Here is a 57,671-nt window from a genome sequence, read left to right as displayed (position 1 = left end):
CGATCGCGTGATCATGAATTGTCCACCTGCCCAAGCAGCGTCATTGTTGGCAGGGCATTCGGATCTGGAAGCCACCGCAAAACAGGTCGAGATGTTGCCGTGTTGGTCCGTGATGGTTCGCGGCGAAGGTTTGTCTGACCTTGGATACGTGGGTGCTTTTATCAACGAAGGTCCGCTTTCATGGATTGCACGAAACGATGCGAAGCCAGGTCGTACTCGAACAGATGAACCACTCAGTTCATGGGTGTTGCACGCGTCGACGGATTGGTCGCAGGAGCACTTGCAACGGCCTGCTGATTGGGTTGCGAAAGAGTTGCTTCTTGCACTGGAGCAGGCGACGGGGCAACGTTTTCATCGAGTGATCGAGAGCCAGGCACATCGTTGGCGCTACGCGAATCCTGTATCGCCTTTGGGCAACGATTGTTTGTGGGATCGAACCACCGGACTGGGAGCCTGCGGTGATTGGTGTGGCGGGCCGCGGGTCGAAGGTGCCTTCCTGAGTGGGATGGCGATGGCAGGAGCCATCTTGCGGCACGCGACGATTGACCGTGCTGCTGCGGATCGAAACGGTTTGGTTCGCGCACCTACGCCGAAGCAAACAGTCGACGTGGTTTAGAAGGGGCCGGTTCGGAAGCGGCGGGACGTTCAACGAATCCCGAGGCGACCGGTTCACGTTCGATTTGACGCATCGTTTGTTCAAAGACGGCACGAGCTTCGCCGGAGCAACTTGCGATCAATTCACGAACTTCGTCTGGGTCGGTGACTTCCGAGATTGGTGTCACGCCGGTGGATGTTTGGCTGAGCACGAGCACCCGTCGGCCGCATTTGACGAGCAGCAGTTTGGTTCGGGGGTCGAGCATGATGTGCCCGAGTGGGCTGAGAGTAGCGGCTGAAAGCGGTTTGGAAGCGGCGGAACCGCCGCCGAACCGACGGCTGACCCATACCAAGCCACAGAACAACGCGAGAACGATTGCGAGGCTCGATCCAACCGTGACCAGGGGAGCGATGGTTTTCGAACGCGAAGATTCGCCATCAGGGTTGAGTTCGAGTCCTGATGTCTGGCCATCAGATGGCAATTGGTAGGCGGAAGATTCTTGCTCTTCCGGACGCATCGAGAGAGCGGGGAAGCCTCGCCCGACGACTTTGGGTGGTTCAGGTGAAACGTTGTGCGTTGAAAGCGTGTCGCTCAGATAGCTTTGATCCGCGACGGCAGTTTCGCCAAGGCAGACAATGGCGATCAACGCCAACCACAAATGTCGATTCGTTACGGTGGCGAGGCGGATCATGAGGAGGCTCCGACCAATTCAGTCACTCGCACGCAGAAGTTGTCGTTCATGACCAAGACTTCGCCGCGAGCGATCAGTCGGCCGTTGACGTAAATGTCGACGGGGTCACCGGCTAGTTTGTCGAGAGCAACGACGCTGCCTGCACGCAGACGCAGGACTTCTTCGAGTCGCATTTGAGTGCGTCCCAATTCGATGCGAAGATCCATCTCGACTTCGCCGAGAAGATCAACGTCGTGGGCAGCTTCACCAAGCGAATTCGGCGAGAGATCGCCAAGGGCGAACGGTCGCGGCACATCGCGTTCGGTGGATTCTTTGTCGCCGGTTGCGGCAGCGAGGGACTGCGATGCTTCATTGAGCAACGCCTCAATATCATCTGTATTGAGTTGTTCGCTGGATTCCGTTTGATTCTCCGTCTCGCTCACGATCGTGCACTCCGTGTCACTCCTCGATCAGCTGGAATTCGTGAAACCCGACACCCAGCAGTAGATCTTCGTCCAGAAGATGGTTACATGTCGTCAAAATTCGACGCTGTAGCAAGCCCAATTGGTTTTCGGTGAGCTCATTCAGTTCGCTATTTCGGATCTTCATTCGGATCGCATGGCGAAGACGGCCGTTTTTGGCGTCGAACTCCTTCGCCATCTTTTCGCGGTTTTTCTTGCGAATCAGCCCATAGAGCTTCAATTCCACTCGGAAAGACCGTTCGGTTTCGATGGGACTGAAGGTCTCACCGAACGCGCCCAGATCAAATTCAATTTCTTGATTTTCATCGGATTGTTCCTGTTCAGCCTTCTCGGCCCCTTCTTGAACCGATTGGATCAGTTCCGCTTCAGCGAGAGCGCTGACCTGTTCTGCACTTGGGACGAGGAAGAAGAACATTCCCGTTTCGAGGACGACCACCATTCCCACGAACAGAACGATCAGACTGGTGTTGCTGCGAGGTTTTGCCGGAGCATCATCGAGTTCAGGTTTGTCGTCGGTTTTGTTTTCGTCGGCCATCGGATTGTCTTAAGCCTGAGGACTTTGGTCGTTGGAGTCGGAATCAGAGGTTCCTTTGGGGTCCTCCACTGTTTCATCGAGCAGGAACACTTCGACACGCGAGTCGTTGCCGAATTTGGTGATCGTTGCGTTCCGAGTGATTGGTTCGGTTGCTTCGGCTGAGGAGACTCGAAAACGGTCCGAGGCGATCCCTTGCTTTGAAACCAAGTAGCGTTTGACGGCAGCGGCGCGTCGAATGGCCAGCAACATTGCCTCATCCGTTCCAACGGTACGAGCGGCATACTCTGCCGAAACGTGACCGCGGACTTCGATGCGTTGTGGTTTGCCACGAAGTTGCTGTGCCGTTTGTTCCAAAATGCGTTGGCTGGCGGGAGTCAGCAGATCACTGCCGACTTCAAAGAACACAACGCTGCCCACCGCGGTCATGTGACCCGGTCGAACGATACGAACGTGATGCTCTTCACCAATTGGAGCTTTCTCAGGAACGCCGCCTCGGGCAGTGTCCTTTTTCTTGGCTCGACCGGTCGTGGAGAGAACGGAGAATTCCATCGAGCGAGGTTTCGCATCGCCTGGTGCCAACGCTTCGAGAGTGCGTTTGTAGCCAAACTGTTGCTGCATCGAATCGACGAGAGCTTGATACGTTTCTTCTTCTTTGATCTCACTGAGCGAGACCAACATGATGAAGAACGTCAAAAGCAGACTCATCATGTCGCCGAACGTGACAACCCATTCTGGAATGCCGATTTCTTCTGGTTCATCGTCCATTACTGCAGTTCCCTTTGTTTGGCTGGAAGATAGGTCTGCAGTTTCTGGTCAATCGCTCGTGGGCTTTCGCCAGACTGAATGGCCATGACACCACGGATGGCGATTTCCATACTGAGTTGTTCGTTGCGGCTCATCAGGCCCAGCTTTTCAGCGAAAGGACTGAAGAACACATTGGCGACGATGGCTCCGTAGAGCGTTGTGATCAGTGCGACCGCCATACCGGCTCCAATGCCCGAAGGATCAGACATGTCTTGGAGCATCATGATCAGTCCCATCAGGGTCCCGATCATTCCGTACGCGGGAGCGAATCGACCGAGTTGGTCCATGATGGATTTCCCTTCGCGGTGACGCATCGCCATCCCAGCGACTTCGGTGCGAAGGACTTCTTCCACGATCTCGGGTGCCGTTCCGTCAACTGCCATTTGCAGTCCGGTCTTCACAAGCGAGTTGTTGATCTCGCCGATCTTTGATTCCAAAGCCAGCAATCCATCACGTCGTGCAATCTCTGCGAGTTCCACGATTGATTTGATCAAAGCCAGACGATCTTCGCCTTTGTTTAGGATCACTTTGAGCGCGATGATCGGGCTCTTCAGGATCGATCCCATTGGGAAGCAGATCAAGGCAGCCGCGAATGCACCGCCCACCACCACCAAGCCCGACGGGATGTCGATGAAGGCTGAGAAGGGTGCGTTACCGAGTAGGATGGAGACGAGGATCAAGCCGATCGCGAAGATCAGACCGAGCAGACTGGCGATGTCCATTGGATTGGTTTCTTCGAACTAGGAAGTCGTGTGAGGGATGGAATCCGTTGGTGCTGACTGAAGCACGGCTGGCATCGGCGGCAAGAAATGTTTGCGCTGTTGGTAGGCGATGGATCGGTCGACGACCTCGTCCATCGTTTCTTTGACTGCCAGGCGTTCACCGTTGGTCAGCGTGACGAATGTGTCGCCGCGTCGTTCAACGTATCGAATCAGTTCGGCGTTCAGGACGAAGGCTTCGCCGTCGAGTCGAGTGAGCTTGATCATGTTTGGCGTACCCCGCGGTTTCAGTGGACCGTTCGCTCAGGCGATTGTGCTCGCCGACCGAAAACCGTGCTGACGATCGAAATTGGTCTGCTGAAAGGTAGGTCACGTTTGTGGACAGGCTGCAACGACCGCCTGATTCTTGAGGTGTTTCCGCAACACGCCAGCGGAACCGGAACAATCGATTCAATCCGTCCTTCGTCGTCCCGCGAATGAGGGTGAAGGCACCACGCATACGCGATTCGACATTGGGCAGCAAAGAAAAAACGCCGTGAAAGCAGGTTGCTTTCACGGCGTTTGGATATTGGTGGTGAGTCCGGGCGACTCTGATCATGTCTGATGTGGGTCAGACGCTGGCGGTCGCTGGCATCGGTTCGATTTGATACGCACGGTTGGTGAATAGGAACTCGATGATGTTGCCTTCGTGCGGTTGCAACCAATTCAAGCGATTGGTCGGCAACGGGCCAATGTTCAGTCGGTCGATGTCCACGCAACGTGATGCGTCTTGAATGAACTTCTCGTCCGAGGTGATCACTGTTCCGATCAGGCTGGTGCCGATGCGAGAAAGCATTTGGTCCTGCGGGCATTCAACGACACTGACGAATGGGAACATGTATTCCTTTGCAGCGACACCTCGGTCGGGTGAATCCGCGTGGACGACCATCGGACGCAGATAGGCGCAGTGCTCGCGTTCGATCAGCTTCTCGCCATATTCAGCGGTCATGTCTGTCACACCGCTCTCGGCCAAATCTTGTTGAACCATGGCGTAAGTTCCGGTCGCCATGGCAGGGACCGTGAATGCAGCCAATTGGGCGTCCGGGTCGCTCGGTGGGCGTACATCGACTGGGCCAATTCGTTCGGCGATTGCGGCGGCAATTTCTCGGGTGTGACGACTCGCCCAAATGCCAGAGCAGTTGATGCAACTGCGGCCGGAATTGCTCAGCACGCTTTCCACCATGACATCCAAGAACATTTCCCAGTCGTCGACGATGTCGTCGCCAAGCAAGATTTTGGAGAACCCGGGGCCGTGAGGTTGGACCTTTGGATTGCCCGCGTGCTGTGCGATTGTTTGTGCACTGCCGAAGATCATGCTGCGTGCGGTCTTTGCCATGATCGCTCCGCCTGCGTCGTGACCGCCGGGGTACAAACCAAATGCGGCCGAGGGGACGCCTGCTTCGATGAAAGCAGAGACCATTCGGTATGGCGTCCATGGCTCTTGCGAACCTGGTTTGAGTGCCAATCCGATTTGCATCGGAATCGCTGGTAGCCAAAGCGTGTGGACTCCCGGCGAGTTGTTCGGAAGGATCGCGCCGAGAATTGGTGTCTGAGCTTGGTAGCTGACGGTGACGCCACGCCCTTCTTCTCCGTAGCCCTTGGACAAGATCGATAGGACCAAACCACGTGTTAGGCAGTCCAGAATCTGTTCCATGTTGCTAAGCACGAAACTGTTCTTCGACATGTTGGACCGACACATGTGCTCGGGCAATCCCGTGCTGGCGGACTGCTGGTGGATGAAGTCGTCAACGGTTTGTTGCGAATCACCGACCGGCAGAGTTTCTTTCTCGAACAGCTCGGCTGCCTTGCGGCACATCTGCAACAGTTCGCTGGTTGGAACTTCGAGCAGTGCTTCGCGGGCCTTGTGAGCCACTCGCAGGTCGCGGCCGACGATACCCCCGCCGACTGTTCCAATGCGAGCGATTGGTTCGCCCGTGTCAAAGTGAACGACGTCGTTGAAATCGAGGGACTCGTATTGTTTGCCCCAACGAAGCGGATTCAGTGTGATCATGGAAGTCGAGATGAAATCAAAGGTGGAACGAGGGTGATGTCGAGGAGCCAAGCGGCAGCGTCAATCAATAAACGCCGACCGTTGTGGCGCTCGCCAGTTCGTGGAACGGACGCACGCCGCTGACCCCATCCCAGGGATAGGTTTCAAATGGTTGTTCGCGTTCACCTTCGTCGCGTTCCATGAATCCGGGGACAAAGAATTCATCCGTCAGCGTGTAAAGCTTCACACGCCCCGTTTCTCCGTAGCCGACTTTCGCGTTGTAGTCGTCAAACTGAACGACCTCGGTGACCGCGCGTGGTTGCGGTGCGTAGTAACTGATCTTGTACCCATCTGTTGCTGTGATGGGTTTGCTGCATGCCAATCCCATCAACGTGTTGCCGTAGGTGGGCGTCATGAACACGCCGCCTTCTTCAGGTGGTCCGCCGAGCATTTCTTCCACGGCGAATCGAGTCCACTGAGGGGTGAACTCCGTGCCGCCAGAAAATATCCCTTTGATCCCGACCTCCGCCAACGACGTCCCTTTTTCTTCCAAAGCTTCGCCGAGCGATTCCAGCAATTTCGGAGTCGCAAACATGCACTTCACATCGTGGCCAGCAGTCAAAATCGTGACGGCCTGATCAACGCAGTGCTTTTTGTACTCTTCCAGGTGATCCATCCAACCTTTCTTGATCAACTTCACCACCCAACGAGGGTCAAGGTCGATGCAGAAACAGATCCCACCGCGGTGCTGTGCAAGGTGCTCCACCGCCAAGCGCAGGCGACGTGGACCACTTGGGCCGAGCATCAGCCAATTCGAACCTTTGGGGAAGTGTTCGTCCGGCAGGGTGTCGCTGAAGAGCTCGTAGTCTTTCCAGTGGTCTTCGATCACCATCCGGCTCTTCGGAATTCCGGTTGTGCCTCCGGTTTCAAAAACATAGACGGGTTTGCCAGCATGGCCTTTGGGAACCCAGCGATTGATCGGCCCGCCACGCAACCACTCGTCTTCGAAGTGGGGGAACTTCTTCAGATCGTCAAACGACTTCACATCTGTGAGCGGGTCGAAGTTGAGTTCCGCTTTTTTTTCCAACCAGAACGGAGATCCCGTGTCATCACTGAAATGCCAGTGCACGGTTTTCAGCGTGTGTTCATTGAGCTGATCGAGTGCCTTCGCCGCGGCGGCTTGGACTTCGGGATTGATTGGAGCGGGAGCACCTTCAACAAGACTCATAGGGTCCTCAGGTGGGAATGGGGCGAGAGGAGGGGAAGGGAAGGTTAGAGTTTCCAGCATTATGCCAGAAAGGGAAGCCGCCGACGATCGGCGCACGAAAAAAGGCCGCGGGTTGAGACGGTCCCGCGACCTTTTGAGTGAGTCCGAATCGAACGAGTTCGATCAGGGAACGATTGGGCTGGCAGGTTGTGGTGGGAAGACGTTGTCGTTGTCGTCGTCATCAAGCGATGCAGCGATGATGCCCAAGCCTGCGAGCGAAGCGATGCCGCCCAGTCCGCCGCCGAAGCCACCGCCTCCGCCGCCACCAAATCCACCGCCGTAGCTTCCGCCACCACCAGCGAATCCGCCGCCACCGATTGGGTTACCAAACGCGTCGACAGGGTTGCCAAAGGCATCCACTGCGGTTCCGAAGCCGTCTTCGACGATCATGCCGTCATCGACGATGGTTTCTTCAACGACGATTGATTCACTGATCACAACTTCGTTGCAAGCTTCGATCGCCATTGGCAACGGAGCAACTTGCATCGAGAATTGAGGGCAACAGCAGCAGCAAGCATTGTTGTGTCCGAAGCCGACGAAGGTTTCGCCATTGGCGTTTGTCAAAGCGGTTTCTGCGTTAGCAGTTGCTTCGTCAACCAATTCGAAACCTGCCATACCCAAGCCCGATAGGCCGATTGCCAAGATCGAGTATTCACCGGGTTCAACACCAGCGAATTCGAACGATCCGTCGCGATTGCTGACAACTCGGTCAACTGTTTCGCCATCCTGAATCAGGAAGATGTTCAAGAGTCCGGCATCGGTGAGGCTGCGGCCTTCGGCACCAGCCATGTGGATGCGGCCCTTCATGCCACCGTTGGATTGTGCAACGCGGAAGAGGTTCTCACCAACAACTTGGCTCGAGATTCCCTTCAGGTCGGCGTTTGCGATCGAAGTCAGGCTGTCTTTGCCAGCTGGTGGCAAGTAGCGAATGATCGACGATTTGATAATCGAGTAGTCGATGCCAGCAGCAGCGATTTCAGCGGTCTTGGGATACATCTCTGAAGAGGCCATGTCGTCACTGACAACGTGCATCGCACAGCATGCGAAGGCACCATCTGCACGAGCGGAAAGAGCGTAGACGCCAGGAGCGACACCGGTGAAAGTGAAGTCACCTTCTTCATTGCTCTTCGAACGCAAGGTTTTTCCCGATGCGTCGGTCAAAACGATGGTTGCGTCCGCGATCGTTTCTGATGATCCATCCGTTGAAGGAAGAATCAAACGACCGGTCAGTTCGCCGGCAACGGCTGGGTTGACCCATTGAGGAACAGTCAGGTGATCATTCAGTTTGACGTTCGAGTCTTGAGCGACGGCGATGGTCATCGTCATCGCAAGCATGCCGGCAAAGGCAGCAAAGCGTTTCATGGTGTGTCTCTGGTTAGGGTGTCTCAATTGCCTAAAATACAAATCTGGTCCGAGTCGAAATGGATTTCGTGCTCAGACGTCCAACAGTTTTGTCCGAATCCCCCCAGAAGTCACGGCAAAATCACCGAGAAAATCAAATTTGTGGGAGATTGGGTAAGTTGTGCGAACGAAGTGTAGGCAGGATGAGGGGCAAGGACAAGATTTGTTGTATGAAAGATACGTGAATTGGCTCAGCTCAACCCTTACAGCGTTTCTACGCAAAGCTCGCTCGAAAAAGGCGTGTTCTCAAAGTACGCGACACTTCATCGACGTTCGTTCCTGTACCGCGAAATTCGGTTCGAAAAGCCGTTTCAGGGAACGTTTGTATACAACGGGTGGTGGTTCAGGCAGGTCATCACGATCAATAGGGTGCCCTGCTGGTTCAGAATCAGCTGGCTTCGTATCCACTCTCGGTTTCGGTTCGAATTGCCTGAGAAACTGACCGCTGAAGCGGATCCGCAATCCGCCGCTGACTCAAGCCAAACAATTCACGGAGAAATTGAGTTCTCCCGCACCCTTGCGATCCGGCGCTTTCGAGTTTGGCTGGGCGAACGGGTTATCTACGACGAAATCCGTTGATTGCGAAAGTGTCCACTGCGGAACGCCGTAGTGATCCGGTCTGATCAGGCTGGGAGCGTGACGGCTGCGCAGACTTCGCATCGGTTACGAGCGAGTTGACGGACTTCCAAACGCTCGACTCCCCAAGTACGAATGAAGTTGCACCATCGTTCCAGGTGAGCCGCGTTCTCGTATTCGCCGAGTTTCATCGTGATTAGCAGACCGCGAAAACTGGTTTCGCGACTGTCGACCATGTTTCGGACTGTGCTGAGCGTCGCGTCTGGTTTCACCGTGGAGTCGACCAGCAACCACTTGGCTCCGCGGAAGACTCGGCGGGGAAGGTCGCCGGCGCGAGCGGGGTAGTGAATGAATCGCGGGTGGTCAGCGATTCGAGGATCCATGTCGGCTGGATCCACACCGATGACTTGCATCCCCAACTCCAAAAGGCGACCGCAAGCCCCGCCGGGGGCACTGCCGACTTCGACCGCCAAATCGCCTGGTCGCATGTCAAAGCCGCTCCATGCGACCGATTCGGCGGCCTTGAAGTAGGCCCGGGAAATGGGTTCGTAGGCCGGTTCGATCGGTTGGACTCCGCCGGGCCAGCGCGTCGGCAGCGTGGTGGCTTCATGAGTGCCAAAGAACCACTGCGACGGATCAACCAAAACCACGTCCAGAATTCGCTGGCCGTTTTCAGCGATCTGATTGGGTCGCGCACAAGTCAGCCCGGGACCATTGGAAGCCGAACCATCGTGAAGAGCGGACCAGATTTCATCGGCAACGGCGGCGGAAACTTCGTCGATGCCAGGTTCGAAATCGAAACGCCCGATTGCAGTGCGGTCTCGGGGCCAAACGTGCAGTTGATCAAATGGCACCGTTTCGGCCGCAATGGCTTGCTGCAGTTTCTGAATCATCACTGATGAATGATCGTTCTTGGCTGATCCCAGCGAACGTGCCGCAGTTCGAATGAAGACTCCGGTTGGTGGCCGCTTGGGTTGATCGTGCTTGGCAGTGACAAAACCGGGACGCGAAAATGCGAGCCGCCAGCCTTCATTGGCAATCTGTTCTTTGACCAAAGTCTCAGCGCCGTGGGCGCAGCACATCATTGCAAAGGAACTTTGTTCGTTGCGGCTTTGCGAGTTTGGATCGTCGGTCAAAGGGAATCCGAAGCAGAGGAGGTTGGTCGAGAAGATTCGTTGTCGGATGACGCACGTTTGTCAACAGACGCAGACGATTTAGTTTGAGAGAGCGAGTTGTTCTCGAGGTGGGCAAGGACCAATGCCAAGTCCGCCGGAGTGATTCCGCTGATTCGTTTGGCCTGGCCCAAGTTCAACGGACGAACCTTGGTCAGCTTTTCTTTGGCTTCGTTACGAAGCGGTCCGATCTTGTCGTAGTCAAACGAAACTGGGATCGACTTTTCGGCGTGTCGCGATTGCTTGTGAACTTCGGCTTGTTGGCGGTCGATGTAGCCCGCGTACTTGATGTCGATTGAACACTGTTCGGCTGCTTCTCGTCCGATGCCCGCCAACTCAGGGACTTGTTCAGCGATCACGTTCCAGGTCACCTCTGGTCGACGCAGATAGACGTCGCCGCGAACCGTCGGGCCCGTTTCGGGTTGGAACTTGGCTTGTTGCAGCAACTCGGTCCCGCGTTCAATCTCGGCGAGCTTTCGATGGAATCGTTCGCGTCGCGCGGCATCGATCAGGCCCAGTTCATCAGCTTGAGCCGTGAGGCGGCGGTCGGCATTGTCCTGTCGCAGCAGCAGCCGATATTCGGCTCGGCTGGTGAACATTCGGTAAGGCTCGTCGGTGCCGCTGGTCACCAAGTCATCAACGAGCACGCCAATGTAAGCGTCTTGCCGAGAGGGTACCCATGGCGTCTTGGACGCAGCCGTTCTCGCTGCGTTCAGGCCCGCGATCAAGCCTTGTCCGGCGGCTTCTTCGTATCCGGTGGTGCCGTTGATTTGGCCGGCAAAGAACAGCCCCGAGACGGATTTGGATTCGAGGTGTGGCCACAACTGAGTCGGCGGGCAGTAGTCGTACTCAACCGCATAGCCGTAACGCATGATCGCGGCCTTTTCCAAACCTGGAATGCAGCGGAACATCGCGTCTTGAACGTCTCGGGGCAGGCTGGTTGAGATCCCGTTGACGTAGACCTCACAAGTTTGTCGGCCTTCCGGTTCCAAGAACAGCTGGTGGCTGGATTTGTCGGCGAAGCGGACCACTTTGTCTTCGATCGATGGACAGTATCGCGGGCCGCGAGAATCGATTTGGCCGCTGTACATCGGAGCCCGATCCAAGTTCGCTCGGATCAAGTCATGCACACGTTCGTTGGTATGAGCGATGTGGCAAGCCATCTGTGGTGAGCTGATCGCGTCATTGAGATAGCTGAATGGTTGCGGGTCATCGTCACCGGGTTGCTCTTCCAATCCCGAGTAATCGATTGTTCGAGCGTTGAGTCGTGGCGGCGTTCCGGTCTTGAATCGATCCAGCGTGAAACCCATGCCTTTCAGCGCGCCGCTGAGTCCGGCCGTGGTTCCTTCTCCCGCTCGTCCTCCCGCGGATTGCGATTTGCCCGTGTGCATGATCGCTTGCAAGAACGTCCCGGTCGTCAGAATCACGGTCGGCGCGTGGTAAACCGCATCTCCGCGAACTCGCACACCAATCACCCGTTGGTTTGCCAAGCGGTCCTGTCCATCGGCGATCGGTTCGGTGATCAGGTCCTCGACGGTTTCTTGCCGGAGGTCCAAATTGTCTTGGGTTTCAATCCGATATTTGATGAAGTTTTGATAGGCCTTTTTGTCCGCCTGAGCACGCGGGCTGTGCATCGCCGGTCCTTTGCGGCGGTTGAGCATCCGAAACTGGATCCCTGTTGCGTCGATCGCTTCGCCCATCAGGCCGCCCAGTGCGTCGACTTCGCGAACGATTTGACCTTTCGCCACGCCGCCGATCGCTGGGTTGCAGGACATTTGCCCAACCGTATCCAGGTTGGTCGTCAGGAGTGCGGTTTTCGCACCCAGACGTGCTGCAGCGGCGGCGGCTTCTGTTCCCGCGTGACCGGCTCCGATAACGACGACATCGTAGTCGTAGCGATTTTGAGGATTGTTAGCGGTCAATGGTTGAAGTCCACAGTCGGGAAACGCCGATGTTCGAAACACGGATTGTCAATGCGCGGTGACGCTCGAGTTGACGCCAAACGAATTCACGCCAACCCAAATTTTGACCAAACCATGCGATTTGACCAGCACCAAAGTCGTTTGATTCGTCGCTCCACCGCGTTTCGGCGGGCATTGGTTGCGGCAATGGTGACGGCAGGATTGGCCGGTGGCACGGTCGCGGATTCGCGTGCCACCTCGGCACAAGAAGTTGCCGATGTGATCATGAATTCGGACTCGTTCCAGATCCCGTTCAACATTGCGACAGCAGGAACAGCGCCCGTCGAGGTGCAATTGTACGTGGCGGTTCCCGCAAACCAACCCAATCCGGCGGATCAGACGGAAACATCTCGCGAGAACGTCCCGGCGACGCAATCGGGGCCATTGCCTCAGCAGAACCCATACACCCAAGCCGGTGCCCGGACATCGGTGGCAATTGCCCCCGGGCAGTGGAAGTTGTTGGATCGGCAGCCGCCGGACGCTCGGCAGTTTCACATTCGGGAATCCGGCGAAGGGACGTTTTGGTTCGCCACCCGTACGGTGGACGCCAATGGTCGGCCATTTCCACCGGGACCAATTGTTCCTGAGTTGAAAGTCGTGGTTGATACGCAAGGACCGCAAATCGATCTGGAAGCGGATTCCGACGCCGATGGCCGCGTTGTTGCGAAGTTCACAATTCGTGATGCAACAGAAACTCGCCAGCTGACCGTTCACTACGTCACCGATACGACTCGTCGATGGGAAGTCGCCACGGTCGAACGAGAAGGAAATACCGGAAGGTTGCAACTGCATCCGAAGGACGATTGGAAACAATTATCGTTGCGTCTGCGTGCTCTCGATCAGGCTGGCAACGAAACCATCGTCAGTGAGCTGGTCCAAAAACCGCGGGTCGCATCCAAGCCCACCACGCGATTTGCATCGGGACCCAATGGATACGGTCCCTCGTTTGGGCAAGGGATCTTTCAGGGGTTTGGTGATTTGCCGGGCCAGGCGCCCGCTGGAAGCAGCAAGGCAGCGTCGCAAGGTCCCGAAATGTTGCCATTGCCATCCGGGATGATGTCCGAGCCCAATGGACCTGTCGTTGAAAATGCATCCGGGCAGCAGCCACACCAGTCGGCAATGGGAGCGGGGCGAAGCATTGAGAACATTGCAACGCCGGAAGCGGAATCGTTGCCCGCACCGTCGCGTCCGCAGACTCCCGCCGAAGCGATGCGACCGCTCGATGCACCCGCACCGCAGACGCAGGGGCCTTCGCCGGCCATCGGGACGCCACAATTACCCAGCTCTCAGTTGCCCCGTCCTCAGGAGACCAGTCCTCAGGTCCCCAGTTCTCAAGCTCAGCCGCCAGGCTCGCAAACGCCACTGGCACAGTCGCCAACGCTGGGAACACCAGGTGGTTCATCGTCGGCGGAACCCGAGACGCCGTTTCATGTAGGGCCGTCCCTGCCTGAGTCCATTCCTGCACCGGCAGGTTTGAACACCAATGCGCCGTCGCAACTGAATGCTCCCGAGCCGACTTCGCCGGTCGACAAGATTCAGAATTCCAAAGAACCTGTGCAGTCGCCTTGGTCGCCAATCACCGGAGATCGCAAAAGTCGCGACTCGCAGTCGCTCGGTGGTTCAGCGGGAAATCAGCCAAGTGGGCGCTCAGCGGAAACACCAACTGAGATGCGATACGAGTCGCAAAGGGCCAGTTCCGCAACGATGGAACGCACAACACTGGATCCGCGTGAAACACTGGACTTGAAGCGATTGGCGGAACGCTCCGTGATCCGTCACAGCGACAGCAATCGATTCAGCTTGGATTTTGAAATCGAGGCGATTGGTGGTCGTGGCGTGGAAGCAATCGAGCTTTACGGAACCACAGACGGCGGCATCACTTGGAATCGTTGGGGAACTGACCCCGACAAAGCCAGTCCTTTTGATATTGAAACCAACGGCGAAGGGATTTTTGGATTTCAAATCGTGGTCGTTGCAGCGAACGGTTTGACCAGCCCGCGACCGCTGAGCGGTGATGCACCCGATATCGTGGTGGTAGTCGACCAGACCGAACCCGAGGTCAGCATCACCGGTGCTCGCTACGGAGAGGCCGACCGCGCCGGGTCGTTGGTGATCGCGTATCGGTGCCAAGATCAATATTTGATGTCGCGTCCAATCACGCTTTCCTTTAGTGATACACCTGAAGGTCCTTGGACAACCATCGCCGCAGGTCTGCGAAACCTGGGCGACTACGTTTGGCCTGCGGACCCTCAATTGCCACGTCAGATCTATTTGCGGATCGATGCCACGGACCAAGCCGGCAATGTCGGCAGTTACGTGCTCGATCAACCGGTGGACACTCGGGGGTTGGCCCCGCGGGCTCGCATTCGTGCGTTCCGTTCCATTTCCAGTCGATAGTGGCGTTTCGCGTCGAACGCGTTGATCACGAATTCTGCTTTCCAACTGATTTTGATTATGTCTCTTGAGTCATCTTCTCCCATGCGGATTCTGCTCAGCCAAACGGGTGATCTGTCTGACTGCATTTTGACGCTGCCGGTCGCTTGTTCGCTGAAAGAGTATTTCCCCGATTCGCATGTCACGATTGCGGTCGGCGTCGAAAAAGCGGACTTCTTGGAGCAGCATTCTGCAATCGATGAAGTCGTTGAACTGCCGACCCGCTGGAATCGGTCGCCACGAGGCATTCGCAGCGTCAAACAAAAGTTGAATGCGCAGTCATTCGACGTGGCAATTGATTGCGACGAGTCGTTTGTGTCCGCTTTCGTTTGTCAGTTGTCGGCCGCCGCACGCCGGATTGGCTGGGACACGATGCCACGATTCGCACCAAGACGCCGTCTACTCAATGAATTAGTGACACCTGTGTTTCACCACGTGGTCGATCGTCGGTTGGAACTTCTGGCACCGCTCGCGATCGATCGTCCGCAAGCCAGCTTTGACTGGCCAGTGGAGTCCGCCGATCACCGTTGGGCGATGCGATACCGCCACCGCTGGGCCGGGCAAGATCTGGTCATGATGGACTCCGGAAGAGTCTCGTCTTCGGTCGGATGGATGTTTGATCGCTATGCAGCGACGGCTCGCTATTTGGCGGACCGGTTTCAAATGCACTCTATCGTGACTTGGCGAACATTCGAAGAACGATTGAAGGCAGAGCAGATCGTAGCCTGCGCCGGGGACGCCGCTTCGCTGGCACCCGACATGACGCTATCATTGTCCGCAGCACTCAGTCCATTGGTCCGAGTGGTGATCGCGGAGGACACGCCGATGTTGCATGCTTCGGTCGCTGCTGGTGCTAACGTGGTTGGTTTGTATGGTCCACACAACGGAGCCGAGTCGCCTTCCGCACGCGGTCCGTACCAGCAACACGCAATGGCGATCGAAGCCAATTCTCGCGGTGGATCACCACGACGGGAAGCCATCAACCGGATCGGTGTCGAACACGTGTGCCAATGGATCGATCAACTTCAAACGCCCGCGTTCGCCAAGGCGGCTTAAGAACGGTTGGGAAATAAGTGTCAGGTGCCTTTTGCCGGAAAGACCATGGGGTGCTTCGCACAAAAGGTACCTGGCACTTATTTCTCGTTCATTATTTAGTCACACGTGGTCACCATCGTCAGCGGATTCGGCACGAAGTCTCTGTTCGACGGTATGGCATCTCTCAGCGTTAACATGTATGCGGTATTGAAGTTTGCGTGATACTAAAACACCGATAAGTAGTCTGGGGGCGACCGTTTCAGGCTATCGTTTCGAACGAGATCACTTGAATGTCACTGGCCGTTTGCCGGGGATCTCCGCATTTATGCGGATTCGCAATGGTGAGGCATTTTTGGAAGCCACGATCCGCAGCCATATCTCCTACTTTGATGAGATCGTTGCAGTGCACAATCAATGCACTGATCGTTCGGTGGAGATACTAGAAAGCTTGCAGGCGGAGTTTGGTGAAGAAAAACTGCGGGTGATTCACTACACCGACCGGGTATATCCACCGGGCAGCACCGGGCACATTGAAACTCCCGGTGATTCGCCGAACAGCTTGGTGAACTATTACAATTTTTCGCTCGCGGCTACCCGTTATCAGGTTGCTACGAAGCTAGATGACGATCATCTTGCGATTGGACAAGCAACAAAAGAAGTGACGGACTCGATACGAATGCTCGGTTCGGCGTTCAATGAAATGCATTGTTTCTCCGGGCCCAATCTTCTGTTGAATGAGAACGGCGATTTATCGGTGCCCTTGGATGATTCAATTTCGGGTGGGGGCGATATTGGTTTCTTTCCGGTTAGCGAAGAAACCTATTTCACACACGATCGTCGCTTCGAACGTTTTCATCGTGGAAACCTGCCTCGCAAGTTCGTCGGCTTTCTTTACTGGCATTTGAAGTACCTGAAGCCAGACCATGGCTTTGGGAACTACGAGCTCGACCAAAATCCGAACAGCCGCTACGCAAAGCGATTGAAGACGGTTGAGTCGGATCGAGCATCGACTTTATGTGTTGCAGAGTTGCAACGTTCAGTATCCCCGTCGGTTTGGCGACGCTTCAAAGCAATCGTCTCAACAAAGGATCGTCTTCAGAACGCTCGTGACGCAGCGATTCTAAGTAGCTTCACAGACGTCTCAATTACCGAAGCAGTTAAAGCCTCAGCCAACTGGGATCTCGTCACCAGCTGAGGTTGAGCAAAGCAGACGCGTTGTAGAGAGTACGCCGTTTGGTCCCAATGTCCGAAAAGAGTGTGCCGCTTGTATTCGGACATCGGTTCAGGTCGACTCGCCAAGCCTTGCTAGGCTGCGATTCGGCTGTCTTTCGATTCGCTGCACGGTGACGCAGCGTCAACTTCAAAGACCGTGTTGATACTGTCGCTGTATTTTTCTCGATACCCTGCCGCCAGAATCGTTTGGCGAACACGGCCCGCTGACTCGACGAGTTCCAAGTTGTCTTGGAAGTCAGGGTGGATGTCGCACAGTTCGACGATGATCAGCTTCGGTTTCCATTGAGCGAGGGAGAAGCCAGAAAAGACGTTCTCTTCGTAACCTTCAACATCAACGACGAGAACATCAAATGCCTCTGGGATCTTTTGGTCTGCAAGGATTTTGTCGAGTTTGAGAACTTCTGTTTGCTGTTGTTTGCACTCTTTGGCAATTTGTTGCTTGGCCCAATCGATTCGATCGTACTCTTCGAACGTCGCTTGGCTCATGGTGCTGAGCGATCCGATTTGCTGAAGCGTTGCGCTGGTGTTCTCGTTTCCTGCGGCGACATTGAGGACGGTCACTCGGTTGAGCATATGACGGAGGCGGCACCACCGTGAAAATTGCTTGGACGGTTCGACATACAAACCCCGCCATCCGGCATCAGCAAGCCATGATGTGTTGGAGAATCGTTCGCCGTCATATGCACCAACTTCTACAAACACACCGCGTTCGTCTTCGGGAAACGTTTCGTCGACAATGCGTTTGAGTTCGGGGATCTGGCATGTCTTGGTTGGCTTGCGAATGCCGAGTGTCGTGCGAATCTTGCCTTTGAAAGCGTTTGCCACCGAGCTGCAAAGCCGCCAGGTCTGTTTTAGCTGTTTGATTTGATTCGCCATGGGAGTGTTCCGAGATCGAGTAGCTGAGGGCGTATATGAGGTGAAGTTGCGATGCTAAGCAGCTAGTTTGCTTTGAGCCGCTTTTGGCATGAAGAGCATGTCGCCATGACGACGAGGCGTGGACATTGCATGGAATCCATGGGATTCCATGAACTGGTTCAACTCTTTGAACAGCACGCCACCCTCGTAATAGGGCACGGTGGATACTTCGCAGACAACCGCTTTGACGCGACTCAGTGTCGTTAGTCCGCCTTTGAGGACGAGTAGTTCGGCACCTTGGACATCCACAACTAAAACGTCGCAGTCGTTGGCGAATGGAGTATTCGCCAAAAGGCGATCGAGGCTGACGGAGCGTTGCATCTCGATTTCGCCGGTTTCTTTTACCGTAGGCCACCGACTCGTTAGCTGTTCCGCAGGGGCAAAGATGGAATTCGACATGCCGTTATTGCTAAAACATCGAAGGCCAATTTCCTCTCCATCGCGATCGCTCAGCAAGGCACATGCGGTGCTGTGTTCAGCAGGGCCGTCGTGTTGGCGAAGTGAGTCAGCCAGCTTTGCGTGTATTTCTTCAGAACCTTCGATCCAAAGTATCTTCTGATAGCCTTTGGACTCGTAGTTTGTTCGTTCTTGGCCCAGGTGAGCACCAACGTGAACGAGAGTGCGATATTCGCTGCTACCCTTTGTTAGCTGTTGAAGCAGCGAAATCGGGTCCGTTTTGCGGCGAGCATATTTTAGCAGGTAGTTGAACATTTATTTCAGACCGATCGTGAGAAAAAGCACGTGCCGGAGTTGGATATCTTCATTGCGGTAGCCGCTTAAATTCGATGCCAACTTGATGGGACAATGTCGGAGTCATCAATCTCAGGGTCGTTAAACCACTTTTTAGGGGCTATCGTCAAGTTCGCTTCAGAGTTTGCGAGCCACGCACCCCACCAACTGAATGAAGAATTTGCGATGATGTGAGACTTTGCGTGGGTCATCAGCCACAAGTCTCTCAAACCCGTTTCCGGAGAGCCGGCTTTCTTTAGTTCATCGTTGACATAAACGGTCGTCCGAGATGAACGAATGTTTTGCTTGGCCCATTCAATGTCATCGGAGAAGACAAATACAGTCGAGTCTGTGGGGAGTCGCTCTATCGCGGCTTCGAAGTATTCACTGGTGCAGCACCAAAATCGCTGCCGTGCGTTTGCATTGGTTACATAGTCGCCTCGGCGGACATGCAGAGAAGTCGACACGCATTCCTTCAGCCGAATCGCCATGTCGCGAGCGGGTTGGTCCGGTGGAATGGGAGGCGTCAATTCAGTCCGAATCTGATCGGCGTATGGCGAGAAGTATTTCTCCGAGAAGAAATAGCCGCGAATCTTGACCGGCGGTTCCGTGTTGAAGAAAGCCGGATCAAACCGTTTCGATTGTTCTTGATAGGTTGGGACGTGTTTCGATTCGCTTTGGATCTTGCTTAGGATCTGGCTGAAAAAACTAGGCTTGATCGATCGATGTGCTTGAATCGGGAACGCATCGAGCTCATAGGATCGATGCCGCTTGCTGGAATAGAATTTCAAGTCGAGTTGAAGCGAGCAGTCATGGTGAATCGAAAGTGCTCGGCCCGCAGCGTATTGCAGCATTTGATTGCCGAGCCCGCCACTGATCGATATCGTGCAAGTCTTGTCCGATGCGCTTGCTTCTGTCGTCGCGCAATCTCGATCGCTTGCCTTGGAGTCGAGGGTCTGCTTCTCATCGGAAAGATGGAGGTGAGCTGATGTGGCCATTACGCGGCTCGCCGAATGCCATAGGGTGTTCGCGTCAGCTTGCTGCGGATCGTGTCATTGCGAATAGACAGGTTCCTTTGAAGGTCTTCGTCATTCATGTAACCCCGCGGGTGGTCGACGTGCAAGCAAATGGCTTTGAATCGAATCTGCTTCCCGCGAATTCCTAGGTTGTTCATCCGCAAGCCGATTTCGCGATCCAGGCCTCCGTAACGCATTCGTTCATCGTATCCGTTGACAGCTTCGATATCTGATTTCCAGCCTGATACGTTGCACCCATTCCAGGTTGGCCGGGTTGTGGTGAGGCGGTTCATAACCGAAGTGAAGGTCTTGTTGCGTACCAGGCGGAGACACTTCGAACTGAACGGGAGGCCGTTCGTGCGAAGCCATTTGAGGCGGAATGCGAGACCGGACCGAACATTGGCTTCGGTAATCAACCCTTTGAACGATTCCGGCAAATTGTTGTAGGTGCCTGAAAGAAATCGTTTTGGTTCAGCTTCACGCAGATGGACTGCAAGAAAATCTGGTCTGGGGATGCAATCACCGTCGGTGAAGAGCAAGTAGTCACTATTGGCCTGCTCAATGGCGCGATTGAGGATTTCACATTTGCGAAAGCCATCGTTCTCATGCCAGACATGATGAGTTTCGATGTCGCAAGAGTTTCGGAACCGTTCGACTACGGCGGCCGTTCTCGAATCGGATCCGTCGTCAGCGATCAGAATCTCGAAATCACGTTCTGTCTGCATCTGGTAGCCAACCAGTACAAGCCAGAGCTCGTCCGGGGCATTGAATGTCGTGATGATCACGCTGATTCGAGGTTTCGTCGGTATTGCCATGCTGTTTCGATCCGCTGAGTGCCCCTGGCGAGGTAGTGGAACACTCGTTCGTACCGAATTGTCGAGTCAGACGGCAAGATTGACTCGCCATTTTTGAAGGACTCGCCAAGCTTGGATCGCTCGCGTTTCAACGATCTTGGCGAATGGCAACGAAGTTCGTGGTGCGAAACTGTTCGTGAGTTTCCTTGTAACGACGAATTTCAATCAGGCTCCCGGATGGAGTGATTCGATGCAACGTCATTTTCTGATCCGTGAAGAAGTTCCAGAAGTCGCGGAAGAAAGTTCGCGTGTCGATGTTGCAACCGCCCATTTCAAACGTGACAAACCGGATCGCGTTCTGGCTGAATGTTTTTTCGGCTCCCTTGAGTGCATCTAACTCATGCCCCTCGATGTCCAATTTGAGCAAGTCAATGCCTTGGATGCCGTGCGTTTCGCAGTAGCGGTCAATCGTGGTTACAGAGACTTCTTCGAATTGGTCAAACTGGATGCCTCGATGTTTGAGTTCCCGCTTGGTCAGTGACGCCATGCCCGACCCGCATCGGTCGTAATACAGTGTGCGAGATTCTTCGCAATTTCCCACCGCGACGTTGTTGAGAGTGACCCTCGAATCAGTCGCCTGACTTGAAAGTGATTCAAAAGTCTTCCGGCCAGGTTCAAAGCAATGGATGTGGAAGTCTCTGCCTGCCAAAGATTTACGTGCCAGGTTCAAAAACTGTCCGCGATTCGAACCCACGTCGAATACAACCAAAGGTTCACTCGATTGTCGGGGTAGCAATGGGAATACCGCGGCCTCCCCACTGTTTAGTACTCCAGCACCTGCTCCGATGCCCATCATTCTTTGAGAAATGATTGCATTCCGATTCAAGCACGCCTGAGCGATTCTTCCACCAGTCAGCTTGTGGAGGATCGCCTTAGGTAGTCGCACTAACCGTCGTCCTGCCGATTCTTTTTCGGAATAGGAAAGTGCAGGGGAGGGGGCTGAGGGATTGGCAGGGGTGGTCAGATTGGATTTTTGGAGTGGAGGACACTCTGGAGAAAAGCTTGTTTCCAGCGTGGCCAACGTTGGCTGGAGCGTCGTGCCAACATTGCACTTGCTAATCATTTGGGACCGATTCAGTCAGAGGGATTTGTTGCTACGCGAATCGTAGGACTGTCCCATCTGAGTAGCAATGTAGGCTTTGCCGTTTTATCTATTCTTAACCAACTTGACATCAGTTTTAAAAACGCTCGCGAGACGATGTGAAATGGACCGTCTCGCGTGCCTTGGTCGAGATGGCCTGTTTCCGAATGTTGTGGCGTCGTTGATATGACGGAACACGGGCCAAGAGTGTTCCGCCGGCTCAACGTCGATCGGAACATCTCTTTCTCGGGTGGGCGTTGGAGTCAGAGGGACGTTCGATTTACAACTTGCGTATTCAACTACTGTGGGTTGAACGTGTAGTTGTAGTCGGGGAGATCTTTGTCGTATTCCACGTTCGGTGGTTTCGGCACTCTTTTCCCGCTCTTGCGAACAGGCTGGAATTCGGGGAGTTCTGCTGTGGTGACGTTCAACCCGGTCTGGGTGGATGTTGATTCAGCAGCCTCTGCTACGTCCGAGGCTGTTGAAAAAATTCGGCCTGAAAACGCTCGTTCGACGTGGCTAAACTCTCGCCGTTCAATCGGATTGTATTTCGAGCAATGAACCGGATAGTGGGCCACCTGAATCGGCAACCCGAGTTCATTGGACAGTTCCTGAAGATGGTGCTTGAGCGTGTTTGAACGGTAGCTGTTGCTGCCACCACAATCACACAAGAGGAGAATTCGCTTGGCCGAGGCGTGCTGGACCGAACCAACTTCTTCCCAGTACCTTTGAAACGATGCCACCGCGAATTCACCGGTGTCGCTACCTGTGGTCACTGTCACGTGCCCCGTGTTTTCTTGCACGTCGTAGATCCCATGCGGTGTGACTTCGCCATCACGGTAAGCTGGTAGATCATGGTCGAGAACTTCCGCTGCCTGATTGGCAATCACGTCGCCGCTACGGTGGACTTCACCCAGCGATTCCTTTCGTTTGCTATCAATGCTAAACACAGGATCTCCCGTGTTTTTGTAGTCCTCGATGGACTTCTCGATCTTTTCAAACTGCTCGTCACGGTCGCGACTTGGCGCCTTGGTTTTTGATTTCACCTGCTGGCGAGTCTTGAACCCCATCTCGCCGAGCAAACGAGAAACCACTTCGTTTGCAACCTTGATTCCTCGCTGGAACAATTCTCTGACAATCTCAGCGACCGACAGATGCGTCCACTTCAAGCCAGGCACGGTGGGACTACCGGCAGTATTGTCTTGGATCACTGCCCGCAACTCATTCATGAGTGACGGACAGCTCAGTTCTTTTTTGGGCGGCCACCTCCTTCGACTCGCTGGCGTCCTTCCAGGGGATCACCATCAGCAAGGCTCTCCAGCTCTTTGATGCCACTTGCGATCGTGTTCTCACAGCAGCCAAGTACTTTGGCGATGTAGCGGATGCCTCCGAAAGGAAGCTTCCTGGCTTCGATCGCTGCGTAGCGTCGACGATCCTTCTCGCCGAGAGTCCGAAAAAAGTTTCGCATCTGGGATTCGACCGTTTGGTCGAAGTGGTGTTCCATTGCAAGTGTCATGACACACTCCTTCAAAGTCAAAGATCCTTTCAGTCCATTCGATAACCCCATTGTAACGAGCAGGCGATTTCAGCCGAATGCAATGCTAGCAAAGCAGTTCCGCAAGTTGTAAATCGAACGTCCCAATGACTCTAGCCGGCTTCGCGGAGCGATGAAGTGGATTGCTCGCCTGACTTGAAATCAGTGATCGACAGTTTCTCCATGACAGCGGATGAAGTGTCAATTTTGCATTGCTTGATGAGCGTCTCTAAGCTGCACTGGAAGATGGGCTTCCAGAAATCGTCATAGGTGTAACCGTTCTGCGGCAAATTGCTGGGACGGTCCCCGGAGAAACCGGATGGCAAACCGACGAGGTCCGGCGACTGCATGAATGAGTTCGGCCAATCCGAAAGAGGCTGAGTGAATTCAAAGTCGACGAAATAGAGATCGCCTCCTGGTGTCAGGATCAAATTGCCTGGATGGAAATCGATGATGACGCGTTTCAACGCGAATGTTGCTCGAAGCAATTCGAGAACTTGGCTCGCGTAAGGTTTCAGCAGTTTGCCTTGTTTGCGAAGAGACAAGTTGGCCAAGCAATTTTCATACTTTGGAAGCACGAAGCTGTAGTCGCTGAATTCCAGTACTTCCGGGACCGTGTGTAATTGAGGTCCCAAGGTTTGGTAGATGAATATTTCGCGATCGCAGAACCGTTTGAAACTGGGGCGAAATGTTTTTCGGACGGCTTCTTGCCCGTTCCACTGGATGAGTTCCGTTTTCGAACGGTTGGCGGGTTTGCGAAGCGATCGAATGACTGGTTCAGGTGTTTTGTAGCTGCGACGCAAGTGGTCGACATGATTTTGTACTTCTGTGTGAAACGACGAGTCGATGATTTCAAGGTATTCCAGGCCTTCGAGTTCGTCATCGCTGGAATGCACACAATTGCTCCACTGCGTTTTGGGCAATCGCTTGTTAAGCAGTCGTCGGATTTCCTTTTTGAACAGTACACGACGGTTTTGTATGTAGGGGTACTGTTCCTTTTCAGCGGGCGTGGGTTCGATTGGGTGAAAATCAAACAACGCCAATGCAACGGCAGGTAATCCACCGGACTGCGGGAACGGGCCTTCATCCCAATTCCCGCCTCGGATGTGTTTTGAAGCTAGCTGGGCAGCTTCAGCGGAAAGCTCATGTTGGCCAATGACTTCTAGGCGATGCTTTTGGCGGAATAGCGAAATGGCTTCGTCCAAAATCTGGTTGTCGACTGCGGATTGTCGAAACAGCACAACGATGAGTTCGCCATGTTGGTTGTCGATCGCAGGTGGAAGGAATTGGGCCAGTTCCGGACGGAGTGACGCATATCGTCGCAATGTATCCACCGGTGGATTCCAAGATTGGCTCGTCAACAGGCGCTCCAAACCTTCCATCGTCATCGATGTGTTTTGGAACTTTGCTGGGGCGGCTGCCCGCAAGCGGTCAGCGTAGTCGTGGTCGCTGTTTTGTTTGCCCTGTCGCTGAGTTGCCTCATTGTCGTCCCACGGCAAACCCGATGCGTTGCCCTTGTGGTAGAGCGCATGGTACGCCAGCGATAGGAAGTAATGCTCTTCGTTCGGGATGTAGCAGAGGTCCCGGTGGAAGGTTCGAGATTGGATGATCTCTTCAGCAAGGTAGGGAGGGTAGTACGACAAACCTTTCCAACATGCGTTTTTGGCTGGTCCAGTACCGTAGACGTCGCAAGGGATTTCTCGGCTATTGGTGACAAATAGATCATCCGCCAAGTGCAGGTCAGCGACATCAATCAACAGATCGATGTCTTCCCCTTCGGGCCATTCGGGTACATTTTCGAACCAACGCAAGACGACATAATTGACGTTGCGGTCGTTCAGGGCTTGGAATAATCCCTGACGACCGAGCGAAGGATCCGCGAACCGTCGGACACCTTTTCTACGTTTTGAAGGCCAGACGTTTCGTGCGAGTCTTTTGAGACTGAGGCGACGACTCAACTTGCGTGCACGATGTGCCGTTGCACTGAATAGGTCGTCCACCTTCCGACGCGAAGCTGAGTGGTTCATGTGATCGTAGTTTTTGCTGACTGAAGATTTTGCTAAGCAATCTCGGAATCTACTCAGGGAGCGATCGGCAGCACAAGATTGACTTCCATTTCTGCGACGGGCCGGCGCCGATGGACGCCATTTTCCTCGACTGGCGTGAGTCGAAGTGCACCCACGCGTCGTTTGCTAGCATTGCAAGCAGCCCGGCTGGATGGGGCATGCATTTCGAGCGAGATGAACCGAATCATTGTTCGTCTTCGGTTCCGTCTTGCAGTCTTTGGCAGCAGTTTCCAACCACGGTGGGCGTTCCTGCGATCAATGCAAGCAAATCAGCACAGTGTCGATGCTGCGGTCATGTCGGGAAGTAACCCGGCGGCCACGGATGTCAGTCGCTCCTTAATCGATGTCGATCAAGAGCCATTTGCAGGAATCAGCAGCCTGCGATGCCAGTTCGGTTGCAGTTGTCACGGCGAGAGAAAAAGACCGGCCGTCCAGATTCAAGGGCGACGGAGCGCGAGTTTGTAGCGGAACGCACCGTCTTGCTTGATTCAGGGCAGTCACAAACCGAAGGCAAGCGTCTGCGACTGCCGAAAGAAAATAAAAAAGCGGCGTCCGTGCCGCGGGGCAGGTGGTTGGCCCGATGGGATCAATCGGGTCACTTCTGGATTGGAATTTCGACTGTTCGTTCGCGGCCATCGCGAAGGAACTTCATCTGGACTCGATCGCCCGGGCGAAACTTCTCGTTGACGTGATCAAAGACATCCGCTTCGCGAATCAAATCCGATTGGCCGTCGAACTCGATCAAGATGTCATCCACCCGCACGCCGGCTTTGTGAGCGGTCGCGTGGAGCCCGTACTTGCCGACGTTGGCGACTCGAAGTGCCATCGGCGATCGCAAATCTAGTTTCTGACGCTCACTTTCGTCCAGAGGGAGTAAACGCATTCCCCCACCGGCGATCCGCCGCATCATCCAAGACGATACTCGCCACGACGGATCGTCCCATCGCCGCCAGCCTTCGGGCAACGACAACGTGATGGTCTGCGTTTGGTCGCCGCGTTTGGTTTGGACGTCCACCTCGGCGCCTTTGGCAGGAATTTGATTCAATGCCCACTGCACGTCTGCCATCGATACCAGCGGTTGTGATTGGATGCTCAGTAAATCATCGCCCACCTGAAAACCGGCTTTCGCGGCGGCGGAATCCTTGGCAACGCTTTTCACTCGAGCAGGGAATCTTGCGTCGAGCACCAACCCAATCGATTTCGGGTGCGGGTAAGGGTGCAGAACCTCTTCGGGGATCGATTGGCCTTTTTGCCAGTAGTAGTCGCGCCGGGCTTCGCCAATTTGATGGCAATGGATGCAGCTCTTCGTGACTTGACCTGAATAGTCGAGATGGTCGGGGCGGTCTGTCAGTGTGGGGTACTTTTCCGGCGAAGCGAATTCCAATGGGGCACCGGTTTTGCCCGCCAGTGATTTACGATTGGCAGGATAGGCTTTGTGCAGTTTCAAGCTCTCCCGAAGCGCCGCTGCCATTCCTTCCAAAGAAACATCACCCAGCCATTCGGTGCGGTGTGACCGCGTCCCAAAGCGGCCGTAGACTGTTTTGTCAGCATTGAGCATGAAAACCGCGAAGGACTGGTCCGTGTCATATTGGAAAACGTTCAGATCCAGTCCGTTGGTGCCGACAACACGAACGCGAATGTACTGATCGAGCAGACGCTTTAGTTCCGGGTCGCTTTCGACCAAGTCATCGTCCAACTTGACGCATTCTTCGCAGGGCAAGCAACGCAAGACGACCAGGATCGGCTTGCCGGTCTGGCGGGCTTGTTCGTAAGCGGCATTCAGATCGTTGTAGATCCAGTAACCGGTCGCCAGGACACGTTCACGATCATTGCGAACGATCGTTTCTCGATCCTCTTTCGCAACCGCTTCATCAACACTCGCGAACGAGGCGAAGCCGGTGGAAAGGAGGGCGGGGATGAGTGCGACGGCGCGCAATCGTTGAAGGCGGCTCATGAAAACTCTCCTGGCTGGAAGGGACGCCGCAGGAAATGCCTCGGAAAAGGACGGGCACCAATCAGGCATCTACAAAAAGCGTCAGATGGGGGCGTGGATTGTAAACGATTCCACGCCCCGTTTGAGAATTCATGCAGCTCGCAAAAAGAAGCTTTTCAGCCACGCTACATTTGGCAACCGCCACCGCAGCATCGCGGGGCACCGCATGCTTCGCCGCCGCCAGCCATCGGCAGGCTCGAACTGCCGCCGCTCATTGAGGGAGCCGACGGGACGCTGAGGACACGTGTCAGTTCAGCGTTGCTGCACTTGGGGCAGGACACTTCTTCGCCTGGCGATCGAACCAGGATCTCAACCACATCATCACACGACTTGCATTCGTATTCGTACAGAGGCATCTTCGGTATCCGAGAGGAACACAATCCAAGGAGAAAACGGTGGGCACCACGCCCACAGCCCCATTGTTTCTCAAGGAAGGCGTTCAGGCCACTGGGAATGGTCGAAGAAGCGGTATTTTGTATCCCGGATGAGTCCCGAAGTTCTTTCGGCCCGTCCTGGCTTCGTTCGAAATTTGATGGATGTGATGATGAAACCGGTATTGCAGTTGCCGCCGATGACGTGCCAGCGAATACGCGAAATTGATTCTTTGGCGATGGAGCAATTCCAAATGCCCGGCATCATCCTGATGGAAAATGCGGGGCGTGGCGCAGCCGAACTCATTGAGGAGCTCGCGCCTGAGGGCAACGTGCTGATTCTTTGCGGCAAAGGCAACAACGGTGGCGATGGATTCACGATCGCTCGGCATTTGCAGTTGGCCGGACGCGAAGTGATGATTCTGGCGATGGCAGCGACGAACGAATTGCAAGGCGACGCCGCCATCCAAGCAAAGATCGCGGAGGCGGCGGGAATCAAGATTCAGGTTGTCGGAGAAGCTGTCGAAGCTGGACGTTTGCCGGCAACAGATATCGTGGTTGATGGCCTGCTGGGCACCGGCGCCAAGCCACCGCTTCGAGGACGCTACGCTGAGGTGGTGGAAGCAGCCAACGCGAGCTCCGCAATTCGAATCGCTTTGGACATTCCAACGGGAATGAACGGCGACACGGGAGAAACGGGCGAGACGACGTTTCGGGCCGATCACACGCTGACGTTTGCCGCACCCAAGGTCGGTTTTGAGAAGTTGGGCGCTGCCCGTTTCACTGGCGAAGTTCACGTGATTTCAATCGGCGTGCCGCTTGAGCTACTGCGCCAATTCAGCGTGTGAGCGTGGCCGGCCACAGTCGCTGAGACTATGTTATGGCCATGCAATACTCTTCCCTTCAAACGCGTCGCGTTTCCGTTCGCCGGTCCTCGGTCTTGAGCGTCTTGATCCTCGGTTCGGCCATTGGACTTTCAGGGTGCGAATCCAAGCGGTTGTCACCGGAGGATTTCCCGCGGCGTGAGCGAGAAGATGTGCTGGCACCTCAGGCTCCCGAAGGCATGGCCACTTCGGAAGATGTTCCGCTTCCCGAGAAGTCACCCGAAGACAAGTTTCGTGAAGCCGCGATGATCGGTGACTTGGCTGGTGTCAAGCGACTCGCGGGGCAGGGCGTGGATGTTTCGGCGATGGACGAGCATCAACGCACGGCAATGCAAATGGCTGCGTTCGACGGTCACACACCGGTGGTCGAATGGTTTTTGTCTCAGGAGGTCGAAGTTGACCATCGAGATTCGTTTGGTCGTACCGCACTGATGTATGCCTCGACCGCTGACAATGCAGAAACGGTCAAGCTATTGCTCGACGCCGGTGCGGCGGTGGACTTGGTCGACAGCGAAGAACACTTTTCACCGCTGATGTTCGCAGCGGCGGAAGGTCAAATGGCGGTGGTCGAGTTGTTGCTCGAGGCGGGAGCCGATCCAACCAAAGCCGACATCGACGGCGAAACCGCAATTGACTTTGCTAGCAGCAACGGCCACACCGAAGTCGTGAAACGACTTCAAAAGTAAGCGACGGCCGTTAGGTCCGGTTGCCATGGCAGGAACCGAGGGAAACCTTCCATCGAGCGTGCGAGCTGGATGAAGCCCGCGGCCTGATCAGACTTCCAAGAACAATCGAGCTGGATCTTCGATCGTTTCTTTGATCGCGACCAAGAAGCCAACCGCTTCGCGACCGTCAACGATGCGGTGATCGTAAGTAAGCGCCACGTACATCATTGGGCGGATGACAACTTGGCCATCTTCCGCGACGGGGCGTTCTTGGATCGAGTGCAGACCCAAGATGCCGCTTTGTGGTGGGTTGACGATTGGAGTGCTGAGCAGCGATCCGTAGATGCCACCATTGCTGATCGTGAACGTGCCACCCATCAAGTCGCTTGGTTGCAATCGGTTTTCGCCGGCCAGACGAGCGTACTCGGCAATGCTGCCTTCGACTTCGGCAAACGACATGCGTTCCACGTTGCGAAGGACCGGAACGACCAAGCCTTTGCCACCGCCGATTGCGATGCCGATGTCTTGGTAGTTGCGATAGACCATCGAGTCGCCGCGGATTTCCGCGTTGACGGCGGGATAACGACGGAGGGCTTCGACGGTCGCTTTTGCAAAGAACGACATGAAGCCAAGCTTGACGCCATGTTTCTTCGCGAAAGCATCTTTGTATTTGCTGCGGATCGCCATGACGGGTGCCATGTTGATCTCATTGAATGTGGTCAACAAAGCGGCGGTTTGCTGAGCCTGGACGAGCCGCGACGCGATTGTGCGACGCAGCATGCTCATCGGTTTGACTTCTTCGGACCGGTAACCACCGCTGGTCATCAGCGATGCCGTTTCTGGTGAAGACATTTGCTGTGTCGGAGCAACTGGTGCGGCGGGAGCAGCCGGTGGTGCGGCGGGCGCGGGTCGCGAAGATCCGTTGCGGATGTAGGCCAGCACGTCTTCCTTCAACAACCGACCACCGGGGCCGGTCGCGGGAACTTGCGATGCGTCCAGCTTGTGTTCGTCGAGCAATCGCTGTGCAGCTGGCATGACAAATCCGCCGCCGCTCTTGGCTGGACTGGATGGTGCCGGTGCTGATGCCGTCGGGGCCGGTGCCGAAGCGGTGTTTCCGGCTGCGGGAGCCGAACCGCCGTTGGAGGATCCGCCGTCGCCGCCAGCGGGTTGTTCAGCGACTTGGATCGAGGCGATTTGTTGGCCGACTTCTGCGAATTCGTCGGATTGTTTGGTGATCGACTGCAAGTATCCGCTGGCGGGAGCGGGGATTTGCACCGACGCTTTTTCCGTTTCAATTTCGACGAGGTCTTCGCCGCTTTTGACCCAGTCGCCTTCTTGTTTGAGCCAATTGCCGATTTGCACTTCGCTGATCGACTCGCCAACGGTAGGAACTTCGACGGGAATGATGTCGCTCACGGGAACGTTTCAACCACTTGATAGAAAAAGCTGGGACGGTACGAGCAACCAGAATAACGAGCCGATCGCACAGTGTCAGCCGCGTAACGCGTGTTTGGCTCCTTCGGGATCGAAGATTGACCAAGGTTTCTGGGCAATGTCTCGACCAGCACCCCAGGAAGTTTGCCGGTTGTGAGGGAGGGGGGGATCAGTGTCCTTTTTTTGGGCTGCAACGATGTGGGCGCCGATTCAAAACGATGGTGGCCGATTGAATTGGTTCGCCACGAACAGAAGCATGCCCTGAAGTACGTTTTTCGCCCCACATCCGCCCCAAAAGTCCCGGAGGCAGTCATGTCCGATGCACCCGAGAAAGGCCATCCGATTCAAATGGCTTTGATCGTCGTGTTGTTGATCGGCGGGGGATGGTACTTCTTCAAACATTACAACATCGACGGATTGGACGGAGTCGCGATCAAACCCAAGGCGGAATTCGCCTGGGAGAAACTCGACGATCCATTCACGTTCACTTCTTCCACCGACGCACGCGAATCGTTGGACTGGCCGGTCGACGAATCGGGCAATCCCATCGAGGCCGACCCGGTGATCTACAGTCCCAGCGACATGTTGCGATCGGGCCCGTCGACGGCTGATCGTGCCTGGGGGAATCCGGTTTACGACGGCAATGGTTCTGCGCCGGCCGAGCAGATCTCTGCAAAGCGTCCTGCTCAGTTCAAGAATCTTCGCATCGCCTCATGGTCGCTGGACGGATTTGGCCCGACGAAGTTGGCCAGCAATATTTGCCGAATGAATTTGATTCGCGTCGTTCGTCAGTTCGACATGGTCGCGTTACAACAGGTTTCGTCTGTGCACCAAGATCTCGTTCCACGAATGGTCGATGCGATCAATGAAAGCTCGCTCGGCAATGGAGGTCCGGTCTACGACTACGTGCTAGGTGGACCAACCGGTCCCGCCGAACGCGGCGAGCAGATGGTGATTTTGTTCCGTCCTGATCGCATTCGCGTGGATCGAACCCAAACCTACACGGTCGCTGATCCGGACCAGCAAATGCTGTATGACCCGTTGGTGGCATGGTTTCGTGCGGCCCAACCGAGTGCATCGCGGGCGTGGACGTTCACGGTTGCCAATGTGAGAATCGATTTGGGACGTGCTCCCAGTGAAGTCGCTTTGCTGGGGCAGCTGTTCGATTCCATCCGAGACGATGGCCGCGGCGAAGACGACATCCTGATGATGGGATTGTTCCAGGCCGACGATGCGTATCTGTTGCCCACAATCGCAGGACGCTCGGTCCGTGCCGCGGTGTCCAGCACGCCCACCGATATCTTTGGCCGACATCAAACCGAGAACATCGTGTTTGATTTCAAATCAACTGCCGAAGCGATCGGTCGCGGCGGGGTCTATGACTTCTTGCGTGTGTACAATCTCAGCCTTTCCGAAGCACAAACCGTGTCCAGTTACTTGCCGGTGTACGCAGAGTTCTCGGCACTGGAGGGATCCCCGATTGCAAATCAAGCAACCTTGGATCAAGCCGTTGTGCAACAAGCGTCGCTTCCAAGCGGCAAAACGCTTCGCTAGCTGACGATTCCAAACCGCGGTTTCCGATGATCTATCTCGACCATCATGCGACGACGCCTTGCGACCCTCGCGTCGTGGAAGCAATGTTGCCCTATCTGACGCAGCACTTTGGCAACCCGCACAGTGATTCTCACGAAGCCGGACGTGAAGTTCGCCGAGCGATTGACCAATCGATCGATTCCATGGCGGCAATCCTGAATGCTCCCCGCGAAAGCGTTGTCATCACGTCTGGCGCCACCGAGAGCATCAACCTGGCCATACGAGGTGTGCTGATGCACCCGCGTTGTAAACGACACCAAGTGGTTGTTTGCGAAACCGAACATCCAGCGGTTTTGGAAGTGGCGGACGATTTGTCCAAGCAGCTTTCTGCCGGCGGTCAGCCCATCGAAATCATTCGCGTCGGAGTCCATCCACACGATCATCCCTCGGCCGGACAAGTCGACTTGGTTCAGTTGCGTGCCGCGGTCAACAATCAGACCGCGTTGGTTTCGATCATGTGGGCAAACAATGAAATTGGCTCTGTCGCGCCGATCAAAACGATCGCGGAAATCACTCACGAAGCAGGCGCACTGCTGCACTGCGATGCGACCCAAGCGGTCGGGCGATTGCCGGTGGACGCGCTCGCGTCGGACGTTGATTTGCTGACCGCGTCGGCACACAAATTCTATGGGCCTAAAAGCACTGGTTTCCTGGTCGTTGGCAACGGCAACCGACGCGTGCGACTGCGTCCCCAAATCGTCGGCGGTGGCCAACAACGAGGGCTTCGTGGTGGAACGCTCAATCCCGCCAGCATCGTCGCAATGGCAACGGCACTGCGAATCGCGATCGATGAAATGGAAAGCGATACCTCGCGGATTCTTACACTGCGTGAATTGCTTTGGGGACGCCTGCACGAATCGATTGATGGTTTGCAACTCAATGGTGCCAATTGGCATGACGATTCGTCGGTTCGTTTACCAGGCAATCTGAACGTGCGTTTGCGGGATGTGGAAGGCGAAGCCTGGATGGCCGCCACTCCGGAAGTCGCATTCAGCAGTGGATCGGCGTGCAGCAGCACCGAGGCTCTTCCCAGTCACGTGCTTCTGGCGATGGGGCTGACCGAATCGGAAGCTCGCCGAAGCGTTCGGTTCGGTGTCGGGCGATTCAACACAGCCGACGAAATCAACTCCGCCGCAGATCAACTGATCGCATCGCACCAGAAGTTGGTTGGTTGAAACCTATCCCACTTTTGCCTACATCCAGCCCAGGCGAATGCCCGCCGCCAGCACGATCACGGCGGTGATTCGGCGGAGAGTGAGGTGGGACAACCAACTCGCCGCGGCTCGGTTTCCGATCTGGCCTCCGATCAAGACACTGACAAACAACCACGGCCACCACGGAGCATGCGTTTGAAACTCCGTCATGATTTGGCTGACTGACCAACCATGCTTGCTGGCTTGGCCGACCAATCCCGCCAACGAGTTGACCAGGATGAACAACGAACTGGTCGCGGCGATGTCGCGAGCGTGACTCCAACGAGTCAGATGCAGCACGGGCGACAAAAAAATGCCTCCTCCGATGCCAACCAGTCCCGCGAGCAACCCCAACCCAGCGCCCAGGATCGTCTGCCAAATCACATCGAATCTCCACCCGAGTTTCATTGAAATGGTGCAAGGCTGATTCGCGAGCGCAGGCTGCTTGGATCCATCCTGCACTGCTGCAGCATCCACCTCGCGATTCCTTCGGCCGCCCAGCAAGAGCAACACACCAGCGACGATCAGCGTGCCCGACAAAAGAGGCACAAACACATCCCGGTCCAGGGGAACCGATCCGCCGACCCAGGCCATTGGAACGGAACCAACCACCAGAGGGACACATCGTGACCAAGGCATTTGCTGTTGTTGCGTGAAACGCAGGCAGGCGCCCGAAACCACCAAAAAATTGCAGGCCAATGAGAGCATCGGCAAAACGCGATGATCAACATCGTTGAGCACTAGCAACGCGGTGTACGTGGACCCTCCGCCGAAGCCTGCGCTGCTGTACACCAGGGCGGCTAAAAAGAACCATGCGACGATCCAAAAATTTCCGCCTAATAACATGCTCGTTCAATCGTTACCCTGAGTGGCAGTGTCTTTTCTTTGCAGCTTCTTGAGGTGATCCGCTATGCGGCAATTTCGTACCGTGACTTACGTCGTTGTTGTTCTGAGTCTGTTGCTCGGGTTGCTCTATTTACCCCTGAGACTCTCCATGGCCGCTGAACCCAAACAAGATGCCTCGTGGAGGAAACAGCAATTTGACGCCGCGAAAGAAGCGTTGGAAAAAGGGCTGCCAAAAACCGCGATCAAACACTACGACGCCATCGTACCCGCTGCGATCGCCGAAGAAGACCACGATGACGCGATCTTGGCCATGGGGATGCGAGCCTCCCTGCGAGGTCAACTCGATGGAGGCGGTGCGGAAGACCGGATCCTGCATCTTCAGGAAGACTTGGCTGCCGCACCGGAGGCCGCCAAACCGCTGCTGCAGGCGGTGCTGGCCAGTTGGTTCTATTCGTATCAGCAACAAAACCAATGGCGTTTCCAAAACCGCACCGAGATCGAAACTCGCGAGGACGACACGACGCCGATCAAGTCAGCGGATGACCTGAAAACGTGGAGTGCCCAGCGGATCATTCGCCACGCCGGTGGGCTGTTCGATCAAGCTTTGGAAAACGCTGAAACGCTTCAAACAACCGAACTGACATCGATCCAGCGATTGATCACGGAAGGCAACGCCCCCGAGTCTTATCGCCCGACGGTCTATGACTTCTTGGTCAACCAAGCAATCGACCACTTCGTCGACGCCCATTCGATCTACAGCGGACCGATCGAGCGTTTCGAATTGGAAGCGAACTCGCCAATCTCGGATCCCGTCGCCGATTTCCTCGCTTGGCAGATCCCGGAAACCGATCTTGAATCGCCGCTTCGCCGAGCCACGGAATTGATGCAGGATTGGGTTCAATTCCGTCAATCCAAAGCTGACGAACAACAAGACGCTTTCTTGGACGCGAACTGGAACCGATTGCGTTTCGCGGAACAGAACGCAGTTGGCACGACCAAAGACGAACGCTCACAAACCGCGATGCAGCGTTTCCTCAGTGAGAACGCAAACCATCCGATCAGCACCCGAGCAAGTTTCCAGCTCGCGCAAAAAGAAATGGGACAGGAAGAATTCGTTCGAGCTCATCAAATTGCCAAGGCAGCCGTAGCAGCTCATCCAGATAGTTTTGGCGGTCGCCAATGTGCCGCGTTGATCGAACAGATCGAAGCCCCCCAGCTCAACATCGCGACCGAACGTGTTTGGAACCCGGCTCTGGCCGAGTCCGCTCAAGCCGAAATCGAAATCAGCTACAAGAACATCACCCAGGTGCACTTCCGACTGGTTCCAATGAGCTTTGACCAACTGCTCAGTTCAGGGCAAATGGTTCAGAACAACGAGCACGATTGGTTGAGGAAGTTTGGCGAAGAACCCGCCGTGCAGCAGTGGTCGGTCGACTTGAAAAAAACCGCCGATTTCAAAACCAGCGTTCACCGAATCGATGTCCCCAAAGACCTGGCAAAGGGAAGCTACATGCTGATCGCCAGCGTCAACAAAGACTTCGTTTGGAAAGAGAATTACCTGGCGGGCAAACAGGTTTGGGTGAGTGAATTGGCACTTGTCACCGACGGGCGATGGAACCAAGGCACACTCGATGGCCACGTGCTGGATTCCAACACCGGCGAACCCATTCCGCAGGCCACCGTTGCCGTTTGGACCTGGGTCAACGATGGCCAGCGGCGAAACAATTTCAACAATGGCTACCGATACCGGTCGCTGCCGTCGCTGACCACAGATCAAAACGGTCGCTTCGAGTTGAAAGCGAAGAAGGGGGCCAACCTGAACAACCTGTTGTTGCTGGCTCAAAACGGCAAGGATCGCCTTCCGGCCCAGCAGCATCATTCCATTCGTCCCACGCGAACTTCGAATCAACTCAGCGGTCGCACGGTGTTCTTCACCGACCGAGCGATCTACCGACCGGGGCAAACGCTTCGCTTCAAAGCGATCGCAACGACGTACGACCAATCAAAAAACCTGTACGAAACTCACAATCGCAAATCGTTGCAGGTTCAACTGCTTGACCCCAACAACCAAGTCGTCGAAACGTTGGACTTGACCACCAACGAACGCGGCAGTTGTCACGGCAGTTTTCATCTGCCGACGTCGGGGTTGACCGGCCAAATGGGATTGGTCGTTCGAGAGTTCCCGCGAGGCACCGCCACCGTTCGTGTGGAAGAGTACAAACGTCCCAAATTCGAAGTCACACTGGATGCTCCCAAAGATCCGGTCCGACTGGAAGAATCCGTGACGGTCTCCGGTCGCGCGACCGCCTACACCGGCGCCGCGATCAACGACGCAACCGTTCGCTACACGGTCGTACGACAAGTCCAATATCCGATTTGGTGGGGATGGCGATGCTGGTGGATTCCAACGCCTCCCGCCGAACCACAAACGATCGTGCAAGGCGAAACAACCACGGATGAACTGGGACGTTTTGATGTTTCGTTCGATGCCGTACCTGACGCATCGGTTGATCGAGACAGCGAGCCCACGTTCCGATACGTGATCACCGCTGACGTGGTCGACACCACCGGCGAAACTCGCTCGGATAAACGCACGGTCACGGCGGGTTACACGACGATGTCAGCTCGAATGAGCGTCGCTCGTCCCGATTGGCTGACAGAACAAGATCCGGTCGACATTCAGGTTCACACAACCTCGCTCGATGGCGAAGCACAAGCCGCTGAAGTCAAAATCGAAGTCTGGTCGCTGAAGGCTCCCGAAGTCGTTCCGCAACCGCGATGGGGAGCTTATCAACCGCTGCCAGCGGATGCGGATGGCGAAGCGAAACGAGTTCGTCCCGAGGATCCAAATTCATGGCCGCTGGATGAATTGCAGTCCTCAAAGACTTTGCAAACCGATGCCAATGGACATGGTTCGTGGGAAGTGTCGCTTCCCAAGGGGCACTACCGAGCGGTCTTGTCGGCCGTCGATTCAGCCGGCAACTCGGTCTCGGCCTTGTTGCCGCTGCGAGTGTTTGATCCCAAAGCGGATCAACTCGGTCTGCCGATCGCCAGCCTATTTGTGATGCCTCAATCGCAGTGGGAACCAGGCGAAACATTCACCGCGGTTTGGGGTAGCGGCTACGAGGACGCCAAGGCCTTGGTGGAAGTCGAGCATCGCGGCGAGATCTTGCAGCAATACTGGACCTCCGGCGACAAGACTCAAATCGAGATCACACAAGCGATCGATGAATCGATGCGAGGTGGCTTTGTTGTCCGCGTGATGATGGTTCACGAGAACCGGCTGCATTTGCATCAACAGATCGTCAACGTTCCCTGGACGAACAAAGATTGGTCGATCCGCTGGGAACGTTTCGTTTCCAAACTCAAACCCGGTGCGGAAGAAACTTGGACCGCGGTCATCGAACCCAAGGTGGTGGATGAATCGACCAAGGCCCAGCAGGATTCCATCATGGAAATGGTGGCAACGCTTTACGACGCCTCGCTCGACGTTTTCGCGAAGCATCGTTTCGCGACCGGCTTCAACGTCTTCTATCGAGACCGAAGCACGCGAAGCCCGTATTTGAACAACGGATGGCAAGGTTTGACAACGGTCGTCATGTGGTCACACCGTGGCTATCCCGGCGGCGAACTGAGTTATCCCGATTGGGTTTCTGAATTGCAGTTGAACCAATTCTACGGACGCCCCATGCCAATGGCACGCGGGATGGCCTTTGCGGAATCCGACATGATGATGGCTGATGGGGCGGTACCAGCGTCGGCCCTGATGCAAAAGAAAGCCGGGCGTGCCATGCTCGGTGCTAACGTTGCAAAGAACGAGGTCGAATCGCGTGAGGAATCGGACGGCACACCTCCTGAATCGAATGATCCCGAGATCGATCTGTCCGGCATTCCGCCACGAAAGAATCTGAACGAGACCGCTTTCTTCTTCCCCGAATTGATCGCGGACGAAAACGGTGCGGTGAAAATGAAGTTCACCATGCCTGAAGCATTGACTCGTTGGCAGTTGTTGGGATTCGCCCACGGTGCCAACCTTGCCTCCGGAACCATTTCGGGCACTGCAGTCACCAGCAAAGACTTGATGGTTCAACCCAACCCGCCTCGAACGTTGCGGGAAGGTGACGAGATTGAACTGACAGTCAAAGTCAGCAACCAATCCGCCGCAACACAAACGGGCGTGGTGGCGTTGAACCTGTCGTCGGCGGCCAGCGGTGAATCCGTCGATGCCCAAGTCGGCAATTCACAGCCCAAGCAATCGTTTGAAATTCCCGCCGGCCAGTCCAAGACGTTCTCTTGGCGAATCCAAGTGCCCGATGGCATTGGTTACTTGGTCTACAAGGCGGTCGGTTCGACCGGACGGTTGTCCGATGGCGAAGAAGGTTACCTGCCGGTTCTGACTCGTCGCGTCTTGGTGCACGAATCCATTTCGCTGCCGATCGACGGTGCCGAAACGAAAACCTTCAAGCTGCCGAAGTTGTTAGAAGGAAATAGCGACACGCTGTCGAGCGAATCGCTGACCATTCAAATGACTTCCAATCCGGCTTGGTACGCCGTGATGGCACTGCCGTACTTGATGGAATATCCCCACGAATGCAGCGAGCAAACGTTCCATCGCTTGTATGCGAACTTGCTGGCTCGGCACATCGCCACGTCTGACCCTCGGATCCAGCGTGTGTTTGAACAGTGGCGGAATCAACCCGACGCGGCGGGTCGAGTCACGCTGGATAGCCCTCTGGCTCAGAACGAAGAGCTGAAGTCGATCGCACTCACCGAAACACCTTGGGTGTTGCAATCCAAGTCCGAATCGGAGGCACGTCGCAACGTTGGGATCTTGTTTGACACCAATCGTGTCAACGATCAAGCCGACCGATTGACGCGGCGTTTGATCGAACTGCAAAAAGAGGATGGCAGCTTCGCTTGGTTTGATGGTGGCCCTTCCAACGACACCATCACCATGCTGATTGTCACAGGATTCGGTCGACTGCAACATCTGGGCGTCGAGGTCGACATGCAGGTGGCGATGAAAGCGCTCAAGCACTTGGACGCTTACGCGACCAAGCTCTATGAACGCATCAAGCCAGAAAACCGCAGCAAGGCACATGTCTCGCCGACGGTCGCGATGCTGTTGTATGGCCGCAGTTTCTACAAGGATCAACCGACCGCACCCGAGCACAAGGAAGCGGTTGAATACTGGACCAACCAGCTCGCAGAACATTGGTTGTCGTTGTCGAGTCGAATGAGCCAAGGGCATGCAGCGATTGCCTTGCACCGATTGGGGCGACTCAATGAGGCCAAAGGAATCGTCGCGTCATTGATCGAACGATCGGTGGTCGATGAGCAGGGCATGCACTGGAACGATGCCAACTCAGGCTGGTGGTGGCACCAAGCACCCATTGAAACGCAGGCCATGATGATTGAGGTACTCGACGAAGTCGCCGGCGATCTCCAGCGGGTCGAACTCTGCCAAGCTTGGTTGCTGCGTCAGAAAGAAACTCAGTCTTGGGAAACCACGAAATCCACCGCCGATGCGGTGTACGCGTTGCTGCTGCGAGGCACCGACAAACTGGCATCTGATGAAGTCGTCGACATCGCGGTGGGGCAACAGGAAGTCCCCAAGGGCAATGTGGAAGCCGGCACCGGTTTCTACCAGCATCGTTTCTCGGCGGATGAGATCACGCCTGAGATGGGATCGATTCAGGTCAAGAAGACCACCTCAGGCATCGCTTGGGGCGGAGTCCACTGGCAGTACTTCGAGAACATCGAAAACATCACGCCGCACGATGGGACGCCATTGCAAATCGAAAAGCAACTGTTTGTCGTCCGTGCGACGGATTCCGGCCCCGTGCTGCGTCCTATTGGGGACGAACCCGTTCGAGTTGGCGATGAACTGGTCTCCAGACTGATCATTCGCAGTGATCGCGACATGGAATTCTTGCACCTTCGAGATCATCGCGGCAGCGGCACCGAGCCAGTCAACGTGCTGTCCCAATACCGTCGGCAAGATGCGTTGGGGTACTACCAAAGCACTCGAGACGCGGCCGAGCATTTCTTCATTGGCTACCTGTCCAAGGGAACCTATGTGTTGGAATCCCGCTGCCGTGTGCAGCTTCGCGGGAACTATCAGACTGGAATGGCAAGCATCGAATCGATGTATGCACCTCAGTACAACAGCCACAGCGAAAGCCATGCACTTGAGGTGAAGTGAGCAGGATCGCTCGACGATTCACTCTGCTTTTTCATTCCAGTGCAATGTGCTGTTGAATTGAGCAGGGGGGTGTTCAAGGTTCACGCACGTGTTCGGTCGTCCGACCGTGCTGATATACAGCGGGCACGAATCTACCGTTAGATCATTGGTATGAAAGCTGCGTTTGAGGATGAGATCTCAAGATTGGCAAACCATTGTCAATCAAGTTTTCGACTCCCGAACCTCTTGCAGTGATTTGATGAAAACGGGCTTTTTGATCGACATGGATGGCGTCATCTACCGCGGCAGTGAACTGATCCCAGGGGCCGATCAGTTCATCGACGTATTGATTCGTCAGGACATTCCTTTCCTGTTCTTGACCAACAACAGCCAAAGGACTCGGCGCGACGTTCAAACCAAACTCCATCGGATGGGGATTTTCGTGGAAGAGTCTCACATATTTACCTGTGCGATGGCAACGGCGAGGTTCCTCGCCAAACTGAAACCCAATGGCACCGCGTACATCATTGGTGAAGGCGGTCTGCTGCAGGCAATGCATCAAAACGGATTCTCCATCGTGGATCACTCGCCCGACTTTGTTGTTGTCGGCGAAGGACGCACGATCACGCTCAATGCGCTGGAATCAGCGGTCGACATGATCCTTGGTGGTGCCAAGCTGATTGCCACCAACTTGGATCCCAGTTGCCCAACCAAGAACGGCACACGACCGGGGTGTGGAGCCACCGTCGCGTACCTCGAAGCGGTCACCGGACGCAAAGCCTTTAGCGTGGGGAAACCCAGTCCCATCATGATGCGAGCAGCTCGCAAGGAACTGAAGCTAGCCACGTCCCAAACTGTGATGGTGGGCGACACGATGGAAACCGACATCCTGGGCGGCGTCCAAATGGGCTACCGAACCGTGCTGACGTTGTCCGGTGGCACGAACAAAGAAGACCTAGGCCAATTCGCTTACGGGCCCGACGTGATCGTCGACTCGATCGCTGAGCTTTGCGATGTCAGCGAGTTTGTGGAGAGCAGTCTGCCAGTCGGCAACCGCGAGGACGACACCGTCACCAACTTCGCCGCGTGGGCCGCCGCCAACGCGTGATGGTTCGGTTTGAAGTAGGTCAGGTCTGACCTGACATACGCTCTGATGTTTCGGTGGACGCGAGGCGTTGGCGGAACCCGGGCTTCTTCTGGCGGGGCAGATCCAGCGGCGATTTACCATTGCCAGGTAGAACCTGCCCTACGCGTTCTAGGGCAGAACGCTAGGTTGATTTGGCGTGGGCGGTTTGAACTAGCCAGAACGAAAACGAGCGATCGGTTTTCCGATCGCTCATCCAGTTCGGCAACGTAGGCCAGGTCTCACCTGGCACCCGCGCCGATGCTTCGGCAGAAGCGAGGCGTGATCGCCTTGCAGACTTCTTTTGACGGGGCGGATCCAACGGCCAATCACCAACGCCAGGTGGAACCTGGCCTACGTCGCTAACTCTGCCGAGCTCTACTCTTCGCTGGTTGGGACCAGCATTTCGACTTTACGGAAGTCGACTTCGAGGTCTTGGTTGCCGTGCAGTTGCAGGGCGATCACTCCGGAATCAGCCAAGTCTTCCACCACATGGTCGACAGCCAAACAATCGTTCAAGTGAACGACGATGCGTTTGCCATGAACGCTGACGGTCATCATGTTCCAAGGCGTTTCATCATCGTCTGAAACCACAGGTTTCTTGTCGAGTTGCAAACCTTCCCGGGCTTGTTTCCAGTGTCGATTGACGACGGCATGACGGTCTTTGGGGAACCCCGTTTCGAGGTAATGCAGAGGACGCACCAACCACCCTGCTCCGCCCGTTTGGTACAGGCCGCCAACTTCATCGGAGTTGTCAATTTCGCACTGAACGCCTTTGACGAACGGTTTGTTCTCGGTGATCTCACTGCGAACAAAGAAGCCGCTGTCGCCCTTTTTGAATCGATACTCGATCCGATAGGTTCCATCGGTCATCGGATGCTTGCTGTACAGCATCCCGTTGGGTTCGTTGGCTTCGCTGCTGGCGCGGCCTTGCAGGATTCCATCGACCACTGTCCAGGTACCACCGCCGACGGTTTCCCAACCGTCCAATGACTTGCCGTCGAACAAAGGCTTCCACTCGTGGCTGCCCAGGTTGCGAACCTTCAAATTACGGAAGCGGTACGTCTGGCCTTTTTCGCCGTGGTGCTGCAGTCCGATTCGGCCGCTCAGATTAACGGGGTCAAAGTAGTCGGTCGTAGGCACATCATTGATGAAGAACTGCAAGTGATTGCCGACACAGCGAATCCGATATCGGTTCCAGCGATCGCGATCGAACGCGGCTTGGGCTTCGGGTTGTTCCCACAATGGATTGAGCCATTGCCGGCGACCTTCGTCGTATAAACCGCCCGACCATCGACGGTCGGTCGGGTCCGCTTCCGCTTGATAGCCAAAGACCTTGTTCGGTGAAACTTGGCCACGAGCCATGAAGCCACTGTTGGACTTGCCTTCGGGAAGTTTGACTTCGCCCTCAAACTCGTAGTCCTGAAAAATCTTCTCGGTCACCAAGAAGAACTTCTTGTCGGCGGTCAGATGGATTTCGCCATCGACCACTTCGGTCTTGCCCCATTCGTAAGGGTTGGTCCAACCGGTGAGCGATTTGCCGTCGAAGAGCGATTGCATCTCGTTCGCGGGGGCTTGTGATTCGGTCTTTGCGGGTTTCGGCATGTCATCGCCGGTCGCGACAGACCCGCAGCAGATGCTGACGCAGAAGAGCGAGGCAAAAGCCCATGATTGGGGGCAATTGCGACTGAGGGACGTGAGCCAGGATGGTTTCATCATTCGATGGATTGAGTTTTGTGGGAGGTGGGGAGCTGATTCAGGTTGGACATTGGCGATGCCGAGATGCCAACAACGGTTTGCCGGGGCACCTTCAGCGGATTGTCAGTATACTCCAGGAATTGCTTTCCTCCGAGAATCCCGCCCAGAGTGGCCATGCCAAACTATTCACGCATCGCACTGAAGATAATCGCCGCAGCGGTAGAAACTTCGCGTGAAGAGAGCGGGAAAAAACGTGAACCGGTGGACACTTCCGCTTCGACACCCGAGCGATCCTGGCGGCGAAATGCCATTGGAATCCTTTCGGGCATCATGCTTTGTTTGGGGGGAGTGTTCTATTTTGCGGGTATCGGCGAAGAAACCCTCGGCTCGGCGTCGACTCATGCCTTTGTCACCGCGGCGCTGCTGCGTGTCGGATTGGTCCTGGGAGCGTTGTGGCTGGCCTGGGACTCGTTGAAGCGACCCGCTCGATGGCTGCCGCCTGGATTGGCGGTCGCAGGCGTGATCGGCATCGTCGTGGTTGCCGCCCAGCCTCGGTTGCTGCTGGCCATCGCGCCTGCACTCGGCGGACTGGCACTTTTGACCGGTGTGATGCGAATCTTTCGAAGCAAGTGACCTCCAACCGAGCAGCAACCGATGAGCGAAAACACTGATTCACAATACCTGATGCTCAAGCGAACCGTATCGGCCACGCTTGCCGTCTGGATTTGCTCTTTGGTCTTCGTCGCGGCGGTTGCGGCCCAAGACCCCGCCCCGCAACGCTCGAGTGACCGACCCAACATCGTGTTGATCATGGCGGATGACATGGGGTTTGAATGCATCGGTGCCAACGGTGCGCTCGACTATCAAACGCCCAACATCGACCGGATCGCCAACGAAGGCCTGCGGTTCGAACATTGTTACTCCCAGCCCATTTGCACACCGTCGCGAGTCAAGCTGATGACCGGCATGACCAACAAGCGAAATTATGTGAAGTTTGGAACGCTCGACCGAAAACAAACCACGTTCGCTCATCTGTTGAAATCCGCTGGATACCGGACCTGCATCGCGGGCAAGTGGCAACTGGGAAGCGAACTGGATTCACCACAGCACTTTGGATTCGAAGAGTCGCTGTTGTGGCAACACACTCGCGGACGAATGGACAGTCAGAAACGGGACACCCGCTATCCCAACCCGCGACTCGAGCGAAATGGAACAGAAGAGAACTACGACGAAGGCGAGTTCTCTTCCGACCTATTCGCTTACTTCCTTTGCGACTTCATGGAAACGAATCGTGACCAGCCGTTCCTGGCGTATTACCCCATGGCGCTGGTTCATTGTCCGTTCTGTCCCACGCCTGATTCGGAAGACTGGGATCCGACTTCACACGGCTCGAAGACTTACAAAGGCCAACCGGAACACTTCGGCGACATGGTGGCTTACGTGGACAAGATCGTCGGCCGCATCGATCGCAAGTTGGGCGAGCTCGGAATTCGCGAAAACACGTTGCTGATTTTCACCGGTGACAATGGCACCGACAAACCGATCGTCACCCAGACGCGGTTTGGCGAAGTCGTCGGTGCAAAAGGCGAGATGGTCGACGCGGGCAACCATGTGACTTGCATCGCCAAGTGGCCAAGCGTGATCCAGCCGGGACGCGTGACCTCACAAATCATCGATTTCAGTGATTTTCTGCCGACGATGTGTGAGGTCGCGGGTGCTGAAGTTCCCGCGAAATTGCCAATCGATGGCCAGAGCTTTCTGCCGGTGCTGGGTGGCACTGAGGGACAGGGACGCGAATCGATGTTCATGTGGTATGAACGAAACGGACGTCCCAAGAAGGCTCGCGAATTTGCTCGCAACCAACGCTACAAACTGTATGGCGATGGCTCGTTCTTCGACGTTGAGATGGATCGCAACGAAAAGGCTCCGTTGCAATCCTTGACCGACGATCAAAAGGCGGTCCGAAGCAAGCTACAAGCCAAGATCGACTCCTTCGCGGACATCATCCCGCCACAAGCTCGCTAGCGTCTGTGGCACAGCAGCCTGTTGATTTAGTCGTATACCGAGTGACAACAATTAGCCGATGGGCGTTAGCCCCGGTTGGTGTCTGACTAACCGCCGCTAACGCGGTACGGCTCATTAAATCAACAGCCCGATAGGCTTCGTTGCCTGTGGGTTACAAAATCACAGGCAGAGGCCTATGCCACTGTTGAGCGGACTACTTGGTCGTCCACTCGGGAGCAGGTTGGATCTCGTCGGCGACCGCGCCGCCTTGGTCTTTGCGGCCGCTGCCTTCGAGTCGGCTGATCACGCGAACGGTCATGTCGTGGTCGCAATTGATTTGGCAACTGAGCCGAACACCGGGCTCGGTCACTTCGCGAACGCGAAGGGTTTCTTTTTCGGCGGCAGTGATCTGTTCCGGTTCCCCTTCCACGAATTCCACTCGGCACGTCGTGCACCTGGAAACGCCACCGCACGCGTGCAACTGATCCGTGCCAGCTTCTTCGACCAACGCTTTGACCAAACGTTTGCCAGCGGGGACATCAAAGGTACCAACGTTTTCGACGGTGAGCTTAGGCATGGAGACTCGATTGGAAGTGGTGGGGAAAGACATCAATCGCCGGGCTGAGAAGCCCGGCGGACGAACGGTTGGTTAGCCAACGGTGGCTGACTGTTTGCGATCGACTTTCACGGAATCAAAGTCGACGGTGCAGAAGTAATCGTCGAAGGTTTCAGCGCGACGGATCGCTCGGAACTCACCCGCGTCGTTGAACACGATCTCGGCGGAACGAAGACGTCCGTTGTATTGGAACCCCATGCTGTGGCCGTGAGCGCCGGCATCGTGAATGACCGCGATGTCACCGACTTCTGTCGCGGGCATTTTGCGATCGATCGCGAATTTATCGTTGTTCTCGCAAAGCGATCCGACAATGTCGACGGTGCGATCAGCGGGTTGGTCCTCTTTGCCCATCACGGTGATGTGATGGTAAGCCCCGTACATGCCCGGACGCATCAGGTTGCTCATGCAAGCGTCCACGCCGACGTAGTCTTTGTAGGACGATTTTTGATTGATGACTTTGGTGATCAGATAACCAAACGGTCCGGTCATCGCACGACCGTTTTCCATCAGGATTCGCACAGGAGCGATTCCAGCAGGAACCAAAATCGATTCGTAAAGCTTGCGAACACCATCGCCAAACGCTGGCAAGTCGACAGGTTCTTGGCCGGGCTGGTAAGGCACGCCGATCCCGCCACCCAGGTTGATGCACTCGACCGAGATGCCCGTTTCGCGATGAATTTCGGCGGCGAGCTCAAACAACATTTCGGCGGTTTGCAACAACGCTTCGATGTTCAGTTCATTGCTGACCACCATCGCGTGCAAACCGAATCGCGAAATGCCGAGTTCGGCACAGCGGCGATAGCCATCCATGAGTTGCTCGCGAGTGCTACCGAACTTGGCTTCTTTGGGATCGCCGATGATCACATTGCCCTGGCGTTCCGGTCCGGGATTGAATCGGAACGAAACCATTTCTGGCAACGGGCTCAATTGAGCAATTTGGTCAATGTGGTGCGGGGTATCGAGATTGATGATCGCGCCGAGTTTGTTGGCGATCTCAAACTCTTCCATCGTGGTGTTGTTGGACGTGAACATCACGTCTTGGCCGGTGATGCCCAATCGTTCGCAGGTGATCAACTCGGCCACGCTGCTGCAATCTGCCCCACCGCCTTCCTCGGCCATCATCGCGACGATGTGCGGGTTCGGGGTGGCTTTGACAGCGAAATACTGCTGAAACCCTTCGTTCCAGGCAAACGCATCGGTCAATTCACGAGCCCGCGCGCGGATCCCATCTTCGTGATACAGGACGAATGGCGTGGGGTGATCTTCGATGATTCGGTCGATCAAGTCGCGATCGAACGGCAATGGTTGATAGTGCATCAGAGGGCTCTGGAATCGGTTGAAAGTGTTCCGAGTGGAGTACCCGAAAGAATAGTCGCCGGAGCAACTTTCGAAAACCGATCAGTTGCCGTCACCAAACGAGAACCCAAACCCGCTGAAGGGCACGATTCCATAGACGCCCTCGGTGAAGACCTGGCTGACGAACCGGTCAAACAACCGAATCGGGCTGGGGGGGATGATGACCACGTCGCCGTCCTGCAACCAGATTTCGTCGATTGGACGAGAATCCTTGCCCATGATGGCACCTCGCAGGTCCAGCATCGTGGACAGCAATTCCCAGTTCGGACCGCGACGGAAAATCACGACCTGACGCAGGTTTGCCCCGGGGACATAGCCACCGCCCAACGCAATTCCGCCCAGCACGGTTGTCGGTGCGTCGATTTCGAATCGGCCCGGCGTGGTGACTTCACCCAGAACATAAACGTAGTGGGGAGCCTGTTGCTCGAGGACGACTTCGACATCCAAGCCAGCCGACATCGAATCGTATCGCAGGATGATTTCGCGTTTGAGTTCGCTCAGCGTCAGGCCTTGTGCAGGAACGGCTCCTAAACGAGGCAGCCGGAGCGTGCCTTCGGGCGTGATCGTTTGCACGGTTTGTTGAGGGTTGAACCCTTCGGAACCGCTGATGGCCTCGCGAATTTGTCGGGCGATGTTGCCGGTCGCGACAGGAGTCACATCGATCGACGGATCGGGGTAGTACTCCTTGTAGCGTTCGTTCAACAATTCGCGAAGCTGATCGATGGTTTGGCCGGCGGCGTGAATCTGGCCGATGAAACGCAGCGTGATCGTTCCGTCGGGTTGGATTTCCAAACCGCGTTCGAGCGTTCCTCGAGTCAGCTTTTCATCCGCTTCGGATTCGATCAGCAGTTCATCACCGACAACCAAGCGGTAGGCACCGACCGAACGCACGGTTTTGATCAGGAACGTCAACTGAACTTGGTCTCCGCCACGCAATCGGCATTCGTGCATCGGTGCTGTACGTGCTGGTCCGACGTAGTTGCCAGGGCCGTACAGGTTGAACGGCATGCTTTGAGGACAACGCCAGCACTGGCAGGCGGGACGAGTGCCGGTGCAAACGCCGAGCGTCTTGCTCAACCGTTCCACCCCAACACCACTGCGGTCGACGCATCCGCCACAAGTTGAGCACGTGATTGAGCTGGGATGGCCCGAAAGTGGACCTCCACCGTGGGATGCGAACGAGGCAGGCAATGGCCAACGCGTGACTTCGTCTTGCATCAAGTCCGGCCATGTGGGCGTGCCCATGTTCTGACTCGAAGCAGATCCACTGCGGTTGGAGTTCGTCGAGTGTTGTCGCGAATCCATCGTTTCGGTATCGATCACCGAACGTGAACGAGTTGCCGATGGATCATCCGCTGGCTTCTTGGGATCCGCTTCACGTCTTGGCGGCTCCGTATCGACGGCGCGTTTCGCCGGAGGAGTTGTCGGTTTGGTTGATTGAGTCGAACGAGCTTTCGGCGCAGGCGAGGTGCGCGGTGCTTCAAGATCGCTGGCTGATTCGACCGCGGTGTCCTCGTCCTTCAACGCATTGAGACGTTTGGATTGTTCGCTCGATTTGGGTGTTTGAGTTCGTTCGCGATTTGGAACCGGCCGAAACTCAGGCAACTCTTGGTTGTTCGTGGCTGGTGCGTTGCCTCCCAAGCGTTGTGGACGAGCGGGTGTCGTTCGGTCCGTCTGAGGTTGACGAGGGCGAAGCGGTGGCGGCAGTTCCAGTAGTTTCTCTTGTTCCGCCGTTTTCTGGTTGACGGAAGGCTTCACCGTGCGAGGCGGGGATGCCGGTGGCGTCAATGCCGGTGGAACCGGCGGCGGTGTGGACGGTTTGGCCGGTGCCGGAGTCGGGATCGATTCGGGCAACGCGTTGTTGCGTGGCGCAGTTGGTTCGGCGGGTGCGGCGTTGGATGGCAAGCCGGGGATCAAGTCACGAGAACGTGATTCGAAGCGTGCGCGAGCCTCCAGTTTGGCTTGTTCGGCACGCAAGTTGTGCTCTTCCAAGCGCTGGCGATAGTTCCGCAGTGAGTTGACCTCGAGCAGTTCGTCTTCATTGACCGGTGGATTGTCCGGCAGGTCGTCCATGGCGAACGATGGCGCAGGCAACTTGGCCGTGTTGCCACCCAAGACCGTTGGCCGCGCGTTGGTTTCAGGAGTCGCTTGTCCCGGCGCGACCAATTCTTGCGCGTGCGTTGGCACGACGGACAAAACATCCACGCAGATCATTGGCAGCAACAAACCGGTTGCCAAGCAAACGCGACGAAACGCCGATCGAAGACGAGTTGGTTTCATGGGACGATCCATCGAAATCAGGTGGACGGTGAGGGCGCTGGCTTGCATTACCAAAACAGACCACTGCGGGGCGTTGTCGAACGAGCGGGAGCGGTGGGCATTGACGGATCAACAATTCGTGATTGAGTCGCACGACCATTTGGTGCCGGCACAATCAGCTGGCCTTGGTCAATCGAATTCCGCTGCATGGGACGTGACGCTGTCTGCGGATAAGCGTGCGATGGCACCTGTCTGGTCGCAACGTTTGACTGAGTGAAATTTTGTTGCGCAGCCTGTTGATTCGTTGCTGCAAACTGCTGATGCGTTTTCGCGAATTGCGACGGCGTCATCACTTGAACCGGCAGTTCGCTGGGCAAGTTTGTCGAGGCGAGTTGTTGCTGACATTCAGCCGCCAATTGATCGTCGCCTGATTGGCTGGCCGCTCGCATCAGATCTTCAACGCTTTGTCGTGTTGGTTTCTGCTTCACACTCAGCAGCAACAACTCTTTCGCAATCGCGGGCATCGATCGGCTGAGTAAGTTGCGTCCCAGTTCGGCGGTGGCTTGGGGATTGTCGGGGCCGATTTCGACCGCCGCACGCCGGTACATCAAAGCCAGTTCCGACGCGTGTAATCGAGAGCGTGATTCGGTCAAATCGGAATTGGATTGTGGTGTCAGTGTGGCTGATTCCAGATCCGCCAAAATCATGGTGGCTTCCGCTGCGAGCGGACCGCCAATGGTGGCTTCGACCCAGCGTTGGCGTGCGTAATTGAGGTAAGCCTCGATCGCACGTTCCGCAGTCAACGACGATGTGTCCACACCATGAAGCGCCGGTGTTTGGTGCACTTCAACCAACCGATTCAAGGCGGCTTGATCGACCGGGCCATAGCGACCGGTGAAGTCAGTCGACTCCTGTATCGCGGTGATCGCTTCGTTGAGCTGCGACGTGTGCAGGTTGCCTCCGGTTTGCGAGTCTCGCAGCGAGGCGATGATACGAAGCGTTTGCGTCGCGGACTCTTTGGCCGAATGAAACGCGCCTCGGCGTGCGGCGAAGTGTGCGCTTCGAAGTTGGTTGACCGCTGATTGCGCCAAATCGGCCGTGCGAGCGTGGTGATTGATCGGATCGGATGCGGGCATCGGCCGAGTGAACGCTTGCTGTGATTGTCCGAGCGATGCGGTAGCGCTGTCGCTCACGTCCAGTTTGCGCCGTCGCGTGATTGTTGGTGGTTCTTCCGCCGGCACCGGCGTGTTCATGATGATGGTGACCGGAGGAAGAGCAGGGGCAACCAAGGCTGGTTGGGCTGCGGGCGGTTTCCAAGCCGGTGCCGTTTCAGATGTAGGGGGAAGAGCCAACGGGCGCGGTTGCCAAACTCGGCTGGGTTTTGAGTTTGGTCCCGTCGGCAAATCACCGGCATGGGCCGATGCTGAGATCGACGCAATCAAGACCGCCAACGAGACACGTCGGACCAGCAAGCCGCGACGAGACCGTTCCTTGGCGGTTCGATCTGCGCGGTCTCGACCAGTCAGATGTCGTGGCTTCATATTGCGATCCATCGCATTCCCAGCGTGTTTCGGAGGGGAGTTCATCCTTGAAGTCCCAGGTCCATGAGGACCGTGCTGAAGAGTCGCGGAGCATTCGTTCGGCATCCGATCCGAGCGAAATTCAGGCGACATTGTCCAGCTATCCGGCGTATCGACGAACCCGCAGGAATTTCTGTACACGGAGCCGCCACCGGTGGGTGGAATCAACGCTTCGAACACGCGTGACCGTTATCCAGGTGCAAATTCGCACAACCGGCATATTCGGACTGCGGGCTGAATTGACAGGGGCGATTCGATGATGACGCCCGTCAAATCATGGCTCATTCCACTGAGGATGATTTTTGAAGCCTTTGAACTTGCTCTCCGGTCCTCAAAGCTGTCAACCAAGTAGTTGATAAACGACTCGCAAACCATCCAATTGATTGAGGTTTGACCGTGAGGACTGTGCAAGGCGGAGTGAACCGTCGCGGATTCACATTGGTGGAATTGTTGGTGGTGATCGCCATCATTGGCGTTCTGATCGCAATGCTTTTGCCGGCGGTCCAGAGCGTTCGTGAGGCGGCTCGCCAGACCAAGTGTCGCAATCGAATCCGTCAAATTGCGTTGGCGTGTCAGAACTACGAATCCATGTTTCGCGACCTTCCCGGCTACTCGGGCGAAGTCCCTCCCTTCTTGGTCGACTTTGACAGCCGCCGGCAATACGACTCTCGGTTCAATGGCGGCAATTGGTTGGTCCAAGCGATGGCGCTGATGGAGCAAGCTGACTTGGCACCGCCGCTGGCGAAGATCGGAGCCGCGACAACGATCACGCCGACTGACCGAGTGCAGCATCACGTCCAATCGGCGATCGCGACTTTTCATTGCCCAACCCGACGTGACGCGGATGCTTATCCATTGCTAGAACCGTATCTCAGTCGGTACGGAGAGACCGGAGGACGAACGGATTACGCCATGTGCGGTGGGCCCGCGTCGGTCAACGAGGCGGACCATCGAGTCATCGAAAGCGAGTACGACGGGGTTTGGCGTTTAGGCGGCAGAACACGCTTGTCACGAGTTTGGGACGGTTTGAGTCACACGTATTTGGTCGGCGAAAAGGCGATGGATTCGCTGAAATACACCACCGGGGACTGCTTTGGCGACCGGGCTCCTCTGGCCGGTTACACAGGAATCGGGACAACCACGCACTCATATGTCCGTTTCGCGGCCCGGCAACCGGCATTGGACACCCCCGACAATTGTTTGTCGTGTCACGACTTTGGAAGTGCCCACCCGCATGGCTGGAATGCAGCGATGGTGGATGGATCGGTGAAAATGTTGACGTACACTCAAGACATCAACATTCACCGCGCGGCCGCGTCGATCGATGGTCGCGAAATTCCTACCTACGATCATTGATTTCAATTTGACTCAATCGAAACTGCCCAAGAAGTCGATTTGCAAATGGGATAAGTCCACTCTCGCGGCCGCCTTGCCATTGTTGGCGGAACAAATTCGGTCAGCCGAGTTCGTTTGCCGGAAATGTGGTCGCTCAGCGGCTGACAAAAAGTTGTTGTGTAAAGCAGTTCGAATGGATTCACTGAGCGACACGAAAGCGTAACGGTTTGATTCGACAGTTCGCCAAATGGATGTTTGCATGCGGCGTGGCCGTGGGAGTCACCCCATGGATGATGGGATGTTCCCCTTCTTCGTCCACGACCGAACAAGTCGCGACAACACCGCAGCAGTTTGTAATCGCACGTGGCGAACCTCGCGATCGGCTGCGACAGATCTTCGCTCGTTATCGTGGTAGTTCTTGCTATCAAGACACCAGCGAAGTGGTGCTGCGCGTGGTCCCAATGTCGGACGCATCCTCGGAGTTGTTCTCAGGTGGAAATCAGGAACAGCGGGCTCCGTTTCGGGTGCGTTGGACTGGCAGCCAGTTGGATGTTCAGGCGTATGCGGTTCGATTGCGTGTCAGTTCTGCAACGCAGGCCAATCAGGTCGAATTGAACGCCTGGTTCGACGAACCCGAAACGCGTCACTTTGATTCGCAGATGTTGGTTGACGTCTGGCAGAAACCTGTCAACCAACGATTGGACTTGGATCGTGTGCTCGCCGACGAGGTGCTGCGGTCGAAATTGTCGGCTGGTTTGGCTGGTCCACCGCCACAATTAGAATGGTTGTTCGCGGGCGATCCGATGTCCGGGATCTTCGAACCCACCGCAAAACTGAAGTGGCTGCCTGACGCGAATTTTGCCGGTCAAAAAATGCGACGAATCGCAGCGGAAACGGAAGGCAAGTCCTATGTGTTTTGGATCGATCCTACGGTCAGCGTGATCCGACGGGTTGAGTTGCCGCTTCCAACGATGGAAGGATTGGACACGAACCGAAGTTCGTTGACGTTGGAGTTTCGGAAGGCCGTGTTCGCACCCGATTCGGGTAGCGGAGATGCGACTCGATTTGATTTCCAACCGCCGTTCACGCCACAGCGTGTGTCGCGGTTTGTTCCCGTTCCACCGCCACCACCATCAAGCATTCTTGGGCGACGTTTGCCAAACAATGCGATGCGATCCATTCGTTCCGATGGCAATGCAACCGAAGTTGTTTTGTTTCGTCTGTCGGAAGAAGAGGAGATCTCTGCGAACGAGCCTCGCCTGATTGCGGCAGCGATCACCCAATCAAGACAATCCAATTTGTCCCATGTTCAATGGGTCGTTGCCACCGAAGAAGATGGATTCCGTCGCGAGTTGTCGGCGGCCTGGTCGGGCGCGGTCACGGTACTCGATTCAGAATCGCTTGATGATGTTTTTGGTTTGCTGCGTTTGAAGCCGGGTAGCGCGGCGGTGATCGATGCGGATCAAACGGTGCTTTTGACGGAGCAACAAGTCAATGCAAGCTCAGTCGGCAACGTGATCGCGGCGCTGGCCGATGATGCCGCAGGCGTGGATGTGCCCGCGAAGATTCAAGCGGACTACAAACAACTCAATCAAGCTTACGAAGCCGAACTGTCGAAGGCACTTCAACAGTAGTGCTGAGCAATCGCATCCAGGATCTTCTGCGATGCGGTTCCATCCCCGTAAGGGTTCGTCGCTCGAGCCATTTGGTCGTAAGCTTCCCGGTCGCTGAGCAGCTCACTGACGCCGTCCACAATATTCTTGCGAACTGGGCCGACTAACCGAACGGTGCCCGCATCGACGCCTTCGGGACGTTCGGTTGTATCTCGCATCACCAACACGGGTTTGCCAAGTCCGGGGGCTTCTTCTTGCACTCCGCCCGAGTCGGTCAGCACCAATTCGCATGCTTGCATCAAAGCAACGAAGGGGCGATACGATTGAGGTGGCAATAGCAGGACGTTGTCAAATGCTCCCAACGCCTTTTGAACAGGTCCCGAAACGTTGGGGTTCAAGTGAACCGGGTACACAAATCGAACGTCCGGGAATCGCTCAGCCAATTCTGAAATCGCACCGCAGATCTCATCGAAGCCACCGCCAAAATTTTCGCGTCGGTGCCCGGTGATCAAGACAAACCTTTTGTCTCGCCAATCACTTGGAAGGACCGCCCCGAGCTCTTCGTCGATCTTCGCTGCAACCGCAGGATCCGATTGCTGCTGGACCTCCAGGTGCAATGCATCGATCACCGTGTTTCCCGTCACAAAGATCTTGGCGGGATCGATTCGTTCGTTTAGCAAATTGGCTTCGCTGACCGATGTCGGTGCGAAGTGCAACATGCTGATGGGACTAGCCAGCACCCGGTTGGCTTCTTCGGGGAATGGACTGGCCAGGTTGCCAGTTCGCAGACCAGCTTCGATGTGGCCGGTCGGGATGCGGCGGTAAAAGCATGCTAGCGAGGCCATCAGGACGGTCGTCGTGTCACCTTGGACGAGAGCAAAATCAGGCTGTTCGGCTTCGAGAATTTGGTCGATTGATGCGATCAGTTTCGAGGACAGGCCCGCCAGGGTTTGCCCCGGCGTCATCACGCCCAAATCGTGATGCACTGGCAGATCGAAAATGTCGATCACCTGATCCAGCATTTCGCGGTGTTGTCCAGTCGAAACCGACAGCAATTCAAATCGCTCGTCACCGGCAAGTCGTTTGATCACGGGAGCGACCTTGATGGCTTCGGGGCGGGTTCCAAAGAAGACGGCTATTTTGGGACGTTTCATTGACTAGACTGCGTGGCAAAATCGGATGGTGCAACTGGCGGCCCACTATAGTTCGAACCCCGCCGATCCCCAGTGCACGTTCCTGACCCCTGAATCAAGAGCCCCGAACCGATGTCCGATTCGTCTCCCAAAACGTTCCTGGTCACAGGCTGCGCTGGCTTCATCGCCAATGAAGTCGCTTCGCAGTTGCTGGCGGCGGGCCATCGCGTGGTCGGAATTGACAACGTCAATGACTACTACGACGTGCGACTGAAAGAACACCGTTTGGAGAAACTGACCTCCCAGGGTGGTGCGTTCACTTTTGTGCGAGGTGACATCGAAGATCAATCGACTTTGCAACATATTTTCGATGAAAATTCATTTGATGCGGTGCTGAACTTGGCCGCTCGTGCCGGCGTGCGATACAGCATGGAAAACCCGCACGTTTACATGACGACCAACGCGATGGGCAGTCTGAATTTGCTCGATCAAATGCAGCGAGTCGGCGTCAAGAAGTACGTGCTCGCGTCGACCTCGTCGTTGTACGCTGGTCAACCGATGCCATTCATTGAAACGCTTCCCGTCAACACTCCGATCTCACCTTACGCGGCCAGTAAAAAGGCCGCCGAGGCGATGGCGTACTCGTATCATCATTTGTACGACATCGATGTGTCGGTTTGCCGTTACTTCACCGTGTACGGTCCCGCTGGACGTCCTGACATGTGCATTTTCCGATTCATCAAATGGATCGATGAAGGGACGCCGATTGAACTGTTCGGTGATGGCGAACAGTCTCGCGATTTTACGTATGTGTCTGACATCGCTGCGGGAACCATCGCGGCACTGAAGCCCGTTGGCTATGAAGTCATCAACTTGGGCGGCGGTGGGACACCGGTCTCTTTGAACGATATCATCGGTCGACTAGAGAACTTGCTGGGCAAAAAAGCTAAGGTTGAACACAAGACCTTCCACAAAGCAGATATCAAAATCACGTCGGCTGACATCAGCAAAGCCAATGACTTGATCGGCTGGACACCGAAAGTGGAACTGGACGAGGGACTCGCTGCCTCGGTGGACTGGTATCGTGAGAACCAGCCATGGTCGAGCGAACTCGAATTGCCGTAGTTTCCGCCGCGTCTTGAGCATTGGGTTTTACAAATCCCGTGGCCCGATTCGCCAGAATTCGGATTCTCCTCCATTCCGCCCGAAGGCATCCAAATCGGCCTTCCCGGCACGCGGACGAGGTTCCCCGTACAATTCGACACGGAACTGCGGGTGACACACCCTCCGCATTTCAGCGAAACTATTGGTGCCCGTTGATTCTTTCCGTCCGAGGTCTCTGATGCATCGTCGTTTGGTTTGTTTCGCAGTCGCTTGCCTGATTTTGGGAAACGCTTGGATTCCGTTGGCCAACGCCGCGACGGGGCGCCAATCCGAAGGTTCGGACGCGTCTCCGGTCGGAGAGCAGGTGCCGACGTTCACGCTGCCCAACGCCTATGGCAAACCCGTATCGCTGACTGACTTCGAGGGCAAGGAATGCGCCGCCATTGTTTTCCTCGGAACGGAGTGCCCATTGGCGAAACTGTATGGTCCGCGGCTGAATGATCTTCAAGAGGAATTCGGCGATCGCGGCCTGCAGGTCATCGGGATCAACTCGAACAAACAAGACAGCCTGACCGAGTTGGCAGCTTACGTGCATCGTCACGAAATCGCCTTTCCGATGCTGAAGGACAAAGGCAACGTTGTCGCCGATGCGATGAAAGCAGAACGGACCCCCGAGGTTTTCTTGATCGATGCGAATCGCGTCGTTCGCTACCACGGCCGGATCGATGACCAATACGGAGTCGGCTACGCTCGCGACAAAAAGACTCGCTCTGATCTGGCCATCGCGGTGGAAGAACTGCTGGCCGGAAAACCGATTTCGCAACCGAAGACGGAGGCCGTTGGTTGCCACATTGGTCGAACCAAACAAGTCGCTGAGCAGGGCGAGATTACCTACACCAAACACATCGCTCCGATTTTCAATTCACGATGTGTCACTTGTCACCGGGAAGGCGAGATCGCGCCGTTCACCCTGACCAGCTACGATGACACACAAGGTTGGGAAGACACGATCCTCGAAGTGATCGGCAACAATCGTATGCCGCCTTGGTCGGCCAACCCGGCACATGGCGAGTTCGCAAACGACGCGAGGTTGTCCGAACAAGAGAAAAAATCGATTGAACAATGGGTCGATGGTGGGATGCCCGAGGGGGATCCATCGGACCTGCCTGAACCGCCCGTGTTCACCTCGGGGTGGCAGATTGACGAGCCTGATCAAATCATCCAGATGCGAGACAAGCCGTTTGATGTGCCCGCCGAAGGTGTGGTCGACTACCAACGATTCGTGATCGATCCGGGTTGGGACGAAGACAAGTACGTCGTCGCTTGCGAAGCACGCCCTCAAAACCGAGCGGTTGTTCACCACATTTTGGTTTATGTGATCCCACCGGGTGGCAGAGATATCGATCTTCGAAAGGTGCTGGTGGGGTATGCTCCTGGCAGTACGCCGGTTGATTTGGATGACGGTGTCGCGATTCATGCGGAAGCCGGCAGCAAGCTGTTGTTTGAGATGCACTACACGCCCAACGGCACTGCTCAAAGCGACCTGTCGTACATCGGGGTCAAGTTCACCGACAAAGCCA

45 protein-coding genes (2 of these 45 only partly in view) are annotated in these 57,671 nt (G+C 55.7%); 16 read left to right on the top strand and 29 right to left on the bottom strand.

The genetic code is table 11. The features are described from left to right. Positions 1-616 carry the end of an FAD-dependent oxidoreductase gene (locus RB_RS18980; protein ID WP_011122223.1) on the top strand. Its footprint begins 1,898 nt before the window's first position, so the window shows 616 of its 2,514 coding nt (coding positions 1,899-2,514); the start codon falls outside the window, past its left edge; its stop codon occupies positions 614-616. On the opposite strand, the gene fliO is transcribed toward RB_RS18980, so the two are convergent. The 11 genes from fliO to mnmG all read right to left on the bottom strand — a co-directional run bounded on the left by fliO (position 585) and on the right by mnmG (position 12,214). Continuing rightward, on the bottom strand, positions 585-1,286 hold the full coding sequence (gene fliO / locus RB_RS18975) for a flagellar biosynthetic protein FliO (RefSeq protein WP_011122222.1): 702 nt from the start codon (positions 1,284-1,286) through the stop codon (positions 585-587). The genes RB_RS18980 and fliO overlap by 32 nt on opposite strands. Beyond that, complete coding sequence (gene fliN / locus RB_RS18970; protein WP_007326461.1) at positions 1,283-1,708, bottom strand: flagellar motor switch protein FliN; 426 nt, start codon at positions 1,706-1,708, stop codon at positions 1,283-1,285. Before fliN ends, fliO begins: the two co-directional genes overlap by 4 nt. Positions 1,709-1,724: 16 nt before the next feature. Then, positions 1,725-2,282 (bottom strand): dihydrolipoamide acetyltransferase, encoded by a 558-nt coding sequence (locus RB_RS18965; protein ID WP_007326460.1) that lies wholly within the window; start codon positions 2,280-2,282, stop codon positions 1,725-1,727. A 9-nt stretch (positions 2,283-2,291) separates the two neighbouring features. Continuing rightward, a complete protein-coding gene (locus RB_RS18960) occupies positions 2,292-3,047 on the bottom strand; it encodes an OmpA/MotB family protein (RefSeq protein ID WP_007326459.1) in 756 nt (251 codons plus the stop codon). Beyond that, complete coding sequence (locus RB_RS18955) at positions 3,047-3,808, bottom strand: motility protein A (RefSeq protein WP_007326458.1); 762 nt, start codon at positions 3,806-3,808, stop codon at positions 3,047-3,049. Before RB_RS18955 ends, RB_RS18960 begins: the two co-directional genes overlap by 1 nt. A gap of 18 nt (positions 3,809-3,826) precedes the next feature. Then, complete coding sequence (locus RB_RS18950; RefSeq protein ID WP_007326457.1) at positions 3,827-4,072, bottom strand: flagellar FlbD family protein; 246 nt, start codon at positions 4,070-4,072, stop codon at positions 3,827-3,829. Positions 4,073-4,415: 343 nt separating this feature from the next. Then, positions 4,416-5,855 carry an aldehyde dehydrogenase family protein gene (locus tag RB_RS18945; protein ID WP_164922220.1) on the bottom strand — a complete coding sequence of 480 codons (1,440 nt, stop codon included), beginning with the start codon at positions 5,853-5,855 and terminating at the stop codon, positions 4,416-4,418. Positions 5,856-5,919: 64 nt separating this feature from the next. Then, a complete protein-coding gene (locus tag RB_RS18940; RefSeq protein WP_164922219.1) occupies positions 5,920-7,062 on the bottom strand; it encodes a hypothetical protein in 1,143 nt (380 codons plus the stop codon). Between the two features lie 162 nt (positions 7,063-7,224). Then, entirely contained in the window at positions 7,225-8,463 is a 1,239-nt protein-coding gene (locus RB_RS18935) for a carboxypeptidase-like regulatory domain-containing protein (protein ID WP_164922218.1), read from the bottom strand. Positions 8,464-9,125: 662 nt separating this feature from the next. Further along, complete coding sequence (locus RB_RS18925; RefSeq protein WP_011122217.1) at positions 9,126-10,214, bottom strand: SAM-dependent methyltransferase; 1,089 nt, start codon at positions 10,212-10,214, stop codon at positions 9,126-9,128. Further along, the gene (gene mnmG, locus RB_RS18920; protein WP_011122216.1) at positions 10,211-12,214 is read right to left on the bottom strand and encodes a tRNA uridine-5-carboxymethylaminomethyl(34) synthesis enzyme MnmG; all 2,004 of its coding nucleotides are present in this window, start codon (positions 12,212-12,214) and stop codon (positions 10,211-10,213) included. Before mnmG ends, RB_RS18925 begins: the two co-directional genes overlap by 4 nt. Before the next feature lie 9 nt (positions 12,215-12,223). Here mnmG and RB_RS18915 point away from each other — a divergent pair, with 9 nt between their 5' ends. The 3 genes from RB_RS18915 to RB_RS18905 all read left to right on the top strand — a co-directional run bounded on the left by RB_RS18915 (position 12,224) and on the right by RB_RS18905 (position 16,874). Beyond that, positions 12,224-14,608 (top strand): hypothetical protein, encoded by a 2,385-nt coding sequence (locus RB_RS18915; RefSeq protein ID WP_164922217.1) that lies wholly within the window; start codon positions 12,224-12,226, stop codon positions 14,606-14,608. 81 nt (positions 14,609-14,689) lie between these two features. Next, a complete protein-coding gene (locus RB_RS18910; RefSeq protein WP_164922940.1) occupies positions 14,690-15,700 on the top strand; it encodes a glycosyltransferase family 9 protein in 1,011 nt (336 codons plus the stop codon). A gap of 331 nt (positions 15,701-16,031) precedes the next feature. Then, positions 16,032-16,874, top strand: a complete 843-nt coding sequence (locus tag RB_RS18905) for a glycosyl transferase (protein ID WP_231845785.1) — start codon at positions 16,032-16,034, stop codon at positions 16,872-16,874. A 110-nt stretch (positions 16,875-16,984) separates the two neighbouring features. On the opposite strand, the gene RB_RS18900 is transcribed toward RB_RS18905, so the two are convergent. From RB_RS18900 to RB_RS18855, 10 genes are all read right to left on the bottom strand, one after another. After that, positions 16,985-17,788 (bottom strand): FkbM family methyltransferase, encoded by an 804-nt coding sequence (locus tag RB_RS18900; protein ID WP_011122212.1) that lies wholly within the window; start codon positions 17,786-17,788, stop codon positions 16,985-16,987. A gap of 54 nt (positions 17,789-17,842) precedes the next feature. Beyond that, on the bottom strand, positions 17,843-18,538 hold the full coding sequence (locus RB_RS18895) for an FkbM family methyltransferase (RefSeq protein WP_007333455.1): 696 nt from the start codon (positions 18,536-18,538) through the stop codon (positions 17,843-17,845). A 65-nt stretch (positions 18,539-18,603) separates the two neighbouring features. After that, a complete protein-coding gene (locus tag RB_RS18890; protein ID WP_011122211.1) occupies positions 18,604-19,554 on the bottom strand; it encodes an alpha-1,2-fucosyltransferase in 951 nt (316 codons plus the stop codon). Next, positions 19,554-20,387 (bottom strand): glycosyltransferase family 2 protein, encoded by an 834-nt coding sequence (locus RB_RS18885; protein ID WP_011122210.1) that lies wholly within the window; start codon positions 20,385-20,387, stop codon positions 19,554-19,556. The genes RB_RS18890 and RB_RS18885 overlap by 1 nt, the downstream gene beginning before the upstream one ends. Before the next feature lie 127 nt (positions 20,388-20,514). Beyond that, positions 20,515-21,219, bottom strand: coding sequence for an FkbM family methyltransferase (locus RB_RS18880; protein WP_231846505.1), 705 nt, complete (start codon positions 21,217-21,219; stop codon positions 20,515-20,517). 587 nt (positions 21,220-21,806) lie between these two features. Continuing rightward, positions 21,807-22,736, bottom strand: a complete 930-nt coding sequence (locus RB_RS18875; protein ID WP_011120409.1) for an ISAzo13 family transposase — start codon at positions 22,734-22,736, stop codon at positions 21,807-21,809. A 14-nt stretch (positions 22,737-22,750) separates the two neighbouring features. Further along, positions 22,751-23,023, bottom strand: coding sequence for a hypothetical protein (locus tag RB_RS18870; protein WP_164922214.1), 273 nt, complete (start codon positions 23,021-23,023; stop codon positions 22,751-22,753). 131 nt (positions 23,024-23,154) lie between these two features. Continuing rightward, positions 23,155-24,852: an aminoglycoside phosphotransferase family protein gene (locus RB_RS18865; protein ID WP_231845784.1), complete on the bottom strand. Its 1,698-nt coding sequence runs from the start codon at positions 24,850-24,852 to the stop codon at positions 23,155-23,157. An 850-nt stretch (positions 24,853-25,702) separates the two neighbouring features. After that, entirely contained in the window at positions 25,703-27,061 is a 1,359-nt protein-coding gene (locus RB_RS18860; RefSeq protein WP_164922213.1) for a Trx7/PDZ domain-containing (seleno)protein, read from the bottom strand. A gap of 164 nt (positions 27,062-27,225) precedes the next feature. After that, positions 27,226-27,456: an FmdB family zinc ribbon protein gene (locus RB_RS18855; protein WP_007333463.1), complete on the bottom strand. Its 231-nt coding sequence runs from the start codon at positions 27,454-27,456 to the stop codon at positions 27,226-27,228. 128 nt (positions 27,457-27,584) lie between these two features. On the opposite strand from RB_RS18855, the gene RB_RS18850 reads away from it, so the two are divergent. Together RB_RS18850 and RB_RS18845 are read left to right on the top strand one after the other, a co-directional pair. Further along, positions 27,585-28,319, top strand: coding sequence for an NAD(P)H-hydrate epimerase (locus RB_RS18850; protein ID WP_011122200.1), 735 nt, complete (start codon positions 27,585-27,587; stop codon positions 28,317-28,319). Positions 28,320-28,357: 38 nt separating this feature from the next. Continuing rightward, complete coding sequence (locus RB_RS18845; protein WP_164922212.1) at positions 28,358-29,041, top strand: ankyrin repeat domain-containing protein; 684 nt, start codon at positions 28,358-28,360, stop codon at positions 29,039-29,041. An 87-nt stretch (positions 29,042-29,128) separates the two neighbouring features. On the opposite strand, the gene odhB is transcribed toward RB_RS18845, so the two are convergent. After that, the gene (odhB, locus tag RB_RS18840) at positions 29,129-30,436 is read right to left on the bottom strand and encodes a 2-oxoglutarate dehydrogenase complex dihydrolipoyllysine-residue succinyltransferase (RefSeq protein ID WP_011122198.1); all 1,308 of its coding nucleotides are present in this window, start codon (positions 30,434-30,436) and stop codon (positions 29,129-29,131) included. Between the two features lie 330 nt (positions 30,437-30,766). Between odhB and RB_RS18830 the strand changes: the two genes are divergently transcribed. Further along, positions 30,767-32,008, top strand: a complete 1,242-nt coding sequence (locus tag RB_RS18830; RefSeq protein WP_011122197.1) for an exonuclease/endonuclease/phosphatase family protein — start codon at positions 30,767-30,769, stop codon at positions 32,006-32,008. 26 nt (positions 32,009-32,034) lie between these two features. After that, complete coding sequence (locus tag RB_RS18825) at positions 32,035-33,222, top strand: cysteine desulfurase family protein (protein WP_011122196.1); 1,188 nt, start codon at positions 32,035-32,037, stop codon at positions 33,220-33,222. Between the two features lie 18 nt (positions 33,223-33,240). Here RB_RS18825 and RB_RS18820 read toward each other — a convergent pair whose 3' ends face one another. Further along, positions 33,241-34,086, bottom strand: coding sequence for a sulfite exporter TauE/SafE family protein (locus RB_RS18820; RefSeq protein WP_011122195.1), 846 nt, complete (start codon positions 34,084-34,086; stop codon positions 33,241-33,243). A gap of 64 nt (positions 34,087-34,150) precedes the next feature. Here RB_RS18820 and RB_RS18815 point away from each other — a divergent pair, with 64 nt between their 5' ends. Continuing rightward, the gene (locus tag RB_RS18815; RefSeq protein WP_011122194.1) at positions 34,151-40,291 is read left to right on the top strand and encodes an alpha-2-macroglobulin family protein; all 6,141 of its coding nucleotides are present in this window, start codon (positions 34,151-34,153) and stop codon (positions 40,289-40,291) included. Positions 40,292-40,529: 238 nt separating this feature from the next. Next, positions 40,530-41,378, top strand: a complete 849-nt coding sequence (locus tag RB_RS18810) for an HAD-IIA family hydrolase (protein ID WP_037247187.1) — start codon at positions 40,530-40,532, stop codon at positions 41,376-41,378. A 393-nt stretch (positions 41,379-41,771) separates the two neighbouring features. Here RB_RS18810 and RB_RS18805 read toward each other — a convergent pair whose 3' ends face one another. Continuing rightward, positions 41,772-42,998: a 3-keto-disaccharide hydrolase gene (locus RB_RS18805; protein ID WP_231845783.1), complete on the bottom strand. Its 1,227-nt coding sequence runs from the start codon at positions 42,996-42,998 to the stop codon at positions 41,772-41,774. Positions 42,999-43,265: 267 nt separating this feature from the next. Between RB_RS18805 and RB_RS18800 the strand changes: the two genes are divergently transcribed. Together RB_RS18800 and RB_RS18795 are read left to right on the top strand one after the other, a co-directional pair. After that, the gene (locus RB_RS18800; protein ID WP_037247147.1) at positions 43,266-43,724 is read left to right on the top strand and encodes a hypothetical protein; all 459 of its coding nucleotides are present in this window, start codon (positions 43,266-43,268) and stop codon (positions 43,722-43,724) included. A 21-nt stretch (positions 43,725-43,745) separates the two neighbouring features. Next, entirely contained in the window at positions 43,746-45,116 is a 1,371-nt protein-coding gene (locus RB_RS18795; protein ID WP_011122187.1) for a sulfatase-like hydrolase/transferase, read from the top strand. A 193-nt stretch (positions 45,117-45,309) separates the two neighbouring features. Here the strand turns inward: RB_RS18795 and RB_RS18785 are convergent, their stop codons facing one another. The 4 genes from RB_RS18785 to RB_RS18770 all read right to left on the bottom strand — a co-directional run bounded on the left by RB_RS18785 (position 45,310) and on the right by RB_RS18770 (position 50,867). Further along, positions 45,310-45,672 (bottom strand): 2Fe-2S iron-sulfur cluster-binding protein, encoded by a 363-nt coding sequence (locus RB_RS18785; protein WP_007338472.1) that lies wholly within the window; start codon positions 45,670-45,672, stop codon positions 45,310-45,312. Positions 45,673-45,744: 72 nt separating this feature from the next. Then, entirely contained in the window at positions 45,745-47,028 is a 1,284-nt protein-coding gene (locus RB_RS18780; RefSeq protein WP_007333477.1) for a diaminopimelate decarboxylase, read from the bottom strand. An 81-nt stretch (positions 47,029-47,109) separates the two neighbouring features. After that, positions 47,110-49,359, bottom strand: coding sequence for a polysaccharide biosynthesis/export family protein (locus RB_RS18775; protein WP_164922211.1), 2,250 nt, complete (start codon positions 49,357-49,359; stop codon positions 47,110-47,112). A gap of 35 nt (positions 49,360-49,394) precedes the next feature. Further along, entirely contained in the window at positions 49,395-50,867 is a 1,473-nt protein-coding gene (locus tag RB_RS18770; RefSeq protein WP_231845781.1) for a hypothetical protein, read from the bottom strand. Between the two features lie 444 nt (positions 50,868-51,311). Between RB_RS18770 and RB_RS18765 the strand changes: the two genes are divergently transcribed. Further along, a complete protein-coding gene (locus tag RB_RS18765) occupies positions 51,312-52,262 on the top strand; it encodes a DUF1559 family PulG-like putative transporter (RefSeq protein WP_164922937.1) in 951 nt (316 codons plus the stop codon). A 206-nt stretch (positions 52,263-52,468) separates the two neighbouring features. Continuing rightward, complete coding sequence (locus RB_RS18755) at positions 52,469-53,875, top strand: hypothetical protein (RefSeq protein ID WP_011122180.1); 1,407 nt, start codon at positions 52,469-52,471, stop codon at positions 53,873-53,875. Here the strand turns inward: RB_RS18755 and wecB are convergent. Then, the gene (gene wecB, locus RB_RS18750) at positions 53,866-55,008 is read right to left on the bottom strand and encodes a non-hydrolyzing UDP-N-acetylglucosamine 2-epimerase (protein WP_011122179.1); all 1,143 of its coding nucleotides are present in this window, start codon (positions 55,006-55,008) and stop codon (positions 53,866-53,868) included. The genes RB_RS18755 and wecB overlap by 10 nt on opposite strands. A gap of 111 nt (positions 55,009-55,119) precedes the next feature. Between wecB and RB_RS18745 the strand changes: the two genes are divergently transcribed. Beyond that, a complete protein-coding gene (locus RB_RS18745; RefSeq protein ID WP_011122178.1) occupies positions 55,120-56,112 on the top strand; it encodes an NAD-dependent epimerase in 993 nt (330 codons plus the stop codon). Positions 56,113-56,329: 217 nt separating this feature from the next. Continuing rightward, positions 56,330-57,671, top strand: the 5' portion of a protein-coding gene (locus RB_RS18740; protein WP_164922210.1) for a redoxin domain-containing protein. 416 nt of this gene lie beyond the right edge of the window; only the first 1,342 of its 1,758 coding nucleotides appear in the window; its start codon is at positions 56,330-56,332; its stop codon lies beyond the right edge, outside the window.

Origin of the sequence: Rhodopirellula baltica SH 1 (assembly GCF_000196115.1) — a bacterium.
GTDB lineage: Bacteria > Planctomycetota > Planctomycetia > Pirellulales > Pirellulaceae > Rhodopirellula > Rhodopirellula baltica.
Note: the sequence above shows the minus strand (reverse complement) of the source record. Positions and strands in the feature narration are given on the sequence as shown.

Bases quoted from the DNA above. Each gene is read 5' to 3' on its own strand.
- RB_RS18825 (WP_011122196.1), top strand. From the start codon at position 32,035: ATGATCTATCTCGACCATCATGCGACGACGCCTTGCGACCCTCGCGTC.
- RB_RS18780 (WP_007333477.1), bottom strand. From the start codon at position 47,028: ATGCACTATCAACCATTGCCGTTCGATCGCGACTTGATCGACCGAATC.
- RB_RS18950 (WP_007326457.1), bottom strand. From the start codon at position 4,072: ATGATCAAGCTCACTCGACTCGACGGCGAAGCCTTCGTCCTGAACGCC.
- RB_RS18785 (WP_007338472.1), bottom strand. From the start codon at position 45,672: ATGCCTAAGCTCACCGTCGAAAACGTTGGTACCTTTGATGTCCCCGCT.
- RB_RS18940 (WP_164922219.1), bottom strand. From the start codon at position 7,062: ATGAGTCTTGTTGAAGGTGCTCCCGCTCCAATCAATCCCGAAGTCCAA.
- RB_RS18810 (WP_037247187.1), top strand. From the start codon at position 40,530: ATGAAAACGGGCTTTTTGATCGACATGGATGGCGTCATCTACCGCGGC.
- RB_RS18860 (WP_164922213.1), bottom strand. From the start codon at position 27,061: ATGAGCCGCCTTCAACGATTGCGCGCCGTCGCACTCATCCCCGCCCTC.
- RB_RS18820 (WP_011122195.1), bottom strand. From the start codon at position 34,086: ATGTTATTAGGCGGAAATTTTTGGATCGTCGCATGGTTCTTTTTAGCC.
- RB_RS18955 (WP_007326458.1), bottom strand. From the start codon at position 3,808: ATGGACATCGCCAGTCTGCTCGGTCTGATCTTCGCGATCGGCTTGATC.
- RB_RS18775 (WP_164922211.1), bottom strand. From the start codon at position 49,359: ATGGATCGTCCCATGAAACCAACTCGTCTTCGATCGGCGTTTCGTCGC.
- RB_RS18915 (WP_164922217.1), top strand. From the start codon at position 12,224: ATGCGCGGTGACGCTCGAGTTGACGCCAAACGAATTCACGCCAACCCA.
- RB_RS18900 (WP_011122212.1), bottom strand. From the start codon at position 17,788: ATGGCGAATCAAATCAAACAGCTAAAACAGACCTGGCGGCTTTGCAGC.
- RB_RS18795 (WP_011122187.1), top strand. From the start codon at position 43,746: ATGAGCGAAAACACTGATTCACAATACCTGATGCTCAAGCGAACCGTA.
- RB_RS18875 (WP_011120409.1), bottom strand. From the start codon at position 22,736: ATGAATGAGTTGCGGGCAGTGATCCAAGACAATACTGCCGGTAGTCCC.
- RB_RS18890 (WP_011122211.1), bottom strand. From the start codon at position 19,554: ATGGCCACATCAGCTCACCTCCATCTTTCCGATGAGAAGCAGACCCTC.
- RB_RS18880 (WP_231846505.1), bottom strand. From the start codon at position 21,219: ATGGGCATCGGAGCAGGTGCTGGAGTACTAAACAGTGGGGAGGCCGCG.
- wecB (WP_011122179.1), bottom strand. From the start codon at position 55,008: ATGAAACGTCCCAAAATAGCCGTCTTCTTTGGAACCCGCCCCGAAGCC.
- RB_RS18960 (WP_007326459.1), bottom strand. From the start codon at position 3,047: ATGGACGATGAACCAGAAGAAATCGGCATTCCAGAATGGGTTGTCACG.
- RB_RS18965 (WP_007326460.1), bottom strand. From the start codon at position 2,282: ATGGCCGACGAAAACAAAACCGACGACAAACCTGAACTCGATGATGCT.
- RB_RS18910 (WP_164922940.1), top strand. From the start codon at position 14,690: ATGCGGATTCTGCTCAGCCAAACGGGTGATCTGTCTGACTGCATTTTG.
- RB_RS18850 (WP_011122200.1), top strand. From the start codon at position 27,585: ATGAGTCCCGAAGTTCTTTCGGCCCGTCCTGGCTTCGTTCGAAATTTG.
- RB_RS18935 (WP_164922218.1), bottom strand. From the start codon at position 8,463: ATGAAACGCTTTGCTGCCTTTGCCGGCATGCTTGCGATGACGATGACC.
- RB_RS18945 (WP_164922220.1), bottom strand. From the start codon at position 5,855: ATGATCACACTGAATCCGCTTCGTTGGGGCAAACAATACGAGTCCCTC.
- RB_RS18805 (WP_231845783.1), bottom strand. From the start codon at position 42,998: ATGCCGAAACCCGCAAAGACCGAATCACAAGCCCCCGCGAACGAGATG.
- RB_RS18855 (WP_007333463.1), bottom strand. From the start codon at position 27,456: ATGCCTCTGTACGAATACGAATGCAAGTCGTGTGATGATGTGGTTGAG.
- RB_RS18895 (WP_007333455.1), bottom strand. From the start codon at position 18,538: ATGTTCAACTACCTGCTAAAATATGCTCGCCGCAAAACGGACCCGATT.
- RB_RS18745 (WP_011122178.1), top strand. From the start codon at position 55,120: ATGTCCGATTCGTCTCCCAAAACGTTCCTGGTCACAGGCTGCGCTGGC.
- RB_RS18885 (WP_011122210.1), bottom strand. From the start codon at position 20,387: ATGGCAATACCGACGAAACCTCGAATCAGCGTGATCATCACGACATTC.
- RB_RS18870 (WP_164922214.1), bottom strand. From the start codon at position 23,023: ATGACACTTGCAATGGAACACCACTTCGACCAAACGGTCGAATCCCAG.
- RB_RS18830 (WP_011122197.1), top strand. From the start codon at position 30,767: ATGTCCGATGCACCCGAGAAAGGCCATCCGATTCAAATGGCTTTGATC.
- RB_RS18845 (WP_164922212.1), top strand. From the start codon at position 28,358: ATGCAATACTCTTCCCTTCAAACGCGTCGCGTTTCCGTTCGCCGGTCC.
- RB_RS18815 (WP_011122194.1), top strand. From the start codon at position 34,151: ATGCGGCAATTTCGTACCGTGACTTACGTCGTTGTTGTTCTGAGTCTG.
- RB_RS18800 (WP_037247147.1), top strand. From the start codon at position 43,266: ATGCCAAACTATTCACGCATCGCACTGAAGATAATCGCCGCAGCGGTA.
- fliO (WP_011122222.1), bottom strand. From the start codon at position 1,286: ATGATCCGCCTCGCCACCGTAACGAATCGACATTTGTGGTTGGCGTTG.
- RB_RS18770 (WP_231845781.1), bottom strand. From the start codon at position 50,867: ATGAAGCCACGACATCTGACTGGTCGAGACCGCGCAGATCGAACCGCC.